Here is a 55,760-nt window from a genome sequence, read left to right as displayed (position 1 = left end):
TAGTCATGGAAGCGGGGATGGTCCGGATCTTTTGCCGCAAGCTGATCGGCAAAATAGGCGATGCCCGGATTGTGGCCGATCATAAGCACCGTGGGCTGACTGGCGGCGCGAAGGCTGTGCAGCATGGTGTCAGCGGGCGCGTGATAGAGCGCATCCAGATAGCTGACTTTCGGGCTGTTCGGCAGCGTGAGGCGATCCAGCGTTTCGCGGGTGCGCTCTGAGCTGGAGCAGAGGACTTCCTGAGGCAGCAGGGCCTGAAGGGCCAACCATTTGCCCAGAGCGTGGGCTGAGGCGCGCCCGCGCTTGTTGAGGGGGCGTGCGTGATCGGGCTGATTGAAGTCATCCCAGCTCGATTTGGCGTGGCGCATCAGGATCAGGGTGCGGCTCATGGGTGGAACGCTTTCATATGAAGGGCCGATTGGGCGTCTGTGCGAGAGGCTCCGGCGGAGAACGGGCAGGCGCGGCGGGCGTGGCAGCCTTGTGACATACAGCTCTGGCCCTCTGGTGTGTCGAGGTAACCGTGGCAGGCAGTGACGTCGTAGGAGGCCTCAGCGGAGAGCGCACCCACAGGGCAGGCGGTGGTGCAGGGAGCGGCGCAAGCCGTGCAGGGGGAGGCAAGATCGGCGCTGGGGATCACAAGCTCTGTGTCAAAGAGCAGCGCGCCTCGAATGGAGATCATCAAGCCAACCGTGTCATGCACCATCATGCCCACAGGGCTGAGGAAAAACCGGTTTGTCTTCAAGGCCCATGAAATGAAGGGCGGGTAGGGCGGCCCGTCTGACGGATAGGCGGTTGCGGCATCAAACTGATCCGCGAGTGTGCCGACGATGCGCTTGGACCATCGGTCGACGGGGTGGGGCATGCCATCCTGACCTTCGCGAGAGGCAGAGAAGATGGGCCAGAACGCCGCGCCGGTGCCCAAGAGCACAACAGTTGCCGGATCACTGGCTGCGCCCGTCAGATTTTGGACATGCGCTGCGCCCATTGTGAGCAGGCCAGCCTTTTGTGCGGCTTTTTCAATCGCGCGGTAGCTCATGTGGCGGCGGGATTGGTGCGAGAGATGTTCAGCTTGTGCATGACAATACCACAGGTTCGCGGCCGTTGCGCGGCTTTGCGCAGGGCGTTCGCTCCCGATCAGAATGCACAGGCTGTCTGGTTGGCTCAAGCGGAGAAATGGGGCGCGGTCATTTGCGCCCCAATCGGGTTTAATCCGCGCGGATAATGGAGCCTGCACCATGTTCGGTGAACAGCTCCAGAAGGCAGGCGTTGGGGGCGCGGCCATCAAGAATGACCGCAGCGCGCACGCCAAGATCAATGGCGGCCAGCGCTGTTTCGGTCTTGGGAATCATGCCGCCCGCGATCACGCCTTCAGCGATAAGGTCTCGAATTTGTTGGGCTTTCAGCTCGGTCAGAACCTCGCCTTCGCCGTTCTTGACGCCTGCCACATCGGTGAGCAGCAGGAGGCGGTCCGCAGCCAGTGCGCCGGCGATGGCGCCAGCGGCGGTGTCGCCGTTCACGTTGAAGGTCTCGCCATCACGGCCACCGCCCAAGGGTGCAATCACCGGGATGGTGTCATTGGCAAAAAGTTCGTGCAAAATCGCGGGGTTCATCTCTGCCGGGGTGCCAACAAAGCCGAGATCCGCGTTGGTCTGATCGCAGATCATCAGGTTGGCGTCCTTACCGGAAAGACCCACGGCCTTGCCGCCCTGACGGTTGATCGCAGAGACGATGCGTTTGTTCACCACACCGGAGAGCACCATCTCCACCACCTCGACGGTGGCGGCATCTGTGACCCGTTTGCCGTTCACAAATTCCGATTTGATTTCAAGCCGTTCCAACATCGCATTGATCATCGGGCCGCCGCCGTGCACGACCACCGGATTGATGCCGACCTGACGCATCAGAACCACGTCGCGGGCAAAGTCATCCATGGCCTCATCAGAGCCCATGGCGTGACCGCCGAGCTTGATCACAACCGTCGCCCCAGCATAGCGCTGGAGGTAAGGCAGAGCCTGGGAGAGTGTGCGGGCGGTGGCGATCCAATCGCGGTTCATATCTCGTGTCTTCATCTTCGCTGACCTCTTTGAAACAGCCTGTTAACGGCTATGAGCAAGGGTGCCAAGGCGCAATGGACGAGTTGGGTTCCGAATTGGCTAGAAAGTGCAAAATTAACCCGATTTGGCGCGTCGGTATTGCGTCTGTATCGCGGCTGTATTGCGGAGGTGCCCGTTTCGGAAGGGGGCAAAGCTTAACGTGCCGACAAATGCGGGGATCAGCCGGCAACCAGCACCGGTGTGCTGTCGCTGTTGGCGACGGGAATCAGCTCTTTGACCAGCAGCTCTGAAACAATGCCGCGCAGCGTGACAAACGCGCGGTCGGCCTCTTCGCTGTTGATATAGGCCTGATAGCATTCCCGGTTGGCCCAGACCTGATGCACGTGAAAATAATTCGGATCGTCTTTGCCCTGAAACACCGCATAGCGCAGCGCGCCGGGCATGCGTTGCACCTGATTGGCCAGCACAGAAATGGTCTCGCGGAAGTGGGAGGTGTCGTCGGTTGTGACAACAAAGGTGAGAAGAATTGTGACAGACATCGTGGCGACGGATCGTTTCGTTGGCATGTGGTTCTGAGCCAGCGGAAGGTGCATCTGAAACATTAACGATCCCCCAAAGGGAAAGGCTTTTTGATGCTGAACTGCGTCAAAGTCGTACGTGTTTTAACGATCTCAGACAGACTGTGTGACAGGTCTCTGTCAGGCGCTTACCTGATGTGTCCTGCGACACTGTGGGCCATGGAGGGCAGGGGGCTTATGTCTGCGGGCGCGGCTTGGCTGGTGCGTGCAGCTTGCGCAGCGCCCATTTGAGATCGGCCTGTAGCGCCAGCATATCACGCGCGGCGGTCTCGTCTTTGCGGCCGATCAGCACGTAATCCCAGCCGGGTTTGCCAAAGGTAGGCAGCACCGCGCGGGCGACTTCGCGCATCCGGCGCTTGGCGCGGTTGCGGGCAACTGCATTGCCGACTTTTTTGGAGCAGGTGTAGCCGACGCGGATCACCGCTGGATCAGCGTCTTCCGACTCGCGGCGCTTGCGGGCCTGAATCATCATCGCCTTGGTGCCCTGTTTGCGGGCGCGGGCGGCGGCGAGAAACTCGCTGCGGTTTTTTAGAACCAGCAGGGCTTCCTGCGCGCAAAGAGAAACCGCCGGAGACGTCGTCCCGTGGTTGGCAGGGCCTTCCGTGGGGGTCTCCGGCGGTGTCATTTTGTTTGAACGATCCGTATAAACGGTGTCGGTGAGCTTATGCGCTCAGCGACTTGCGACCGCGTGCGCGGCGTGCGTTCAGGATTTTGCGGCCAGCTTTGGTGGCCATGCGCGCACGGAAGCCGTGGCGGCGTTTACGAACCAGGTTCGAAGGTTGGTAGGTGCGTTTCATCGCTCCGTCTCCGTTACAAAGTGTGGAGGCGCCGGCAAGTCGATCAAGCGATAGATTCGCGGAGCCTGTCTATTCGAAGCCCGGTCTTTAGACGGGCCTGCGAGATAAGTCAAACGCCTGATCGCGGATTTGCTACAAAAACACAAGCCCCGAAGGCCGATATGCGCACAGAATGTTTCAGAACTGCGGAAAGGGGCGGATTTCATCACGAAACCGTGCGACTGTGATCAACCCGCCGTGAACCCTCTGTTGTTTAGAAGGGGACTGTCTCATTTTGAGGAAAAGAGACAGACTGTGACCAAGGGTAACGACCAAAAGATGGCAGATCTAACGGATGGCGCGGGCCAGACCGAACGCGCTGAGGCAAAATCAAAGTGGGCACGGCTGGTGCCTTTGGCGGTGATCCTCTGTGTCGCAGTGGGCGGCGCTTATGCATTGGGGGACTACCTGAGCTTTGAAACCCTGCGCGACAATCGCGAGACGCTGATTGCCTACCGGGATCAGCACTACTGGGTAGCTGTGGCCGTGTTCATGATCCTTTACGTGATCATCGCGGGCTTCTCCCTGCCTGGCGCAACGATTGCCACGCTCACCGGCGGCTTTCTGTTTGGCACTTTTCCGGGCGTGCTGTTCAACGTGGGCGCGGCGACCATGGGGGCGACGGTTGTGTTTCTGGCGGCCAAGTTTGGCCTTGGGGAGCGCCTGTCGGCCAAGATGGACAGCTCTGAGGGGCGGATCAAAGCCCTGAAAGATGGGATTGATGAGAATCAGTGGACCATGCTGTTTCTGATCCGTCTGGTGCCGGTGGTGCCTTTCTTTGTGGCAAATCTGATCCCTGCGCTGGTGGGGGTGCCGCTGTGGCGTTACGTCGTCTCCACTTTCGTTGGCATCATCCCCGGTGGTCTGGTCTATACCTCGGTGGGGGCGGGCCTTGGCGAGGTCTTTGCCCGCGGTGAGACACCGAACCTTGGCATCATCTTTGAGCCGCATGTGCTCTTGCCGATGCTGGGTCTGGCGGCACTGTCGTTGCTGCCTGCGGTGATCAAGCGTATTCGGGGCCGGGAGACAGTATAATGCAAGACATCAAGACGGATGTGCTGGTCATTGGCGCCGGCTCTGGAGGGCTGTCTGTGGCAGCCGGGGCGGCGCAGATGGGCGCGGATGTGACCCTGCTTGAGGGGCACGAAATGGGCGGGGACTGCCTGAACTTTGGCTGTGTTCCCAGCAAGGCGCTGATTGCCAGCGGTAAGGCGGCTCACGGGCAGGCGCACAGCAGCATCTATGGCGTGGCCGATCAGGTGCCACAGGTGGATTACGCCGCGGCCAAGGCCCATGTGAAGGACGTGATTGCCCAGATTGCGCCGGTGGACAGCCAAGAACGTTTTGAAGGCTTTGGGGTGCGGGTGATCCGTGAATATGGCCGCTTTGTCAGCCCGAAGGTGGTTGAGGCCGGAGATCACCGCATCACCGCGCGCCGCGTCGTGATTGCCACCGGATCCAGCCCGCTGGTGCCGCCGATCCCGGGGCTGGATTCTGTGCCTTACCTGACCAATGAGACGCTGTTTGACCTGACTGAAACGCCGGAGCATCTGCTGATCATTGGTGGGGGTCCCATTGGCATGGAGATGGCGCAGGCGCATCAGCGGCTGGGCATCAAAGTGACCGTGATTGAGGGCGCCAAGGCACTGGGCCGGGATGATCCGGAAATGGCGGCGATTGTCTTGGATAACCTGCGCAGCGAAGGGCTTGAGATTGCCGAAGACGCCATGGCCAAGCAGATCAGCGGGCAGGCGGGGGCCATCACCGTGGAAACCCAGGATGGGCGCAGCTTTACCGGCTCACATCTGTTGGTGGCCGTGGGGCGCAAGGCCAATGTCGACAAGCTGAACCTCGCGGCGGCGGGGATTGAGACCACCAAGACCGGCATCAAGGTGGACGACAGTATGAAAACCACCAACCGCAAGGTCTATGCGATCGGCGATGTGGCGGGTGGTGCGCAGTTCACCCATGTGGCGGGCTATCATGCCGGTGTCATCATTCGCTCCGCCCTGTTTGGGCTGCCTGCCAAGGCGCGCACGGATCACATCCCTTATGCGACCTACACCGACCCGGAACTGGCGCAGATCGGCCCCACCGAAGCGGAGGCGCGCAAGATTTATGGCGACAAGCTGACCGTGGCTCGGTTTGAGATCGACCACAACGACCGGCTGATTGCGGAACGCAAGGCCAAGGGGCTGATCAAAGCGATGGTCGTGAAAGGCCGCCCCGTGGGGGTGTCGATTGCTGGCCCGCAGGCGGGCGAGCTTATCAACCTATGGGCGCTGGTGATTGCCAATAAGCTCAAGATGAGCGCCGTTGCGGGCATGGTTGCGCCCTATCCAACGGTGGGAGAAATCAACAAGCGTGTCGCAGGGGCCTATTTCTCTCCGCAACTGTTTGATAATCCTAAGGTCAAACGGGTGGTCGGCTTCGTTCAACGCTGGCTGCCATAACAAAGGGCGGACGCGCATGCTCAATTCGCTTTCAGGTCGGTTCCTGATCCTCACGGTCATCTTTGTGATGCTGGCCGAGGTCTTGATCTTTGTCCCTTCGGTTGCGCGGTATCGCGAGGATTACCTGCTGCTGCGTCTGGAGCGGGCACAGATTGCCTCGCTCGCGCTTCTGGCGGATGACATGATCGATATGGATCTGGAAGACGAGCTGCTCAAAAACGCGGGCGTCTACAACGTGGTGCTGCGGCGCGATGAGATGCGGCAGCTGATTCTCAGCTCTCCTATCCCTGAGCCGATCAACGACACCTATGACATGCGCGGTGCCTCGGCCGGGGTGCTGATCAAAGACGCGATGATGCAGCTTCTGGACCGCAGCGAGCGGGTGATCCGCGTGATCGGCGCGCCGGTGCAGGATGCAGGGCTGCTGATTGAGGTCACCATGGGCACGCAGGATCTGCGCGCCTCGATGATTGACTACGGGCTGCGGGTTCTGGCGCTTTCGGCGGTGATCTCGATCATGACCGCGTTTCTGCTCTTCCTTGCGGTGCGTGCGATTCTGGTGCGCCCGATCGAAGGCGTGGTCCGCTATATGCAGACCTATGCCGCAGCGCCGGAAGATGCGCGCAGCGTGATCACGCCCAAATCCGGCGTCACCGAGCTGCGCGAAGCCGAAGAAGCGCTGCACACGCTGCAGACCGAGCTGACCTCTGCCCTGCGCCAGAAAGAGCGTCTGGCCCAGCTGGGCGGTGCGGTGGCCAAGGTGAGCCACGATTTGCGCAATATCCTGACCTCCGCCCAGCTCTTCACCGACCGGATTGAAAGCAGCGAAGACCCGCTGGTGGCGCGGATGGCCCCCAAGCTGGTGAACTCCATCACCCGCGCGGTGCACCTGTGTGAAAGCACGCTGGCCTTTGGCAAGGCGGAAGAACCCGCGCCGACGCTGACCCGGTTTTCCCCCAGCGAGCTGGTGGCCGATGTGATTGCCAGCGAGCGGCTTGCGGTGGGCGAGTTTGATCTGAGCTTTGCCGAGGACATTCCCGCGGGGCTGATGATGCGCGCGGATCCCGAACAGCTCTTTCGCGTGATTTCCAACCTCGTGCGCAACGCCCGTCAGGCGATTGTGGCCAGTGGCCAGCCCGGGGAGATCGCGATCTCGGCTTGGGAAACCGATGAGGCCTGGATGATTTCGGTGCGCGACACCGGGCCGGGCCTGCCCGCCAAAGCGCAGGAGCATCTGTTCACGCCGTTTCAGGGCGGGATTCGCAAAGGCGGCACCGGGCTTGGGCTGGCAATTTCAGCTGAGCTGATCCGCGGGCATGGCGGACAGCTGCAATTGGCGGCCACGGGTGACACCGGAACCACCTTTGGCATCACCCTTCCGAAAGGAGATTTGGGGGCGAGCTGACTTTTTTGGCTTTTTGCTCTTGCGCTCCCGCGCGCAAGGTTCTAACTCCCCCACACCGCGCTCTGGTAGCTCAGCTGGATAGAGTACTTGACTACGAATCAAGGGGTCGGGGGTTCGAATCCTCCCCAGAGCGCCATTTTCCAGCTGTTGAGAGACGACACATAGTTCTGCCATTTGCGACAGAACCTTTCCGTTTTCATTGCTCGATGTTGAACCTCACACGACTTTGACCCTTGCGTGATAATCTGACGCAACATCTCCATTTTGCTCCCGCAGGCTGTTTCGATTGATCTGACTTCCCTTTTCGGAAAATCAGGGCTGATTTACAGGTACAGTCGGCGAAGCCGCCTGCTCCTGCTGATCTGCCACGTGGCGAACGCGGTTGGGGGCGAGGCAATGCTATTCGACAAAAGTGGTGCGGCCCGCAGCGCAGAGCGCGAGGACACGGTTTTGTCTAATTGGATTGCCCGAGGGGGAAGGCAGCGTCTTCCCCCTGACGGCCAGGGGCGTTTGGCTCGTCCAAATCCCGCTGGCCCAACAAACAAGAGCGGCGGGGCCATAAGCCCCGGCTCCATAGTGGGCATTCGATTTTAGAGATTGAAGTCACGGGAGGCGGGACCAAGCGGGCACTACTCATCTAGGCAGTAGCGTCGGCTTTGGGCAGGCGCGCCCAGATGACACCTGTCGCAAGCAAGAGCATCACAGCCAGTGTTGTGATGACGGATTTAGCGATTGTCGCTGTGCTGACGGCGTAGACCAATGATTCCGTCACATCTGGCCAACCATGGATCATCGCAACGATCCCCAGGTTCTCCATATAGTCGAACAGCGCACTGCCGACCGCGAAGGCAACGCCAAGATGGACAAGTCTCTTGTTGGGCATGCGGCGCCCAAACCAGCAGAATGTGCTGCTCAGTGTGAGCGCGAGCAAGGCCGGATACATCGTATCCAGAGGAATCTGGCGGCTGAGATAGTATTCACGCCCATCCGCTCCCAATGCATCGAGAAGCGTCGCGGCGTCAGAGGGACTGTAGCCGTGGGGCCGCATGTCGAACGGCACCTGCCCCGAGATTGCTTCGATTTGGGCAAGCGTGACGGTGATCATCAGCACGTAGATGACAGTCGCAATCAACCCGCAGCCCAGGGTGGCAAATCCGATGCACCTTGAAAGAAGTGTGTGGATCATTTTGGGACCTCCTTGATCTCTTGCCAAGTTGCCCTTCGGTGAAGCCTCACGCATTATCATTTGATAAGGTATGACATGATGGATCTACGGAAATTTCTCGCACAGTCACCCGACCTTTCTGACTTGAGCCTTGCAGACGGTTTTGCGTCTCATTGGAGAAGCAAGCGTTTGAAGAAAGGCGCGCGCCTCGCCGACCAAGGACAACCTGAGTCTGATGAGTTCATTCTTTTGGATGGGAGCCTTGCCAGCACCATTTGTGACCAAGAGGGCAAGGAAGCATGCGTTGGACTCTACGTTGGTCCTTGCGTTGTAACACCTAATATCGCGCGAACACGGGATGGAGTATCCTTTGTGTCCATCCAGGCCACCAAAGAGGCCTCGCTTTATTGGCTCGATACGGGTCGGCTTACCAATCTGATGCTTGAATCCGAACCAATCCGAAACTGGGCAAATGGCATTCTGCAAGACGCATTGAGTGAAAAGGCGGAGCGCGAATGGTGTCTCGCCGCTCTTGGCGGAGCCGAGCGTCTGAACTGGTTTCGCCAAGCTTTCCCCGGCTATGAAGACATTTTCACGCATTCGTTGATCGCGTCCTTTTTGGGGGTCACGCCTGTCACAATGAGCCGTCTTCGCGCTAGATAGGGTGCAAAAGAAGAAGCGGACATCTATGCGTACTGCAGCATCCGGCATTTTGGGCTCTCAGCTGACATTCTCTGCGCGCTAGGCCAATGGCGGTTCAGTAAATTCCGGACCTTCGCTGCGGGCCGGTCGGACGGGTAAGACGCGGACTCTGCCGACATTCGATTTTGAGGCTTCGCTGACGCAGCATCCTTTTGCGATTGCGGCAGTTTAACCGCTGCCTTGAAGCGAGTGTCAGCGAAACGGACATCCATCGGCGGCAAAAGGGCGCGAACCGAGATTACGTCTCCGCCGCAACGCACTCGGACCATCGAGTCGCGGGACATTGCGTCTTTTTGCTGGTTTGGCAATTGCTCATGCAGCATTTCCTTGAACTTGCAGCAGCCTTTCCGCTGCGTTGCAGTCCACGTCGCTGAAACGGACTTTAGACTTCATCATGGGATGCAGAGTCCAAGTAGTATTTCTTGACCCACTTGGACAAAATCAAATGCAACTACAATCCCCCATCCGTAGACTTGAAATTGGCCTCAATGAAGTCTTTGTGTCAGTTGCAAAAAGCTTCCCATGGTGGACAGTTGGACACCACCCAAGCCCACCCAGAGATAAAATACAATCCACACAACCAATTTAGAATAATCAGAACATTAATTAGGCCACTCGCCCGCGGGAACGTACCTAGCAGGAAAACCTTAAAAAAGATCTGTAGCGAAAATACTAATGATAATGGAAGCTTTGCTATTCCAAAAACCATCAAGTTTCCATCGGAATAATCAGGAAGAATAGGTATCAACCCCCGCAATATGCCTGATGGATTAAAGAGCGGTTTGGTCAGCACGAAGTCGGCAAAAGTCGCATAGGACAATGTAAAGAAAAGAACAGCGGTTATTGCAAATCTCAAAGAAAAGGCCGCATCCGTCCCAGATCTGAACATCACTTCAGTCGCAAAAAATATCAACTCACGTAGTTCAATCATTCAAAGAAAATGGATCGCACCATTCCTCCAAAGGCCGAGTAAACTTGTAGCGACGCACAAAGGAGGTTGCACAATGAGAACGGCGGCGCATTTTAGTAGTTATTCCTTTGCTGTTCCTGTCTTGAAAATACTGATTAATCTTATCTAGTAACAACACACGACCTTCGTCATCTCCCACGATACTGTTCAATGAAGGAAGTGACCTAGGGCTAATGTTGAGAGAGAGTCTTTTAAACAAGTTCGAAAGATCGCTTTCCGGAAGCCGAAGTCTTTCTCGTACTCTTTCGCGCGGGAGCTTGACTTCAAATGTAAATTGATCATCGAAATGCTCTGCTAAACGCGTTAGATCCAAGTTACGGAGCTCGTTGGCTGTGATGGTAAGATGTGCCTCGGTGCCTTCAAAGATCAGACCTGCTAAGTCAATTTCATCGGCCGAAGGCGCAAAAATCTCTAAGCCAGAGTATCTACCACCACGGACCGCGATATCTGAGAACCGCCCGCCCAGGGAAACATCCAAAAGGCATCGTTCTGAAGGATCCCAAAATAATTCACCAGAAACATCACTTTCTTTCCATTTCGGGAAGTCAGTAAGGATAGTCTCAATGTGACATGTGCCATCTTCAACGCTGCTTTCTTTTAATCGAAAGCTGATTGGAGATCGGAGTGTTTCATCATCTCTTGGTCGATATCTTAATTCGAAACCGAGGTTGCCTTCGATTTCCGCAAAGTTTAATTCCTTAAATTCAACGTCATTCGCCTTTGGCGCCTCAAAATATGCACCAGTGCAGTTCGAAACTCTTAGCTTTTCCAGATCTAGGTGGCTGATATTGAAGAAACTAATCCATGCGCATCCAGTAATTGAAAGCGTATCTAAGTCTTCAGCATCCAGATCAAAAAACTTTTGTCTATGAATGCACGTTTCGATGTTTGTTACGCCGTACAGTTTGCTCGCGATGAACTTCCCACATTGGTCAATTACAATTGAAGAGTCTTTCGGGAAGTAGACGTTGTCGAATATAAAGTTAGATAGTAAACCCCACTCATCAGAGTGGTTAATCCAGAACTGGATCCGGACCGGTTCGTTTTCAGCCGTCTGGACGCAAATATTTTCTAAGACGATTGCGGAACGCAGGTGTTCTGGTGCATTGGTTACTTCCCCCCGATTACCGTAAATGGGTTGCTGCAGTGAGACCAGATCGTAAACAAGTGCCTCGAGTTCAATTCCGGAAATGACTCCGTTTTCGACCTTTAGAATTGTTTGATTTCCAGATTCGAGAACGGCGATAGCTTGTTGATCAGCGATGTCGCGAGGGCAAACCGCCGAAATTGCAAAATTGGGCAACAACATCGATATCAAGAAAATTGCTGCTTGCATCAAAGGCCACATGAACTACATCATGAACAATCAACCTGTTGGATGTCAACTCGCCCCACACGGTCCGATGTGTTTCAGTTTGTCCACATTGCCGGCCTATAATTTCCATGCAGACAAAGAGTGACCTCTCTGTCCGCTGCGCTGCGGCGTCAGTTTGTTTGCCAACGCAACACCAAGCTTGTTGTGTTGCATGGGCGTCGCGGCTGCTTCCAACCACGGGCCAAAGCTGAACTTGTGCCAATTCTTCGGCCGCATCATGATGACTTGTGCCGCCTGCACGAAGAGCACGCGTAGATATCGGCTGCCACGCTTGGTGATGCTGCCCAATAACCGTATTTGCTTCAAAAACGGACGGCAATTTGCAGCATGGCTCGGGCTCGTACCCAAACAGCGATCCAGCGGCGGTAAATCCCGCCTCTTCGGGATCAGCAAACGCGGGGACCGATACTTACGCACTCTGTTGATCCATGGTGCTTGCGCAGTTCTAAGGAAGGCAGGTGACAAAACAGACGCGAGAAGCGTGTGGATCGAACGGGTGCGCGATCGGCGGCACCCCAATTTGGTCGCTGTAGCCCTCGCTAACAAGAACGCCAGGATCGTCTGGGCCGTCTTGTCAGGTCGCATAGAGTATCAACCAGCATTCACCGACTGAGGGCGTTCATAGAAACCGAAGGGACTACCTGAATATTGCAGCAACTTGGCATGGGATGGTGACAACGACACGAACCGTTGCTTCTTGAACCTGATGTGTGGATCGGCGCAGCTAAGCTGATGCTTTGGAGCCAATTAGGGGGAAGCAAGCGGAAATCCATCGGGGCTCGCGGTGACGATAGATCGGGCCGCTCGGAGAAGCCGGATATACGTCAGCAATCGTGATCCTGAACCAGACCAAACAGACCGTTGCAATAAGGCGGGGTCCATATACATCCACACACGCCATTCGCTGTTCGTTTGTCAAGTTCGGCTGTCGAGATATGCTGGGAGCAAACGAGCCGAAAACGGCGCCTTCGGTCGGCAGTTCCAAAACCAAGACTGCTTGAGTTTTGAGCCACATACCTCGTAGGGTGAGCTATCGATAAAGTTTGGAGGTTTGTTTGGCAGATTTGCAAGCAGAGCATAAGTCGGCTTCACGTGCCGTCTTAGGGGTGATTTCGCTTTCGGTCATTTTCTTTCCAACGATATTTTCCTCCATCACCAAGCCGTATGTCTTCGACGGGTTTATGTATACATATTGGATAAGCGCATTCTTATCATTCATATTTTTGACCACTGCATATTATCAGTCTGCATTTTCAGACGGAAACTTACCAGTGAAAGCAGTCGGCATGGGCAATATGCTAGCGGCTTTGGCGATAGGATGCCTGTTCGTTTTCATTTTTGGAAATATCATTTCAGACAGAATCTCACCCCCGCGCATAGTCGACTTAACTCTCAGCAAAACGGTCTTGTCGCGTTCCGACTTCCTTGAGGTCAAGGCGGTTGCTTCAGATGATGATGGTGATGACCTAGTTTGGGAATGGTGCGTCCGCCCAAGCGAAGAAGCAAGGGCCCAGGGCGCAAAGACGGTGCAGCTAGAGGGGCATCTAAGAACTGTTGTTTGGGAGCCGCCAAATGTCTTACCAGCGGGCTCATACTACATCGAAGTGGCAGTCGACGATGGCGCACGAAAATCGAAACCCGTTAGGCAAGCCTTCCGAATTGAGGACTAATCAAGATGACAAGTACAGCGGAAAGCAATGAATTTGCTCTAGCCATAAAGAAAGTTGAGCGATACAAACCTGAAGGGCACACATACATTTTGGAAAACCAAGACCAGCTGGGTAGGGAATTCTTTGACCTCACCGCTTCTGATCTTGAATCCCCTTACAACCGCCGTGCAAGTCAGCTTCGTTCTAGTGGAATTTATCAAAGCTTGAAGCGCATTGGCGTCGCATCAGAAAATGTAGGATATTTCGTGCGACCATGCTGCTCCAAACGACCCTTAATCTGGCCGATTTGTGATGCAGAGTGCTGATATGTGAGGTCTTTTTCGGCATCGCAACTATACATGAAAGCCTTTGAATTTCAGTTGCCACGAACAGTGCCAATCCGGCTTTGATTTTGTCACGATTTTGGTCTGCCTCATAAAAGAAGACCTTGGTGCACGGTGCAGCATTTTGAACTTTGGGCTCTTTTCGGACTTTCTCCGCACTTGAGAGTAATGTCGGCTATCGGTCTATTGTGACGTGATGGAAAACCTTTGAGTCGTAAAAGGCAAAAATAGTGCGGCTTGGCGAAAACTGTAGACACAAATTCAATGGCTTAGCGGCGGTGCGATGGCAAAGATATGTGTCGCCCCACACGATGTTGAACGTCAGACGACTTTGACCCTTTCGTCATGGTTGGACCAGAAATTTAGCTAATGCTTGGCGCTGGGGCGCATCGCACCAAATTTTCCTACTAAAGCCGAACACATAGCCTGCACTACAGATCAAACGTTGGAGCCTCAAAACCAGTCCCAGTTTCTGAGCATTCGGTATAGCCGTGCAGACCAGCACCTTGATCGCGTTGAAAGCCGTGGGCAGCGATCGCCGATTTCTGCCTGGGTACTAAAAGATCGCTCTGGCTGTTTTGGAATTAGCTTTCCGCCCAAATCACCACATCTCAAAGAAATGGCTAACGCTTATTTTGAAGGGGAACGAGCAGTCGATTCACTTTGTTGTTTCGGTAGACTGGCAAATAGTTACTACCACGCTTCCTTCAGACCCAACTCAGCCGCTAGCCGGGAAAGATTTTTCTAAAGTGGCTGTCAAAATAATCCCACGTGTAGACGGCGCTATTGCCGGCATAGCCTTCATAGTAGGATTTGCCGTTTGACGTGGGCAAGCCGGCCCAGATCTTGGCCAGATTGAGCATAAAGTCTCCGCGCGGCATCTCGGCGGCAAGGAAATCGCTGAAGCCTGCCTCTTCCAACAGCTGGTGTGCCAGCTGGTCCTGCAGCTCGGGATCAAAAACTTCGCTGTGCGGCACCTCCTGATGACGGACGAGACGGCGTAAGGTGGCGGGGATAAGCTGATAGCGCCCGATCGCATGAGGCTGTCCCGGGGTGGCGTCAATCCATTGATAAATCTCGGCGATTGTCATTTCGGTTGGCCGTCTCGCGGGCCGGGTCCGGGCACCATGCTGCACCGCGTCATAGCCAGCTTTGCCCGCTTCTGCGCCTGCAATCAGGGTCATAAGCTGCTTGGCTGCGGACGGCAGGACCTGCACTTGAACCGGCGCAAAAAGACCGCCACTGGCACGACCTCGGAAAAGGCTGGCGGCGCCGGGGCGCAAGGCCACCGCACCGCGGCTGACATCGGCGCCGGACGGCTGCGCGAGGGCAGGACGGTTCGGCACTAAGGAAGAGGTGTCATCAAAGGAGGCGCGCTGCGCAAAGAAACCGTTCTGGATCAGAGAGACACTGTTTGCCTGCACATCGGACGCGACGAGGCCAAGGGCCAGAAGACTGAAACGCAAGGATGAGACAATAGGCATTGGTACCGGCTTTCTGCTGGCGGGATTTTTCAAATGGAATATGCGGAAATAGGCTTGATAAACCGTTTACCGGCGCGTCCAGTCTTGTCTGACTGGACACTGCGCGCAGGAAAAGGTCTCGCCACGGACTTTGTTGCCGAACAGCGCCAGAACCAGCGCGAGGGTCACTGCCTCCGCAACCGGCAAGGCGAAGATCGCGCCGGTCGAGCCCGTCGGCGCCCACAACAGCAGCGCGGTTGCCTCTTAAACCTATCGAGAGCCCGCGACCAAGGTGCGCCGCAGGCTCTCTTGTGCTTACGAAAGCACCCGCGCGCCCACGTGGATCAAATCAAACATCGTTTGCGTATGGTAGGTGTAGGGCGACAACCCCGGCATTTCGCTCACTGCGTTCAACGCGGCGACATGCACCTCATCCAGCGTGAATTCCAGTGCCGCGAGGTTGTCTTGAAGTTGGCTGAGCTTGCGTGCGCCGATGACGGCAGAGGTGACACCTCGGTGTTTGATCATCCAATTGAGTGCGATCTGCGACGCGCTGTGCCCTGTCTCGTTAGCAATCCGCAGCAGCTCGCCGACGATGGCGATGTTTTGCTCTGAGGAGAGATTGGCGACACTTGGATCGGTGGTCCAGGTCTCCGTTAAACGGCCAGCCCCCACCAGATTGCCTGCATCGTCGACCGAGTATTTTCCAGTCAGTAGACCGTTGGCTAGCGGGCTCCAGGCGGTGAACCCCAGACCCAGTGCATCACACATCGGAAGATGTTCATAGTCGGCATGGCGCGCGGCCAAACTGTATTGGTTTTGGATCGACGACACCGGATGACGATGGCTGAGCCCCGCCAGTGTCTGCATCTTGGCCACATACCAAGCAGGGAAATTCGAGAGGCCAAACGCATGTAGTTTGCCCTCACGAATGAGCGTGTCGAAGGTGTCGAGCACCTCCTCCATCGGGGTAACCTGATCCCACTGATGCAGATAGTACAGGTCGATGTAGTCCGTCCCCAACCGCTTGAGCGAGGCGTCAAACGCTTTCAAGATATGTTTGCGACCGTTTCCACCGCCGTTCGGATCGCCTGGGAACTGGTTCATCGTGCCCTTGGTTGAGATCACCAAACGATCACGATTTCCCGCCGCCTTAGCAAATTCGCCCAGCCAGGTTTCACTTTCCCCGTTCTGGTAGGCATCAGAGGTGTCAAAAAAGTTGCCTCCCGCCTCTTGATAGCGGTCAAAAATCGCACGGGCCTCGGTCTTGCCGCTGGACCAAGCATCCCCCCAAGCATCGCCAAAACTGCCAGCACCATAGGCGAGCGGAGAAACACGCAAACCGGTTTTCCCGAGCATGCGGTAGGTGGTGAGCGAGGAGATCCGGCCTTCCGGCAGATCTGCGGCCGCAAATGGGAGGTCGTCAGAAAGAGCTTCAGACATTTTATTTCCTTTCAGTAAGATAGCCGCGCTTCACGCGCGCACAAGATGGCCGCCATCCACATCGATCACCGAGCCGGTCAGGAAGGGGTTGGTCATGGCAAAAATGACGGCTTGGGCGATCTCTGCGGCCTCGCCAACGCGGCCTACGGGCAAAGCATCGCCAACTTGGGCATACATCTCAGTACGGGCTGCTTCGGGCATTGCCGCGTAAGTCGCAGTTGCCACCATTCCCGGGCTGATGCAGTTCACCCGCGCCTGTCCGGCAAGCTCTTGCGCAAGACCTTTGGTCAGCGTTTCAACGGCGGCATTCACCGCTGCGAGCCCCGTTGCACCTGCGGAAGGGCGGCGGCTGAGCACACCTGAGAAAAGTGTGATTGATGCAGATGGATTCAGATGGAGCAGAACCTCGCGCGCAGTCACGTAAGGGCCAATGAACTTGGCTTCAAACATAGCGCGCAGCTCCCCGGTAGGCAGATCAGCATAGGCGCCATGTGCCGCACTGGACGCTGAAATCACCAGATGATCCACAGCGCCGAGCCCTGCCGCCCAGGCCTTCACAGCCGCCTCATCGGTGGTATCAACGGGTGCAACAACGACCTCGCCTTCAATGGCAGCGGCCACTTTCGTAAGCTTGTCTGCATCTCTGCTTGCAATGGTCACCCTGGCGCCAAAATACGCGGCCAGCTCTGCGGTGGCTTTGCCCATGCCAGAGCCGCCCCCCACAATGACCACATGTTTATCCTTTAAGTCGCTGCCAATCAGATTGGTCATATCCATTCCATCCTTTGTCCTGTCTTAAACCCCCACACCATCGCCGGGGCTTAGATGAGATTTTGGGTCTGGTGCAGAGATAGGAGGTCACTCAAAATAGTTGAAATGGATATTTCAAATGGCCTAAATTGATGAAATGAATTTAAACTCGCTCGACCTCAATCTTCTGAAAGCCTTTGATGCGCTATACCGCGAGCGCCACGTTGGCCGGGCGGGCTCTGCAATTGGCCTTGCACAGCCTTCCATGAGTAACGCCCTAAACAGGCTGAGGGCGCGCTTTGGCGATCCGCTGTTCCAACGTGGACCAGAGGGCATGGTGCCCACGGCCAAGGCGGAAGTTTTGGCTCCGCAAATTCAGGAAGCGCTACAGGTTATCACACGGATGCTGGCCCCTGCCGAGTTCAGTCCCGCTACACTCGACGCTGAGGTATCCATTGCCGCCGCGGATCTGACCGTGACCACCCTAGCTCCCAAACTGATGGGCCGCTTGCGAGAGACCGCGCCAGGGGTTCGCGTGAGCTTTCTCCCCCTCGACAAGCGCAGCTTCGAACAAGAACTCGATGACGACACTCTGACGCTCGCGCTTGGCACATTTGGCAGGCTGCCTGCCAGATTCGAGAGGCAGACAGTTCTGAAAGATCACTTTATTTGCATTACGCGGAAAGGGTTTCTCGCGGACGGCGCACCGATGTCCCTAGACACCTTTGTCTCCGCCCGACATGCGCTAATGACATTGAGTGGAGGATTCGCAGGCGCGGTCGATCGCGCGCTCGGCAAACGCGGTCATTCCCGGCAAGTTGTGATGACCGTCACGCAGTTTGCGCTATTGCCGGATATCATCGCGCAGTCTGACATGATCTCGACCATTCCTGCCTCTCTGGCAAAGACGGCGGAACGCGCAGGATGTAGCGTATACGATCCCCCTTTGGAGTTACCGAGCTGGGATATTGACCTGATCCACACCCGCAAAACAACGCACGATCCCTTAGGGCGTTTCATCGGCGACGTTGTTCGAGAAACGCTGGAGACACCTCTCCCAGATGCTTAGATGTCTTGCTACTTTCAAACGGCATGGGGTCCCAATCTTCACATATCCAGGGAGATGGAACTACGGTATCGGCAGATCTGAGGCGACGTCTACAGGAAGCTCCGGATGCTGCATTCGCAGTCTGCTAGGTCGCGAATGTCGGCTTGTGTAAATCGGATAGTTTTGGGTTCTGGGGCCGTTTTTGCCTTATGTAAGGCAAGCGGTAGGAGTGCTTCGAGGCTGTTGGTTTCAGGCTTAGAGGATAAATTTTTCAAAATTTGAAGATTTCGAGAGTACGAGATGTACTTGCTTGGCATGAGAGACGCGCTTGGCCTAAAGCTCATTTTTGTCGCTCAGTTGATGATCGCAATATCGTTCACCATCCTTTGGATCACGTATGGATTCTGGATATTTCTATCTGTGTCAGCTCTGCTGATTTATTTTGGACTGTGGGTGGCGCGGTTCCACCGCAAACACGAGCAGGAGATCGAATACAGTGGCTCTTCATCTAGATTGAACGCGTTCCCAAAACCCCGAAAATTTGCGGTTGCCCTGTCAGTTTTCGAAGGCGTTGTCATGGTTGTGTTTGGTCTATTTAGTTTTCTCATGATTTTTGGTCATCAAACCAACCTGTATGATGAAGTGCGCTGGTTTCAAGCGTTTCCGTTTTTTTTGGTTCGGGCGGATGGCTATGTTTGATTTCATTAACTCAATGCACGAAATTTTTGATCATCAAAGGGACCATCGCGAACCTTAGCTGCGGTTCCTATCAATCTAAAAAAGCGCACACAGCCATCCTTTCATAACGTATTTCGGACAGCCGCTCACAGATGAGTTGCTAAACACTCCAAGCATAAATTCCATATGCACCTGTCGCGATGTAAAATGCCTGCATTGTTGTCCAGCCCCACATCCGTTTGCGGACCGCCAGCGTAAACAGCAGCAGAGCAGCCAGCAAAAAGAACACAAATGAAAGAACTTCATAGCCTGAGTTGGACGCGATCAGCAGCGAGTAGGCGATTGATAAAAGGGCACCGCCCCATTCCAGAGTTTTGTTAGCGTTTGTCATTTGTAGTGTCCTTAGTCCCTGATCGAGTGCGGGCATGGCCCCGTCGTTCTTTGGCTGGTTGTTGTGAGCAGAACTCCGACCATCGTGACCGCAAGACCGATGAATATGGTCGAGGTCAGAGGGTCATCGAATAAGAACCACGCCCAGATCATCGTGACCGGTGGCGCGAGGTATATTGCAGCGCTGACTTTGGCGGCGGGATAGAGGCGCAGGGCAATGTAGTAGACAAAATACGACACGAAGGTGCCCAAGATGACTAGCCACGCCATTCCAATGGCAAAGCCCCGCGTCATCGGGGGCGCCAGCCCATCTCCCAGCGCCAAAGAGGACAGTCCAAACAAAGCCGCGCCGGTAAGCGAGTGAATGCACAGGCTCTGATAGACCGGCATCCTATGACGTTTTTGGCCACGATGTAGAACGGAGGCAAATGCAAAAATCAGCATAGAGCCAACAGTCAAAGCATAGGCCCAAAGCGGCGCGTTCCCAACTCCCAGACTGTCGATTGACACGATCAGCACGCCGCCAACCGCAACAAAGGTACCAAGCCATTGCCGGGACGAAAGGCGTTCACCAAGCATCGGTTGGGACAAAGCAGCAATTGCCAGTGGCAGAAGGTCCGAGAACAGCGCCACAAGTCCGGTTGGGACACGCTGTTCAATCGCAACAGAAAAACCGCCCAGATAGAGGAAAACCGCCATGACGCCAAAGCCCATCTGAAACAGCACCGCAGACGCGCGCATCCTTGGTCCACATGCCAAAGCAAAGGGCAGTAGGATCAAACCGGAAAGCAGAGTTCGCCAGAACAGCAGGAGCGCAATGCTAGCCTCCTCATTGGCATAGCGGATGCCTACAAACCCAGAACTCCAACCAAGTATCAAGAGTGCGGCCAACATCGGCCATAGTAACTGCGAGCGATGAAATCCTCGGGCGGGACTGGTCAGAGTGGTCATTGAGATGCTCCTGTGGCGGCTCCATTGGCCTACAGGAAGGAGGTTGAGAAAGGGCATGACAAATATCGATATGATCATGACTTTCATGCCTATTGTGGCATTAGATGTGCGAATGGGTTATCATAAATGTCATCTTGGAGCGGCAAAGATTGGTGAGCACCTATGCCTAATATGAAATCTCAACGTCTCGAAATTGACGCTCTGCGTGTGCTGCAGGCTGTTCAGCACCACGGCGGGATCACCCGGGCGGCAGAAGCATTGAGGGTGACGCAATCAGCGGTCAGCCACAAGCTAAAGAGGCTTGAAACCAGTTTGGATTGCCAGCTTTTGACAAGGCGCTCAGGTGGATCGATGTTCACATCATCAGGGGAAGAATTGCTCAGCTATGCCGACCGTATTTTGGATCTGCACGACGAAGCCGTTTTGAGCCTTGTGCGCACAAACCTCTCTGGCCGCATCCAGCTTGGATTGACCGAAGACACCGCCATGACCGATCTGTCACGCGTTTTGGGGCGTTTCCGCCGGTTGCACCCTGACGTCGTTGTGCGAACGAAAGTGCGTATGAGCCTCACGCTGCGATCCTTTCTGGAACGCAAAGAGTTGGATGCGGCGATCATGCAAGTATTCGACCACGAGGTGCGCCCTACGGATGTTGTGTTGTTCCATGAGACTTTACATTGGGTGAAGTCACCGGAATTGACGCTGCCGGATCAAGGCGCAATCCCATTCCTGTCGTTTGATGAAGCCTGTTTTTTCCGTCACTGGGCCCTAGACATCGGGCAGGACGATGACGCATTGCTTGAAACCGTTTTTGAATGCGCGAGTGCTGCGGGAATAGCAAATGCGGTTCGGGCAAGTCTTGGCGTGGCCCTGCTGAGCGAGCGCCATATCACCCCGGACATGGATGTGATCCAAGATCGGTTCCCCGCGCCTCCTTCGCTTAGCTATGTCGTGCGCCGTAGTCGCCGCGAACGCAACCCTGCGCTTGATGAGTTGGTGGCTCAGATCGAGCATGAGATCGGCCGAAATGGCGGCTTGTCTCTGGCGGGCTGAGGCTCGGTAGCCCATATAGGTCCAAACCTAAGAGCGTTGTGTGCGAACAGGCCCGCTTTCCTACACAGTGCAGGATTTGGGGCGTTGAATTCCATTCCAGATCGGCAGCTCCGATTTGCAAAAATGGAAGTCAGATGGGCTGAGGCCGAGCGCGGTGAGGGGATAAGACATTTCGGTCAGTTTACCGCGCAAACGTCAGATGCCACTCCCCATCCAATACAATGGACAGTTGCTGCCGCAATTGGCTGAGCTTTGTGTCACACAACATTTTTGAAAAATGGCGCTCTGGGGAGGATTCGAACCCCCGACCCCTTGATTCGTAGTCAAGTACTCTATCCAGCTGAGCTACCAGAGCGCGGTGAAGGGGGATTTAGAGCCTTGCGGGCGGGAGCGCAAGAGCAAAAAGACAGAAAAGTCAGATCTCATTTCTTTCTGCGCAGATCTGCCTGCAAAGACGTGCCACAGGCGCGGTCGTGGTGCGGCGCAAAGCGCGGCAGGGCTGCCAGCTGTGGCAGTAACGCGGAGTTTAACGCGGCTTTGGTCTTTCGGGTGTTGTGTCCTTTGCATTCGCTCAAAAGCTGTGCCACTTCAGACGGGCATTATTGAGACTGTGTGACCCGAATGACCAAGCCTTTTTTGTCGAGCAATATCCAGAACCTCGCAGGCACCCGTACGCTGACTTTGCCCAAAGAACCCTGGCGCCGCGTGTATAGCAACTTTTTCACCCGGATCCGCGTGATCGTGCTGTCGGTGAGCAGCCTGCCGGCGCTGCTGTCTCTGCCGTTTTTCGGGGTGAGCGAGATCTTTTTCTACCTTATGATCCCGACGCTGTTTTTGACGCATTTTGCTGTGAGAAAGCTGCGCGGGCGGGCCAAGCAGGAAATCACGCGCTATCATAAGGCGCGCGAAAACGAGCTCTTGGGAGAAGAGGAGCTGCAGGCGCTTAATCTGTGCGCGCGGTTCACCTATCGCGATCAGGGCTGGTACCACACCTATGAGAACTTCCCGTTCTGGGACCGCAAGGCAGGCTATGACGATCCGGCGTTTTCCGAGACGCGGCCCTACATCACGCTGAAGTTTGACTATTCCGAGCATCTTGCACGGTCGCTGAAGCAGAGTTGGGGGATCACCTCCAAGAAGGGCGCTTTGACGATGATCCATGATCTGCGTGACGGCAAACTGCACCGGTGCTCAATTGTGAATATGTTCAATCAGGAAGGCTTTGATATTGTCTATGACATTCTGTCCAGCCTGACCGGGGTGCCGCATGACAGCTTTCATCAGGTGTTTTTCCCGGATGAAGATCAGCCCCATGCGGCGGAGACACAGGGGCAGTCACTGGTGGCGGCACTGGATCAGTTTGGATTGGATGAAGCGGTGTTTCTGGCCGCGATCAGGGACAAATGCGAAGAGTTTGAGGATCCGCAGAGCCTGAAGCTGCATGGGGATGCGCGCGATCAGATGTTCCAGATCGTGCGCCATGTGGGCCGTTTGGCGTTGCGCAATGACCTGCGCAATATGTTCCTGTTTAAGGCGGAAGCGATTGATCAGGTGCTCTATCCGCAGGGTGAGGACGATCTGCTAGCGCTGGGCTGGGGGTTTGATCTGAGCCGGGGCATGTTCTTGCTGCGCAATGCCTATGCCGCCGGTTTCCTGACGCGGGAAGAGCTGCGCAGTGAGTTGCCCGCCTACCGGCAGGTGGCCAGTGCGGTCTTTCCGGATTGGCAGAGCTACTTCTGCAGCGAAGTCATTGGATATCTGTCCTGGAAGATGCGCGACAGCAAACCGGCGGATGCCTATTCCGAGACCTCCGGCGCTGCGGATGAGTGCCACAAAGTGATGGCTCAGGCCTTTCCGATCGGGCGTCAGCTGCCTTGGCCAGAGGTTGATGCGGCGGCAAAAGAGGCTTTGGCGCAGGCCTTGGCGGGCAATGATGTGAACCCGTTCTTCATGCCGCAAACGCTTGGCGCGGCTGTTGCGCCGCCGCCGCTTGCGGAGATCAGCCAGCCTGAGGGCGCGCTTTTACACTAAGCGCGCGTTTTTGGGCCGTCCGGCGAGGCACGAAAGGCAAAGGCGCTCAGGTGTCTTGCCTCATTGGCAGATCGAAGACAGGGGCCAGATGGGCGGTCTTCTCCGGGTTGCGAACGATGTAGATGCCGGTGATTTGGCCGTCTTCGATCCTGAGGGCCGTTGACTGGATCAGGCCATCCTCGGGCGTGCGGCTGAGGATTGCAGGCAGCCCGTTGAGGTGGCGGAAGTGCCACGGCTCCGGTGGCATGCCTTGCTGCTTTTTGGCGATGCCGGCAAAGAAGCGGACCAGCCGCTCTCGCCCAGTGATCACACGCCGGGCGGCAATGGCCTTGCCGCCGCCATCCGCGATCACCTGCGCGTTCTCTGCAAGCAGGCGGGACAAGGCCCCGGTGTCGCCTGTGCGCGCCGCTTGGAAGAAGGCCAGCGTAATCGCTTCGCCCTCTGAGGGGCTGACAGTGCTGCGCGGGCGGGCCTCATGCACATGGCTGCGCGCCCGGGTCACCAATTTGCGGCAGGTGGCGGGGCTGCGCTCTAGGATTGTGGCCACTTCGTCGTAGTCGACGTCAAACACATCCCGCAGCAGAAACGCCGCGCGCTCCAGCGGGGTCAGGCGTTCCAGTGCCAGCAGCAGCGCGACGGAGACATCATGGTCGGTGCGCTCTGTCGGATCGTCGGTCAGGATGGGTTCAGGCAGCCACTCGCCGGGATACTCCGCGCGCAGATGTTTGGCGGCGCGCAACCGGTCGAGACAGAGGTTGGTGGCAATCTTGATGAGAAAGCCGGTGGGGTCGCTCACATGCTCCCGATTGGCCTGTTGCCACCTGATGAAGCAGTCCTGCACGATGTCTTCGGCGTCGCTGACCGAGCCGAGCATACGGTAGGCGACCGCGAAAAGGCGCGGCCGCAAAGAGAGGAAGTCTCTCGTGGAAATCGGGTCCGCCCGGACGGTCATGCGGCATCTGCCTCCTGCGGCAAATCGTGGGGCATGCGAAACCCGATGGCAATACGGTTCCAGCTGTTGATCGCGCAGATCACAAGGGTGAGCGCGGCCTGCTCGCGCGGGGTGAGCTGTGCATTGATTGCGGCGTAATCTGTATCGGGGGCTTGCGTGATTTCGATGCGGGTCAGGGCTTCGGCCCAGGCGAGCGCTGCGGTTTCACGCGGGGTATAGACCGACGCCTCGCGCCAGGCATTGAGCAGATAGAGCCGCTCTTCGCGCTCGCCGTGGCTCTTGGCATCCTGCCAGTGCATGTTGATGCAGAAGGCGCAGCCGTTGATCTGTGAGACGCGCAGTTTCACCAGCTCAATCAGGCTGTGTTCGAGCCCGCTTTGCTTCAGGAGGGCTTCTTGGTCGAGCAGGGGTTTGAGCAGGTCTGGCGCGACCCCGAAATGGTCAAGGCGCTGGGCGTTTTGCGTGGACATCGTTGTCTCCTGTTGTTCGTGACATAAGGAGGACGCGCGGGCGGCGGGATTTGTGACATCCCATCGCAAAATTTCTGCACTTTTTTCGCGGCGTGCTGCTGCGAGGGCGAAACCCCCACCACCAGCTGCCATTGAGGGCCGGTTGAGGCAACGCGCGCTATTTGAAGTGTGTCTCCGCCCAGAGGCTCAGCGCATCAATGAACACGCGGACCTTGCTGGCGAGGAAGCGGCCACTGGGGTAGACGGCATTGATCGGAGTGGCGGGGGGCTCCAGTGGAAAGCCGGGAAGCACCGGTAACAAGGTGCCTGCATCGAGATCATCACGCACGGTCCAGATCGGCAGCATGGCGATGCCCAAACCGGATTTTGCCGCCTCTCTGAGCAGGACAAGGCTGCCGACCTGAAACCGCCCGGAGACCGGGATGTCGAGCACCTCATCGCCGGTTTTGAAGCGCCAGATCGTGCGCTCCGTTTCGGTTTTGAAGGAAAGGCAGGGCAGGGTGCTCAGATCACCGGGGTGGCTGGGGGGGGCGCAATTGGCCAGAAACGCGGGGCTGGCCACAAGCAGGGACCGGCTCATCACCAACCGTTTGGCGATCAGGCTTGAGCTCTCCAAATGGCCCATGCGGATGGCGACGTCGATGCCGCGGTCGATGAGGTCTTCCATCTTGGCGGAGGTGTGCAGTTGCACGCGCAGGTTCGGATATTTGGCGAGGAACTCCGGCAGCATCGGCGATAGGAGCGCGTGAGCGAGGTCGGCCTCTGCCGTGACCCGCAGCACGCCGGAAGGATCTTGGCCCAGCTGGGACACAGCCCGCCGCGCGGCCTCTGTGTCTTCGACGATCTGGCGGGCGTGGCGCAGATAGATCTCTCCGGCCTCGGTCAGAACCTGTTGCCGGGTGGTGCGTTGCAAAAGCCGGGTGCCCAGATCCTCCTCCAGCCGGGATATCTGACGGGATACTGCGGAGGGCGTGGTGTGGGTGGCGCGGGCGACAGCGGAAAAGCTGCCTTTGTCCACCACCTGCACAAACAGGCGCAGCAGAGTCAGATCATCCATTTGTTCCCCGTGAGCACATATGATGTTCCAAGTTAGCGACTTATCTCAACGTTGGCATAAATCATATTGAAACCACAGGCGAGACGCCAGTCCGGCGTTGCCATGGCAAGAGAGATGAAAGTGAGATTGATATGCCTAAAACAATTCTTGTGACCGGTGCCTCCAGCGGGTTTGGGCGGCTGATTTGTGAGACTTTGGCTGGGAGCGGCCATCGGGTTTATGCAACCATGCGCGACACTGACGGGAAGAACAGCGCTCATGCGGAGGTCTTGCGTGACCGGGGGCTGCAGGTGCTGGATCTGGACGTGACGCAAAGCCAGTCGGTCGCGGCCGCTGTGGATGTCATTGCGGGCAAGGAAGGTCAGATTGATGTTCTGGTCAACAATGCGGGCGTGGCCTCTGCCGGGGTGTCTGAGGCGTTTTCCGAGGAACAGCTCGCAAATCTGTTTGATGTAAACGTGATGGGCGTGCATCGCGTCACCCGCGCAGTGTTGCCTTTGATGCGCCAGCACAAGACGGGGCTGGTGGTGAACATCGGTTCGATCCTTGGGCGCGTGACCTTTCCGTTTTTTGGGCTTTATGGGGCGAGCAAATTTGCGGTGGAGGCGATGACGGACAGCTACCGCTATGAGCTGTCCCAGCTGGGGATTGATGTGTGTCTGGTGCAGCCAAGTGCCTATCCGACACAGATGTATGCCAGCGCCGATCAGCCGGTGGATCACAGCCGGGTGGCGGCCTATGGCGAGGTCGGGCAGATCCCAGCGGCGATGTTTGATCAGTTCATGGTGATGCTGTCAGGGGAGCATGCCCCCAACCCGCAAGACATTGCTGATGCTGTGGCGGATCTGGTGGTGCAGCCCGCAGGCCAGCGCCCGGCGCGGGTTGTGGTGGGCAACAGCTTTGGGGCGGAGGCCATCAACACGATGACCGCGCCGATCCAGGCAGACACCATAAAGGCGCTGGGGTTGGAACATCTTGGCGTGTCGATCAACACCTGCGGTTGAGGGGCATCTTCGCCCCAAAAACGAAGCCCCGGGGGAGAGACCCCGGGGCTTTTGTCTGTGCGTTGAGCTTGCGTGTGCGCTCAATAGAAATGCGCCGTGGCCCCGGCGCCAATCGCTGGCCCGTCATAGCGCAGGGTGATTGACTGCAATCCTTGTGCTGGAAGGTCCGCCAGGCTGAACGCCCACCAGTCAGAGCGCAGCGCGGCGGGGACATGTTTCTTGCGGATCATGGATTGGGTTTGTTTGCTGCCATCCTCAAAGCGCAGATCGATTTTGATGCGCTGCACAGTGCTTTCGGGGAGATGCAGGGCCATCATTGCGGGTTTCTGGTTGGCCACATCGATACGTGTCTTGCCGGTTGGTGCCAGCGTGGCGGCAGGTGCAGCCAGTTTGGCAGGGTCGTTTTGCAAGGCACCCAGCAGTTGACGCAAGACGCCCGGATTGCGCAGGCCATCTGTGTAGGGCAGCTCCCAGATGACCAGATCAAACGGGGCGTCCTCTGTCAGCAGGCCAGCATTGATCACGCCTTCGATTGCGCCAATGGCCCCGCCGCCGGAAACAGAGTGGTTGATCACATCCGCCTGCAAGGTCCCGCTGATCGCATCGGCCACGCGGTAAGCGTCTTTCTTGTATCGGTTGCTGAAGCTTGACCCCGCCAAAAGGATACGTGGGCGGCCTGTGGTGTCGGCCAGAAGATCGGTCTCCGCGTTTGGGAAGGCGGGTATGGTCTGTGTCACCGGAGGAAGCTCTACGCCGCAGACCGCCTTCGCCATATCGGCCAGTGAGCCGCGTTCGGAAAAGACCTGCGATGAGGCGAGACTAGGCTGCACAGGGGGGGTGTCGGCAAAGGCGTCAATCCCGGCGGCTCTGACCTCATGGGCGAGGGCCATGGCGCTTTCGGCCGCACCTCGCGGTGTCCAATGGGTGTCGTGCTTGTAATAGAACGCCTCACGTAGGGTCTCATCGCTAATCGCGTGCGCCAGCAGGTTTGGCGCGATCACGCCCGAGCCGCGCAGCAGTTCGATCATCTGGTTGAAAGACGCGCTCACCGCAGCCACATCAAAGTCGATGTCGTCTTTGGCCAGTGTCTCCAAGGTGGATTGTCCGGCGATCAGCGGGCGGGGCGGAGCCATCAGAATGGCAAGCCGCGTGCCGCGTGCCTCAAACTCGGAGGCGATCTGCGAGAGCAGATGGACGGCCTGCGCATCAGGCAGATAGGTGGTGTCCATCTGGTCGGCGGTGATCACCCAGTCGGTTGGCGCCCCCGAGAGGACAGGGGCCAGCTTGCGGTATTTCTTGGGCATGGTGTCAGGCGAGCGAAACTCTGAACACAAAGGGGCTGCATGGGCTGTGGTCGCGCAGATGCTGGCGGCGGTGAAAGCGGCAAGAAGGTGTTTCATGGTGTGGTGCTCCAGGTGTCAATGTAGCGTTCGGGGATTTCCCAAAGGACGATTTGCGGCTGGGTGGTGATGAGTTGCGCCTCTGCCAGAAAGCGCTCCATCGGCGTGAACGGGCCACGCCCCTCCATGGCGAAAGACAACACCTCCGCCTGCAGGTTGGATTTCAGGAAACCCGTGAAGTGGAAGTCCTCACGCGCCGAAAAGCTGGTGCCGACAAGGGCAACCGGCGTTTTGATGTCGTCAAAGAGGCCGAGCTCCTGGCTGGAGGCGGATTGGGTTTCGTAGATGTTGATCTGCTCGGGCGCGGGGCCAACGTAGGGCCGCCAGATGCCGGTATCGGCAAAGGCCAGCAGATCCCCGTCAAAGCTGCGGGTGCCGGTGTGCCGTGTCTCAAACGGCGTCGGGTTGCTGATTTCACCGGCGAGGGTTTTAGACAAGGCCTGCGCCACGTTGCGCGCACCTTCGGGGCTCCAATGGGTGTCTGTGCGCATGAAGGCATTTGGCCCTGAGAGCGCTGGGCGCATATCCAAGGTGCGCAGCCCTTCTGCGGCAATAATCTGCAGCAGGTGGTCATAGCGCTCTGCAAACTGCGCAGAACGGGTGCGGGGCAGGGCATCTGGCATCATACGGATTTTGTCCGGTAGGATCACCGGCACCAGTTCAGCGCCCGCTGCTTCAATCGGCGCCTGCGCCGCGCGCAGTGCGGTCAAAAAGTCTTGGCTGTCTTTCGGCGGCATTAGCTCCTCTGACGTGAAGATGACGCCGTTGGCCCCGGCCACCGCGCCTTCTGCCATTTCCGAAAACAGGCCGAATTTCAGTGCTGCCCAAGCCTGTCGCAGGGAGGGCCGGAGAGGGAAACTGTTGTCAAACCGGCTCTCATATTGGCGCTGGGCGGCGCCGGAGAGGACATTGGCCTCAAGGCCTGCGAGGGGCGCTTTGGCAAACATCCAGATCCCCGGAAGGAGCGTCAGGGCGACAAATCCGGCGACAAAGGCCTGAGCGTGAAGGGAGGGGCGAAACGACATCACAGGGCTCCGTCAAAACTGAAAATAGAGGAAAGGGGCTTCGCCGCGCGCCTGAATGACCACAGCGCAGAGCAGGAACAGGGTCGCGCTGCGCAGGCGGGCTGAGGCGGACCAGAGCGCGCTGCTGCGTGGCATCTGCAAGGCAGCTTGCCAGAAGGGACGCACAGAGAGGGCAGCGCCGAGGATCAGGCAGGCAGGCTCGGTTGGGCGCAGCAACAGCGCGCTCTCAGGTGACAGCGGGTGGCCGTTTACGCCGATCATGCCACCATAGATGCCAAAGGCGTGGCCCACCGTGTCGGCGCGGAACATCACCCAGCCGATCAGCACAAACAACATGGTCAGAGGCCAGGCGAGCGTGCGGGGCCAGACCGTGGCGCGGTGCTTGGCGCCCAAGGCGCGCTCAATCGCCATCAAGCCGCCGTGCCAGAGGCCCCAGAGCAGGAAGGTCCAGTTTGCGCCATGCCACAGGCCGCCCAGAAGCATCGTCAGGATCAGATTGCGATAGGTTTTTACCGCGCCCCCGCGATTGCCGCCCAGCGGCACATAGAGGTAGTCACGCAGCCATGTGGAGAGGCTGATGTGCCAGCGCCGCCAGAATTCCGTGACGGATTGGCTGACATAAGGCGCATTGAAATTCTCCATGAAGCGAAAGCCGAGCATCAAGCCCAGCCCGATCGCCATGGCGGAGTAACCTGCGAAATCAAAAAAGAGCTGGATCGCGTAGGCTGCCGCGCCAAGCCAGGCTTCGGCCATGGTCGGGGTGCTGAGCGCAAACATCCGATCCGCGAGCGGGGCGACGCTGTCAGCAATCAGGATCTTCATCGCCAGACCTGTCACAAAGCGGCGCACACCTGTGACGAAATTTGTGAGAGAATGGGTGCGGTGCTCAAACTGATGGGCGAGATCCTTGTAGCGCAGGATTGGCCCCGCGATCAGCTGTGGAAACAGGGAGGAAAACGCCAGAAAATCCACAAGCCGCGCGGCGGGCGGGGCGTCGCCGCGCGCCACATCCAGAATGTAGCTGATGGATTGAAACACCAGAAACGACAGCCCGATTGGCAGAACGATCTCCGGTAGGCTGACGCCGCCGCCGGGTGTGGCCCCTAGGCGGGCAAGCGCGTCATTGTAGGAACCTGCGATAAAATAGGCGTATTTGAACCAGCCGAGGATCAGCAGATTGATCGCAACACCCAGACGCACTGCCCAAAGCCGCCGTGATGCTGAAATGCTGTGTGTTGCCACAGCCCCGGCCACATAGCTGATGGAGGCAATGGCCAGCACCAAGGCGAGGTAGCTCACTTTCCACCAGCCATAAAACACGCAGCTAGCGATCAGCAGCACCAAGGTGCGGAAGCGCGGGGGCGTGAGGTAATAGATCAGCAGAAAGACGGGCAGGAAGCCGAACAGGAAGATGGGGGTGGAAAACACCATGGCCGCGCCCTCAGTTGGCTGAGAGAACAGGGGCAAAGCTGTTCTCAATCAGGCGCGCGCTGTCAGCATTTGCGATGAAGCTCATGTTCTGTCCGCGCGACAACGACAGATCAAAGGTGCTGAGCAGCGCGCCGTCGCTGACGCGCTGAACTGCAAGTGTCACCGCAATGGGGTTCACGGCCCGACTGGCCGCCGCGCCTGCGGGCACCGCCGCAATCACCTCGGTCTCACGCGCAGGCACAATCAGGCGCACCGGATCTGTTGCGGTGTTCACAAGAATGAGGTGCACCTTGGCGGCGGTCTCCCGATCCGGCTCCTTTATGACAACAGGGGCGGATAGGCCGGCGGCAAGGCTATAGTAGCTACCCGCACGCACCCCGCTTAAATTGGCAGCGCTGATGGCCACATATGTGTCGGCCGGAGCCTCTGTTCTTGGCAGTTGCTGCCCGGCGAAGGTGATCGCGCTGTCAGCGGCGTCAACTTCCGCCAGCACGCGGACAAACACCGCATCTTCCGGCGCGGGGGCCTCATAAAGCGCCGCTTCCTCTGCCCGCAGCGGCAAGATCGCGGCTCCGATGGCCATAAGGGGGGCAAGTATCGTCTGGGGTTTGAAAAAGGGCATCGTCCGGCTCCAAATCGCTGTCCCAAACTGGATAGCGCAGGGAGAGCAGGCGGAGGGACGGGCAGCTGGTTAGCCGCATTGCCAAAAGTATAGGCAAACCCGCCAAAGGAGAGGCGTGGGCTGGTTTGAAAGTAGTGGTGCAGTGTGGCGGGCGAGTACTGTAGAAGAGCGTTTTCTATTTAAAATATAGTATTATGAATATCTCGAGGCGAGGTTGATGAGGAGTACATAAATGATCCATGGTCTCGTCCCCACCTGAGTTTGGCAATAACTTCCACCAGCGCACGCATTTCGGTTTAAGTCGTCGGAAAACAGATATTTCAACGAAAGTCCCTAACGAACCGTCTCACGGCATTGCTTCTTGGCTCATTGGTTTAATTTGACGTGGGAAAAATGGTTGAAATTATTGCATATAGGAATCTCAAAAGCAGTATATGATGATCCCAAAGGTTGTACACGTTGATTTAATACCAAAAAGAATCCAGCACAGATGAAAGCAATTATTAGTTGAGCTTTCAGGATTTTATAAATGCTTAAACTTATTGAAATTGCCGGCGCAGCTTCTCGAAGCTGGGATATGATAATCGTTGGAAGCAGTTTTGCCAGCATGTTCTTTTTAAAAGCGCTGCCATCCAACCTTCGTGTGCTGGTGGTCGAGAAAGGTCCCCTGGTCAGTCACGCCGATACGCTCAACGTCCGAAGCCACGCAAATGCGTTAGAAACAATTGCAATGGATAACCTGTCAGCTCACAAAAAGCTCTGGGTTGCCCACTCTAAATTTGGTGGAAACTCAAATTGTTGGTGGGCGCAAACGCCTCGCTTCCTTCCGGATGACTTCATGCTGTGGTCGAGATTTGGCATCGGAAAGGATTGGCCAATCACGTATGACACTTTGGAGCCTTACTATTCTGAAGCTGAAGCGATAATGGAGATTGCCGGTGATGGGCGGGAATTTCTGCACCCCATGTCCCGACCATATCCGTATCCAAGTCATTCTCCAACGCGCCATGAATTCCGACTTCGCGCCGACAGCTATTGGGTCCCAAATGCGACAGCACGCAGCAACGGTGGTCGCCGCGCAATCTGCTGCGGAAATAATGTCTGTGGACTATGTCCAATAGATGCCAAATTCTCGATTTTGAACAGTTTGGAGTTGTTCAATCGCGATAACACGTTTTTGCTTCTTGATAGTGAAGTCACTCGGGTGCTTGACCTGTCGCGCGCCTCGGTCGGCGGAGTGGAAATACGACAACGGACGAATAGCTATAAGGTCAAAGCTGACAGAGTTGCGTTGGCCGCCAACGCGTTTTTTAATGCATCCATTCTGCTGAGATCAGGAGATGAAAACCCGAGCACGGGACGTTACATCCACGAGCAGGCGTCAAAAAACATAAGCCTGACGGCGCCGGGTCCGGGGTATTATGGCGGCACGTCGATCACTGGGCACAATTATAAGTTCTATAAAGATGCTGACCGAGGGGCTCGCGCGGCAGTATTGATCGAGAACTTCAATATTCCTGCCATACAACTTGTGCCGGGTGCCGTGACCAACACCATGAACATCAAACTGATCGCCGAGGATATACCTCAGGCAAGAAATCAGGTGGTTCTAGATGATGGAGGCGTTCCAAAGGTGATTTGGCATGGCCATCATGACTATGCTTACAACGGTATAGATTACGCGGCGGCAAACCTGTCTGAGATTTTCCCTTGGCCTGTGTCTGTTGTGAACGCGTCACCAATAAATGTAACCGAGGCGCATATCCAAGGTACCTGCCGTATGGGACACAGCGGCGACGAAAGTGTTGTCGATGCAGACTTGCGCAAACACGGCAATGACAACCTTTGGGTCCTTGGGGCGAGCGCCTTTCCATCCAGTTCTCCAGCCAATCCGACATTGACGTTGTCCGCGCTCTCTTTGAGGGCAGGAAGCAAGGTGAAATGATGAAAAGGCGTGTGTTTCTTTTATATATGCCAGCGGTCGTGATAGCGGGAGGCGGGACGCTCGCACTACGGCGCGGTTTGGCGGCGGAACAAGCCACAATAGAGCGTTTTTTTGGAAAGGAGATCGCGCAACACACGACGACGCAGGAGTTTCTGCAGTCCTACGTGGCGCCAGACGTTGGATTGGTTCGGCAGGCGAAAGACTTCATCAAGTCAGTGCTCGGGGAAACCTCAAGACGACGCGAACAGCACTTGCTTTTGCAGCTTGTTCAGTCAACCAACGTTGTTTTGTTTGCCGAGGGTCGCGTTGAAGACTACGAGTTTTCGGGGATTTCCGATCCATATGTCTCCCCCTGCGCCAATCAATTGACGTCAAATTGGTTTGTGGATGTCGGAGGGTGAGTGATCTGCCCGATGCGAGAGGTCTCGTTTGAATGTGAGCGTCTGATTGGCTGGGGGCTTCATTGTGGGGGGAGCACAATACTTGCCTTTTTGAGCCGCGTTGCAGGGCTTAGGGTATCGCAGCGCGCACGTTGTATTTTCTACCTTTTGCCGACAAGATCACGAAGGGAAAAGTGTGATAATCTGGTCTGTCCAGAGAGGCGGTATAGTCTGTTAGACCGAGCCAGTTAGGCGGAAATCTCTTTAGATCGACACTTTCGGTGGCTTCTTCCCACTAAGGGAATAAGTGGAGGCGAGTACCGGAATCGAACCGGTGTACACGGATTTGCAATCCGCTGCGTCACCACTCCGCCAACTCGCCATCCGTGGTGTTTGGGATCTCCCAAAAGTGGCGCATAAATGATCCGAATCTGAGGCGGGTGCAAGCCCCTTTTTCAGAATGCTGCGCAATCCTGTCACAAAAAATTAATCGCAAGCAGGCCTTATGAGGCGGCCTCCTTTGCGCAGACATGCCACAGGTGACGCAAAAGACAGATCGACTCCGTTGCTGTGACTGCGCAGTTGTGGCAAGACTTTTGCAGAGAGTCTCCTTCCATGGGATTGAAATGACTGACTTCGCTGAACTTCGCACCACCATGGTGGACACACAGGTCCGCCCGTCAGACGTGACAAAATACACGGTGATTGAGGCCCTGCTTGAGGTGCCGCGTGAAGCGTTTGTGCCGACAGGGCAGCGCGCGGCGGCTTATGCAGACACCTGCGTCACGCTGGATTGGGGGCGGGTGGTGCTGGATGCGCGCACATTTGCGAAGATGCTGGACGCGCTGGATATTCAGAACGAAGAGCTGGTGCTCGATATTGGCACCGGGCTGGGATATTCCTCCGCAGTCATCGCGCGCATGGCGGAGGCGGTGATTGCCGTTGAGGATGATGAAACCCGCGCTTCTGAGGCGCAGACCACCTTGAGCGAGCAGGGCGCGGACAATGCGATTGTGCATACCGGCGCGCTTGCCGAAGGCGCGGCAGAACACGGCCCCTATGATGTGATCCTTTTGCAGGGGGGCGTTGAAGAGCTGCCTGCAACGATTCTTGAACAGCTCAAAGAGGGCGGCCGGATTGGCGCCCTGTTTGTGGAAGGTGCGCTGGGGGTTGTGCGCATCGGGTATAAAATTGATGGCCAGGTCAACTGGAGCTTTGCGTTTAATGCAAATGCGCCGGTCTTGCCCGGTTTTGAGAAACAGCGCGCTTTTGAATTATAAGCAAAACAGGCACCTTGCGCGGACAGAAAAAGAGGCAGCAACAATGTTCCACACTTTCAAAAAAACGGCCCGGCATGGCATGCTAGCGCTCTCGCTGACCGTTGGGTTGAGCGGGTTTGCTCAGGCGCAGACGCTTTCAGACGCCCTGGCCACCGCTTATGAACACAGCGGTCTGCTTGAGCAAAACCGTGCGTTGCTGCGTGCAGCCGACGAAGACGTTGCGGCCTCCACCGCCTTGCTGCGTCCGATCATCAACTGGTCTGCCAGCATCGATCACGACTACAGCGCCAACCGTTCCAGTGCGACCGGCAACCGCCGCGTCACCGACTGGGCGACCAGCAGCTCTGTGGGCATCTCCGCGAGCATTCTGCTCTATGACAGCGGCGCGACCAAAAACGCTGTGGAAGCCACAAAGGAAACCGTGCTGGCCACCCGCCAGTCGCTGGTTTCTGTAGAGCAGCAGGTGCTGTTTGACGCGGTGCAGTCTTTCATGGACGTGGTGCGCGACAAGGAAATCGTTGAGCTGCGCATCAACAACCTGCGCCTTCTGGAGCGCGAACTTCAGGCCGCACAGGACCGTTTTGAGGTTGGCGAAGTTACCCGTACCGACGTGGCGCTGGCCGAAGCACGGCTTGCCGGTGCGCGCGCCTCCTTGGCGGCAGCCCAGGGCGACCTCGCAGCCAGCGAAGAATTTTACACAGCCGCCATCGGCTCGCGTCCGAACAATCTTGTGACCCCGACCTCTCTGCCAAGCGCGGCCAATTCGATCGAAGAAGCCAAAGCCGTGGCCATCCGCTCGCACCCGGACATGCGCCGCGTTCAGCACGAAATTCTGGCGGCTGAGTTCAACGTGAACCGTGCGCGCGCGGTCATGAACCCGTCCTTGAGCTTTGAATCCTCGGTGGCCACGACTCAGCGTTTTGACAATGACAACTTCAGCGAAGGGGCAAACTTCGGTGTTGTGGTCTCCGGCCCGATTTATCAGGGCGGCCGCCTGTCAGCGCTGCTGCGCCAGAGCATGGCACGCCGCGATGCGGTGCGGGCCTCCTTGCACCTGACACGCCACAATATCCGTCAGCAGGCGGGCACGGCATGGTCGCGCTTTGTGGCTTCTGGTTCGCAAATTCAGGCCAGCGGCCGTCAGGTGGATGCAGCGCGGATTGCATTTGAGGGTGTTCGTGAGGAAGCCAAACTGGGCGCACGTACCACGCTGGATGTTCTGACCGCAGAGCAGGATCTGCTCGACGCGGAAGCAGATCGAATCACCGCACAGGCGACACAGATTGTGGCGGCCTATGGTGTGCTTTCCTCCATGGGACTGCTGACAGTGGATCACCTGAACCTGCGCGTGGAGCGCTACGATCCGGAAGCTTATTACAACCTGGTTAAAGACGCGCCAGCGCTGCGCTCAAAGCAGGGGCAACAGCTGGACCGTGTGCTGCGAGCCATTGGGAAAGAATAACAATTTTTCCTATCTGTTGTGCCGTTCAATCCCAATCGTTACACTCGCGGTGAGGTAAGAGCGGTAATCAATGATGTCTGACGCGGTAACAAATACTGAAATCGAAGATGTGTTGTCTTCCATTCGCCGACTGGTTTCTGACAACCGGTCGGTTGATGCACGAGAGGTCGATGTGTCTGAAGACGCGGCCGCTCCGTTGTCTGCCTTTCGTGGCGAGGCTGAGGCTTCGACTGAGGCCCAGACAGAGGCTGACGAAACAGCATCGGCTACGGATACGCCGCTGGCGCTGGTGTTGACACCGGCGCAGCGTGTGCCGGAAGCGGATGACCTGCCAGAGGCTGATGTAGAGAGCACTTCGGCTGCAGGCGAGGAGACGCTGGCGTCGGCTCGTCAGGCGGATGAGTTTTCCTTTGATGCGGATATCGTTCGGGCCTCCAAAGAGGATCCTTACGAGCCGAAAGACCCTTTTGCATTGTCCCCGCTGGAAGCAGAAGACGATCTCGACATCGAGGCTTTTGCAAATGAAGCCCTCTCAGACAGCGATGAATATGCTGTCGAAGAGGAGGCGCTTTCCGCTGTCGAAGATGTGGTAGAGACGGTGGACGCTGAGGCCGAAGGTGATGCGGCCGAGGTGACGGACGAGGCAGCAGATCTGCCTCAGGAGCCGATCGAGGAAGATCGGCCATTTGACTTCAAGCAAGTTCTGGAAACACGCATTCATCAGTTCCGTGATGCCGAAACCGTAGAAGATGTTGCCGCCATTGATATGGCAGCAGCAGAGCGGGCGCATCATGAGGAGGATGTCGTTGCGGCGGAGGCCATGATGGCGGATCTGGAAGGCAAGATACATGAAGAGGTCTTGCAATCCGCAGAATTGCCCGGCATCGAAGATCTGGCGGAGACGCTGGAAGAGACCTCTGAAATCGACGAGGCAATGCTGCGCGAGATGGTGGCAGACATTGTGCGTCAGGAGCTTCAGGGCGCGCTGGGTGAGCGCATCACGCGCAATGTGCGCAAGCTGGTGCGGCGGGAGATCCATCGCGCGCTGGCCGCGCATGATCTGGGCTGACCCGCAACCGGGCACCACTGCTTCTGCACCTTGAGATAGCAGATGTTTTGCCTGCTTCATCCAGCGATGAAATCAGCGATATCCCAGTGATACCACAGCCGGTTTCGGCATTTGTGCATGGCATTAGAAAACAAAAAACGCGCCCCTTTTAGGCGCGTTTTTTGTTTGGCAGCGCGTGGCTTGCCTTAGGCAGCTTCTGCCTGAGCAGCAGCATTGCGGCGTTCGCTTTCTTCACGCGACAACGCAACAGAGGTGCGAACACCCTTGCCGACAAATTCCATCAGTCCTTCGACCACGCGTTCGTTCGGGTCGATACCGGCGCAGGACAGCACTTCGCGACCGTCGCGGGACCGCGCCCAACGCGCGATTTGCTCCGGACCATTGCCGTATTTTTTGTCGTCCGCAATGGCATCATCCAACGCAGCCAAAACAACTGCCGCAAAGAGTTTGCGGGCGCGGTTGCCTTGTTCATTGTTGTAAGCCGCTGCATCAACGAAATCGGTCATCTCGTCGTCCTTGTGTTATTGCTCTTGTGTTTTTCGGCGTGCCGCTCCTTATGAAGCATTCCGCGCGATTCGGGTAGCCTGTATTTGCATAGCTTCTATGCGTGAAGTGCATATCGCTCAAAAATCGGGCTCCGCATCGGGCCTCCTTGCCAGCTGCCGACTGGCCAGATATAGGAGGCGAAACAACTCAATCAACCTTTTTTCTATCGGTTTCTGAACATGCCAAAGATCAACGGAAATGAAATTCGCCCCGGCAACGTGCTGGAGCACAACGGGGGTCTTTGGGCCGCCGTCAAGGTCGACCACGTGAAACCCGGTAAAGGTGGCGCATTTGCACAGGTCGAAATGAAGAACCTGCGCAACGGCTCCAAACTGAACGAGCGTTTCCGGTCTGCCGACAAGGTAGAGCGTGTGCGTCTGGAGCAGAAAGACCAGCAGTTCCTCTATGAGGATGACGGTATGCTGATCTTCATGGACACCGAAACTTATGAGCAAAATCAAATCTCTGCGGAGTTGCTCGGTGAGCGTCGCCCGTTCCTGCAGGATGGTATGACCATCGTTGTGGAGTTCTATGAAGCAGAGGCGCTGAACGCGACACTGCCACAGAAAGTGACCTGCAAAATTGTCGAGACTGAGCCGGTTGTGAAGGGCCAGACAGCGGCAAATTCCTTCAAGCCAGCGGTGCTGGACAATGGTGTGCGCGTGATGGTGCCACCGTTTGTGGGGCAGGACGAAGACATCGTCGTGAACACCGAAACCATGGAATATTCCGAGCGCGCATAAGCCGCGCACGGACCCTTTTCCCCGCGCAATCTGCCGGGGGCAAAACCCAAAAACCTCCGGCCAACAACCGGAGGTTTTTTATGATCCGCATTTTGGCAATAGATGAGATCGGCATGATCCTGCCGCTTTCGGCGCAGGTGCAGGCGATTCACGCGGCCAAACACCCAGAGCAATACTGCGCGGAGGTGCCGGAGGCCGCGGCACGAGCGTTTTTTGAGGAAAAGATTCGCGACGGCGCGCAGCTTTTTGTGACCGAAGATGACGCTGGCGCTGTCTGTGGGTTCTTACTTGCGGTGCCAAACCGCCGGGAAGGTAATCCGTTTGTGCATGCCAGCGCGCTCGTGGAGCTGGACCAGATCTGCGTGGATGAGCGTTGTCGCGGGCAGGGCATCGGCGCGGCGCTGATCAGCGCAATGGAGCGCTGGATGCAGGAAGAGGGCTATGGGGAATGGAGATCGGTCGTGCATGACTTCAACGCCCATTCCCAGAACCTGATGCGCGGGCAGGGGGCACATGTGCTGGCGCTCCGGTTTCAGAAAACCCTCACGCCTTAGGCGGCCTAGCCTTTGTAGGTGACGGTGGCCTCTCCGGCGGTCATGCCGTCTCCTGCGCGGTCAAAGCGCAGATAGGCCAGCGCCTTGCCGCCGGACTGGCTGTAGAGTTTGCCGACTTCACGCCCGTCGCGCAGGATTGGCGTGCCCACAGGGGCTTCGCCTTCGATCTCGACCAGAGCGAGGCCTTTGCGCAGTTCGGTTTTGTGCTTCATGCGGGCGGTGACTTCCTGGCCGACATAACAGCCCTTGCGGAAGTCCACGCCGTTGAGGCGCTCAAACCCCATCTCCAGAATGTAGCTGTCACCATCAAGCTCGATGCCGGTGCTTGGCACCTGATTGGCGACGGTCAGGGCCGTCCAGTCTACGGTGTCATCGGTTTGCGCAGCCTCACGATAGGCGCGCCAGCCAAGTTCCGTGTCACGCGGGTCGGGCGCGCCATCCTCCGGCGTGTCGCCAAGACCGCGGTGCAGGTGCAGGTCGGTTTCCGAAATCGCCACATCCGCGCGCAGTTTGTACATGCTGAGGCGTTGGATCAGCGCGGGGGCCTGAGCCGCATCTGCATCCAGCAGAATGTCTGCGCCGTCGCGTTTCAGGAAAAAATCCGCGATGTATTTGCCCTGAGGCGTGAGCAGCGCGGCATAGAGCAGACCGTCGCTTAGATGGTCCAGATCGTTGGTCACAAGCCCTTGCAGGAAGCTTTCAGTGTCGGCCCCGTTGAGGCGGAGGATCTTGCGGGCGGGCGTGGTCATGCGGTTCGTCCTGTTCTTGCGTACTCTTCTCATATAGAAGCGCTTCTGCCGTGCAACAGGGCAGGACAAAGAAATGCGCGCTCCACTCAGTGTGATTATCCCAACGCTTAACGCTGAACAGGCGCTTCCTGCCTGTCTGGGCGCGCTCTATGCCGGTGTGTCCGCGGGGGTTCTGCGCGAGTTGATTGTGGTGGATGGCGGCTCTAAGGATCAGACGCTGGCCATTGCTGATGAGGTTGGGGCGAAGATCATCCGCACCACACCCTCGCGCGGTAGGCAGTTGCGTCAGGGCGGGGAGTTGGCCACGGGGGAGTGGTTGCTGTTTGTCCATGCCGACACGGTTCTGTCTGAAAACTGGGTGGAAGCGGTAGAGGCCAGACTGGGCCAGCCTGACAAAGCCGGATGGTTTACGCTGGCCTTTGATGCGCCCGGTCCTGCAGGGCGGTGTGTGGCCGGATGGGCCAATCTGCGCAGCCGGGTGTTTGGCCTGCCTTATGGCGATCAGGCGCTGTTGATTTCGCGGCGGCTCTACGGACAGCTTGGCGGCTATGACGATATTCCATTGATGGAAGACGTGGCCTTGGCGCGGCGCTTGGGGCGTAAGCGGCTGGTGCGTCTTGATGCGATCGCCACAACCAGCGCCGAGAAATACCGCAAGCAGGGATGGCTGCGCCGTGGGCGGCGCAACCTCTTGACGCTGCTGAGGTATTTTCTGGGCGCCAAACCGGAGACGCTGGCGGCGTCTTACCGGAAAGGCAGCTGATCAGCGCCGGAACGCGAGACGGTCAAACAGCCGTCCGACAAAGGTTTTCTGTTCTGCCGCATGATCCTGACCGATCGATTTCACAGGCTTGAGCGCGCGCGCTTCAGCCGTCTCGCCGCTGGTTTTGAACTGCAACTCATGCAGCTCCGCATAGACCCCGCCACGGGCCAGTAGCTCGTCGTGGGTGCCTTCATCGACCACAATCCCTTTGTCCATCACCACGATCTTATCCGCCTCGCGCACGGTCGAAAGGCGGTGGGCGATCACGAGGGTGGTGCGGCCGGTGGAAAGCTTGTCCAGCGCGGCCTGCACGATGGTTTCAGAGCGCGTGTCGAGCGCGGAGGTGGCCTCATCCAGCAGGAGGATCGGCGTGTTGCGCAGAAGCGCGCGGGCGATCACCACCCGCTGGCGCTGGCCGCCAGAGAGGTTGGAGCCGCGCGGACCAACCTGTGTGTTGAGCCCGTCAGCGAGCTTGGGCAGGAAGTCCGCCACATGAGCCGCTTTCAGCACCTCTTCCAGCCGGGCATCATCAACGTTTTGCTGATCCAGCACGATGTTCTCGCGCAGCGTGTCGTCAAACAGAACCGCTTCCTGAGAGACCACCGAGAACAGGCTGCGCAGATCCGCCAGCGTCATGGCGCGGTTGTCGACCGTGCCGATCAGGCTGTGGCCGTTCTGAGGATCCACAAGACGTGTCAGCACGTTAAAGAGCGTGGATTTGCCTGCGCCTGAGGCGCCGACAATGGCGGTGGTCTTGCCGGCCTCGGCCACAAAGCTGGTGCCGTTGAGCACTTTCACATCGCCATAGGAGAGATGCACGTCTTTGAGTTCGATGGCGGGAACGCCTGTCGGGGCCGCAACCGGTGTGGTGGGTGACTGGATGGTGGGCTCCGTTTCGACCAGTTCCTTGAGCCGTTCAATGGCGGCAGCCGCCACTTGCCAACGTCCGGACAGACCTGCGAGGCGTCGCAGCGGTTCAAACATCATGCCAAGGGCGGTGAAGAAAGCCATGAACTGCCCCACGGTCTTTTCGCCAGCCACAATCTCCCCGCCGCCGTAAAGCAGCACGCAGAAGAAACCGATGCCTGCGGTGATGTCGATCATCCCGGCAATGGAAGAAGTACCAAATGTGGACCGGACCTCGGCGCGCACGAGCTGTTTGGTCCAGTCTTTGAATTTGCCGCTCTGATAACGCTCCAGCAGGTTCAGCTTGACCGGCACGATGCCGTGGAAAATCTCATCCAGCAAAGTTGCGATCTTTGCCCCATGATCGCGGGCTTCACGGGCACGGCGGCGCACAAATCGCTGGGCGGCCAGAGAGGGCATCACCAGAAGTGGCGTGCCAACGCAGGCCACCAATGTCCAGCGCCAGTCCACGTTTACGGCCACTGCCACAAGCGCGATCATCGACATAAAATCTCGGCCAGCCCCCATGATGAAGCTCGACCAGACACCGTTTATGGCGCTCACGTCTGCCTGAACCCGTTGGATCAGGTAACCCGGCGGGTGGGTCTGATGAAAGGCGTTGTCCTGAATCATCATCCGCCCCAGCAGATCGCCACGCAGATCCGCGGCTGAGCGTTGTGTGGCCGCAGTCATCATCGTTTTATGCGCCACGCTTGTGACGCCGCGCAGGAAGAAGATGAAGGCAAAAATAAGCCCGACGCTCCAGAGTGCATCGGCGTTTTCACCGGCAAAGGCGTTGTCAAACATCGGCTCCATCATCCAGGCCATCACACCCAGAGAGGTGCCTTCGATGGCCATCAGGAAAGCGGAGGCAAACAAGAGCCACTTGTGCTTCTTCAGGTATTTGCGCCAGAGCCAGGAAAGCAAATAGCCGTTGTCTTTTGGCGGTTGGCCGTCGGTGTTGGTCACGTGTGTCGCCCTTATCGGCAGTGATCTGTCTGTCTTGACCTTTACAGGGCGGCGCGACCTGAAACCAGTGGGAATGCGGATGGCGTTTCTTTGGGCGCATCACCAAATGCGAAGGGCTGTCGCACAAACTGTGATGGCGCGGGAATTGACGCGGCAGGACTTCAAGATACTGTTTGCGCTGAATCTATTCGGAGACCCCCATGCAACTCTCACAAGGACAGACCTACCTCGCGATTCCCGGACCATCGGTGATGCCGGAGGCTGTTTTGCGGGCCATGCACCGAACGGCCCCCAATATCTATGAGGGGGAGCTGATCGACCTGACCGCGGGTGTATTGCGCGATCTGAAGAAAGTGGCGCGCACAGAGCATCACGCAGCAATCTACATCGGCAACGGCCATGCAGTCTGGGAGGCGTCGCTGGCCAATGTTGTGGAACCAGGTGACAAGGTTCTCGTGCCTGCAGCAGGGACTTTCGGCCATGGCTGGGGAGAAATGGCGGTTGGTCTTGGGGCGGAGGCCGAGGTGATCGACTTTGGCCGCCAGTCCCCGATTGATCCGGCCCGAGTGGCCGAGGCGCTGGCCGCTGACGTCTCTCACGAAATCAAGGCGGTGCTGGTCACCCATGTGGACACATCCACATCCCTGAAATGCGACGTGCCTGCGCTGCGCAAAGCCATGGACGCGACCGGGCATCCGGCGCTTTTGATGGTGGATTGCATTGCTTCTCTGGGCTGTGACCGTTTTGAGATGGACGCCTGGGGCGTGGATGTGATGGTGGCGGGGTCCCAAAAGGGGCTGATGGTGCCACCGGGCATGGGGTTTGTGTTCTTCAACGAAAAGGCCGCGGCGCGCCGTGCGGAACTGAAACGCGTGAGCCGCTATTGGGATTGGGCCCCTCGGGTCAATCCCGACGTTTACTACCAGCATTTCTGCGGTACTGCGCCGACCCATCATCTTTATGGTCTGCGGGTGGCGCTCGATATGCTGATGGACGAAGGCATGGAGCATGTCTGGCAGCGCCATGAAACTTTGGCACGTGCAATCTGGGCGGCGAGTGAGGCCTGGGGGGCAGGTGGCCCGCTGGCGCTGAACGTCGCGCAGGCGCAGGATCGCAGCACCGCCGTGACCTCTTTGCAGATTGGTGCGGAGCACGGCACGCGCCTGCGCCGTTGGTGTCAGGACAATGCTGGTCTGACGCTTGGCATCGGGCTTGGCATGGCCACCGATGACGATCCGCAAAGCGACGGCTTTTTCCGATTTGGCCATATGGGGCATGTGAATGCCCAAATGATCATGGGGATGTTGGCCACAGTGCAGGCGGGCATGATGGCGCTGGACATTCCCCACGGGCCGGGCGGGGTGGAGGCGGCGGCCAAGGTGATTGCTGAGGCCTGAAGCTTACGATCTGGGCGCGTGCCGGTCTTTGCGGCGCGCGAGCCGATCAATGCCGGCGTTCAAAATCACGGCCAGCACCATAACTGCGGGCATTCCCCAGAGAATAAAGATCAGAACAAAGACCCACATGAGGTTCACAAACCCCATGACCAGCGCGGCGTTGGTGTAGTTCGGTGCAGACTGTACCGGACCTGACATTGTGCATTCTCCTACAGACAGACTACCCCGAGATTGCCCGCGCCATAGGAAAATATTCGTGAACAGGGCGGGCTAGCCGGAAAGTGCCGACAGGGTCTCGCCAAGGGCGGCGTCAAACAGGGCCAGATCCTCGGCAGGGGCGCAGCTGACGCGGATACAGCGGTTTTGCGGCGCCACAAACGGCATGCGCACAAAGATGCCCCGCGCCACGAGGCCTTCAAGCACCGCTTTGGCAAAGGCGCCATCCTGGCCGCAGTCTATGGTGACAAAATTGGTCGCTGAGGGCAGAGCCTTCAGGCCATGCGCGGCAGCGATGCGGGTGATTTCAGCCCGCGCGGCCGCAACCTTGTCACAGGTGGATTGCAGCCAGCCGTTGTCCTCAAGTGCGGCCAGCGCCCCGGCTTGTGCGGCGCGGTTCATGCCGAAATGATTGCGGATCTTCTCAAAGGCGCGGATCAGATCCTTGGCCCCCATGGCATAGCCCACACGGGCACCGGCCATGCCGTAACCTTTGGAGAAAGTGCGCATACGGATCACGCGCGGGTCCTCGATCTCCACAGGGGCGGCGGTGCCGTCCGGCGCCAGCTCCACATAGGCTTCATCGAGCAGAAGCAGGCAGCCTTCTGGGATATTGTCAAAATGTGCGGCGATGTCAGTGCCTTTGAACCAGCTGCCCATCGGGTTGTCGGGATTGGCGAAGTAGACAAGCTTTGCGTCCACTTCCGCCGCCTTGGCCAGCAGCGCAGGCAGGTCTTCCGCGTCGTCTTTGTAAGGCACCGCGTGCAGCACGCCGCCAAAGCCTGCCACGTGGTAGTTGAAGGTGGGATAAGCCCCGAGCGATGTGACCACCGCATCACCCGGCTCAATCAGCAGGCGGACCAGATAGCCAAGCAACCCGTCGATGCCTTCGCCAACCACAATGTTGTCGGCGCCGACCTTGTGATGGGCCGCCAGCGCGTGGCGCAGCTCAAAACTTTCCGGATCGCCATACATCCAGATGCCATCTGTTGCCTGTGCCATGGCGGCAATGGCTTTGGGAGAAGGGCCAAAGATATTTTCATTGGCGCCCATGCGGGCGGCAAAGGCATGGCCCATGGCGCGCTCCTGCGCTTCGGGGCCGACAAAAGGAACGGTGGCGGGCAGGCCTTGGGCCAATTTGGTATAGCGAGGTCCGGTCATGGCGCGGAAGGTGCCGCATATGCTTATGCGGGACAAGGGGAATTGCCCTCACGTCAGGGTGGATTTTTGCCGGAGCGCATCGGAGTGTATGGCAAGTATTGCCTTTGGGAGGAGAGCAGCATGGCCCGCGTTTCTGTAGAGATTGAGAACCACATAGCCCGCGTGACCTTGACGCGCGGAGATAAAATGAATGCGCTGGATCCGGAGATGCTGGAGGCCATTGCGGCTGCGGGCGAGAGCCTGATGGACAACGAGGACGTCCGTGTGGTGGTGCTCTCAGGCGAAGGCAAGGCCTTCTGCGCGGGGCTTGATGTGATGTCCTTTGGGGCGATGGCGGGCAAGGATCCGGAAGAGCTGTTGATGCCGCGCCGCTTTGGAAACAGCAATCTGTTTCAGCAGGTGGCCATGGTCTGGCGCAAGCTGCCGGTGCCGGTGATCTGCGCGCTGCAGGGCGTGGCCTATGGTGGCGGGCTGCAGATCGCGCTGGGCGCGGATGTGCGCTTTGCCGCGCCGGGCACGAAGATGTCTGTGATGGAAATGAAATGGGGCATTGTGCCGGATATGGGTGGCATGGTGCTTTTGCCGCAGCTCACCCGCTCCGATGTGATCCGCAAGCTGACCTACACCGCGACCCCGTTTGAAGCGGCGCAGGCCGCTGACTGGGGGCTGGTGACCGAGGTGGTCGACGATCCGCTGGCCGCAGCGCTGGCGCTTGCTGAGGAGATCGCAGGCAAAAGCCCCTCGGCCATTCGCGCAGCCAAAGCGCTGATCGGGTTTGCCGAAACCCACGCGGCGGATGAGGATGCTATGCTGCTGGAGGAAAGCCGCGTGCAGACCACGCTGATGGGCAAGCCGCATCAGATGGAGGTGATTGCCGCCAACCTGCAGAAACGGGCACCGGTGTTTAAATAAGCGCGGGACGTGCGGCTGGTTTTGTACGCAAGCTTTGCAGCATAGCCAGCCGGTGTAGTGATCAGGGGCAATGATCACATGGGGGCCAGCCCCCATACCCCCGGGATATTTGACGAATGAGAAAGCCTAAGGGCTACTTCAGGAACTTGCGGTAGGCATCGCGTTCGATGTTATAGGCCAGTTCCAGCTCGGAGATTTTTGCCATCAGGCGCTTTTTCTCCGCAGGATCCGCGGCTTGCTGCCAGTCCTGTTTGGCCGCCTCAAGCGCCTCTTTGAGTTTGAATTCCCGGGGCAGGACGCCTGCGCGCGCCATGATGGAATGGCCAACAGAGGTGGCGGCATCCTCACCGTCATGACGTTTGGGGAGCGGTTTGCCTTCGCCCTCAAGACCGCTCAGCTGGCCCTGTGCCTGAGCCTTTTTGATCTGACGTTCGATGAGGTCTGAAAAGCTGCGGATCATGCCCAGACAATAGGCATGATCCGTCTGATTTTAAAGGGCTCCGAGCACTTTGCGTTAGACTTGAATCGCTTGTTCCCTGCCTCTCCCATTCGGTCGAACGGGAAAAGCGATCCTCTTGTCTCACGTAAAACGCAAAGTGCTTCAGTCCAACTCTGCGAGCTTGGCCAGAGCGCCTTTGATCTTGGCTTCCTCGGCCTCGCGCGCGGCGAGGTTTTCACGGGCTTCTTCCACCACCTCATCCGGCGCGGAGGCGACGAATTTGGGGTTGTTCAGACGCCCGCGCAGACCGCCAAGTTCCTTGGCCAGCTTGCCAAGACCCTTCTCAAGGCGTGCTTTTTCCGCATCAATGTCGATGATGTCGGCCAGCGGCAGACCGAAGGTTGCGCCATCGACCGCCACGGTTGCGGTGCCTTTCGGGAACGCCGCCACTTCCTCAAGCGACACCACACGCGCGATCTTGAAGATCAGCGCCTGGTTGGCGGCAAACGCGGCGCGGTTTTCCTCGGTGATCTCGCTCACAACCACATCGATTTTTGCGCCTGCGTTCACGCCCATCTGGGCACGCACGGAGCGGATGTTGTCGATCACGGAGATCACCCAGTTCATCTCGCGGTCTGCTTTGGCGTCGACAAACTCTGCAGCCGTGTAGGTCGGCCAATCGGCGTGAACCAGCATCTTGGCGCGGTCGCCAAGGTTGCCCCAGAGCTCTTCGGTGATGAAAGGCATGATCGGGTGCAGCAGGATCAGGCACTGGTCGATGACCCAGCGCATGGTGGCTTTGGTTTCAGCCACCGCTGCGGCGTCCTCTGAGGAGAAGAGCGGCTTGGAGAATTCCAGATACCAGTCACAGACCTTGCCCCAGACAAAGGCGTAAAGCGCGCTGGCGGCATCGTTGAAGCGGAAGCTTTCCAGAGCCGCATCGACCTCTTCACGCACCTTTGCGGTTTCGCCGACAATCCAGAGGTTTGCGGTCTGGCTGAGGGTTTCGCGGCTCCAGGCGGTCACACCGTCTTCAAACACGCCGTTCATCTCGGCAAAGCGCGCGGCGTTCCAGAGCTTGGTGCCGAAGTTGCGGTAGCCTGCGATGCGCTGCATGTCGAGTTTCAGCACGCCGCCCAGAGCCGCCATGGCGGCCGAGGAGAAGCGCAGCGCGTCGGCGCCGTACTCATCAATGATCTCCAGCGGGTCCATCACGTTGCCGGTGGATTTGGACATCTTCTTGCCCTTGGCGTCGCGCACAAGGCCATGCAGGTAGACGGTGTCAAACGGGATCTGATCGACCACAGCAAGCTGCATCATCATCATGCGCGCAACCCAGAAGAACAGGATGTCTTGCCCGGTGACAAGCGTGGAGGTCGGGAAGTATTTTGCCAGCTCGTCGGTCTGCTCAGGCCAGCCCAGCGTGCCGATGGGCCAGAGGCCAGAAGAGAACCAAGTGTCGAGCACGTCAGGGTCGCGCCAGACCGGGAAAACCAGCTTGAGCGGGTCCTGATCCACCACATATTGCGCGAGGCTTTCGGCCAGCATGTGGATGGCTTCGTGTTTGTCCGCCACTTCAACCACTTTGGCGTTGTTCAGCGGAGCCGGAATGTTGGCGTTGTCGTCCAGGAACTGCGCGGCGACATCGTCAAAGCTTGCGGCGCAGTGCATGACATTGCCCCGGTGCAGCATGCCGCCTTCGCCGAGCAAACGGCCCATTTCAACAAGATCGAGCGCGCCATTGGTCTCGTTGTCTTTGAAGTCCTCTGCGGACAGATCAAGGCCATACCAAACCGGAATCTGATGACCCCACCACAGCTGGCGCGAGATGCACCAGGGCTCGATGTTCTCCAGCCAGTGGTAGTAGGTTTTCTCGCCGCTCTCTGGCAGGATCTTCACATCGCCGTTTCGCACCGCATCCAGCGCCGGGCCGACAACCTTTTCGGCGTCCACAAACCACTGGTCGGTCAGCATCGGCTCGATCACCACTTTGGAGCGGTCGCCAAAGGGCTGCATGATCGGCTTGTTTTCGACCATCGGCACCTCGCGGGTGGCCTCATGGCCTTCCTCATCGACGTAGGTCTCTGTGAAGGTCACGGCGAGGCCTTCTGATGTGATCTGCTCGACCACCAGTTTGCGCGCCTCAAAGCGATCCAGCCCACGCAGCTCGTCTGGCACGAGGTTGACCGCGTCGGCCTGATTTTCGGTGAGGGTTTGTTCGCCTTTGGCCACAGCCATCGCAAGGGTGGCGGCAGAGGCATAGTCTTCGCCATCCGCGCGCATGGCGCCTTTGGTGTCCATCAGGCGGTACATCGGGATGCCGCCGCGCTTGGCGACCTGATAGTCGTTGAAATCATGCGCGCCGGTGATTTTCACCGCACCGGAGCCGAAGTCTTTGTCCGGGTATTCATCGGTGATGATCGGGATCAGGCGGCGGTGCTCTTTCGGTCCAACCGGGATCTCGCAGAGCTGGCCAATGATCGGCGCATAGCGCTCATCAGACGGGTGCACGGCCACAGCGCCGTCGCCCAGCATGGTTTCAGGCCGTGTGGTGGCGATGGAGATGTAGTCGCGCTCTTCTTCCAGCACGACATTGCCGTCCTCGTCCTTCTCGACGTAGGTGTAGGTGGCGCCACCCGCGAGCGGGTATTTGAAGTGCCACATGTGGCCTGCGACTTCGATGTTCTCCACTTCGAGATCGGAAATCGCGGTTTCAAAATGCGGGTCCCAGTTCACGAGGCGTTTGCCGCGATAAATCAGACCCTTGTTGTACATCTCAACAAAGACTTTCAGCACCGCGTCGTGGAAGTTGCCGCCCGCCACATCCGCAGGCGCACCGGGTGCGCCGGACATGGTGAAGGCTTCGCGGTCCCAGTCACAAGACGCGCCAAGGCGCTTGAGCTGGTTCACGATGGTGCCGCCGCTTTCGCCTTTCCAGTCCCAGACCTTCTCAAGGAATTTCTCACGGCCCAGCTCGCGGCGGGAGGGTTGCTGGGTTTCGGCCAGCTTGCGCTCCACAACCATCTGGGTGGCGATGCCCGCGTGGTCGGTGCCCGGCTGCCAGAGCGTGTCAAAGCCCTGCATGCGCTTCCAGCGGATCAGGATGTCCTGCAGCGTGTTGTTGAACGCGTGGCCCATGTGCAGAACGCCGGTCACGTTGGGCGGCGGGATCATGATGCAGTAGGTGGAGGCCCCGGGCTTTGCATTTGCGCCTGCGGTGAAGCAGCCTGCTTTTTCCCATGCGTCATAGAGCCGGCCTTCGGCTTCGGCTGCGTTGAAGGTCTTTTCCATCGCCATTGGTCTGATCCCTTTTGTCGGTCGGGCCGTTTATCAATCGGACCTGTCTCTAGCGAAAGCGCAGGCAAAGGGGAAGCGCGAAGCGGGGAGAATTGCGAGAAGGCTGTTGATATGGGGCTTTAAGAGCCGCAATCGCATGATTTGGGTCCTCTGCGCCGCAATGGGTATTTAGGACCTGTAAGAAGCAGGTAGGGCTTTATTAACCATAAGCGGCGAGCATTTTGGGGCGGTACAGGCTGGGGAGCCGATGGCCGCACCTGTGAGAAGTCGCCCGCCTCATGTGCTGATTTCAGCTATTGGGGCGGGCGCGCTCTTCTTACAGGTCAAAAATACCCAATGCGCTGCCCTAAGCATCCGCGCGCTCGGCAGCGATGGCGGCATCGGTCAGCGGCACGCGCTCGCCGGGGCGGATCACCGCGGGGTCATAGGCGGGGCGGTCAAAGACCTCGCGCACCATCGGGGCAAAGAACGACAGCGGCAGCGTGTCATACTCCGGATCAAAGCTGGCCTGATCCCAGCGTTCGCAGAACACTTCGTTGTCCTCAAAATAGGGATGGCCGCGGTGGCGCTCGCGTTTGTTCTGGTCGTAGCCGTCCAGATGCTGGCCGTAGTAGACCATCTGGAAATCGCCATGGGTCTCCACCACCCATTTGCACTGCTCCCTGACAAAGGGTTTGAGGATCGTGGCGGCGTATTCGTCGTGATTGTAAGGCGCGTAGATGTCGCCAATGTCATGCAGCAGAGCGGCGACAACCCAATCCGTATCCGCGCCGTCGCGCCAGGCGCGGGTGGCGGATTGCAGGGAATGGCCAAGGCGTGTGATCTGATAGCCTGACAGACTTTCATCAAGCTCCACCAACGCCTTCATCAGCCGGTCGGCCGTGTGTTTGGTGTGGTCAATTTCCAGCGCGTTGAGGAATTCATATTCCTCTTTGGTGCCGTCTTTCATCTGGGTGAAGGCCACTTTGTCCATTTTGGGTGCCTGTTTGGGGGGCTGTGTCATCCGTAGAGCCTTTTGGTGTCTTTGCTGCCTTTCATGAGGGCGGCGGCTTGGGCGGTTCTGATTTCTTCGTAAAGGTTTACGGCCTCTGGTGCAAAAAGTGTCGGTGGTGGCGCAACATGGATAAAGTTGCCAATGCGATCGACGCCGCGCACCAACATGGCGTAGTCTTTGTCGGCCACCTGTTGGGCGATTTCCGGGCGGATGTAGCGGATCACAAAGCCGATGCGGCGGTCATCGGCGCTGTTGGGGCCGGAGCCGTGGATTGTGAGGCCGTGGTGCAAAGACATCTGGCCGGGTTGGAGTTCGATGGCAGTGCGGTCTGCGTCAGGGATGTCCACGGCGATTTCCTGTCCGCGCGACAGCAGATTGTCCGCGCCGTGGGTGTCCGTATGCGGCAGGATCGGGTTCTTGTGGCTGCCTCTGACAAACTCCATACAGCCTGAGGCCTTTGTGGCAGGCGAGAGCGCGATCCACGCGGTCACCAGCCCGTCAATCTCACCCAAGCCCCAATAGGTCAGGTCTTGGTGCATGGAGACAAAAGCCTCGGTTTTGGATTCCTTGATGAAGAACTCCGCGCTCCAGACCAGAATGTTGGGGCCAAGCACGCTCTCGACGATATCAAGCACGCGCGGATCAGAAGCGAGGCGCGCGGCCATGGGCAAAACCACATGGCTGTTCACCCGTTTGTAGCTGTTGAGCGGCAGCGGCAGGTTGGCGGTGAGCCAGTCGCGCTCGATGGTTTCGAGCTCTGCGCGCCACTCCTCGGCCTCGGCGGCGGGCATGACATCCAGCGGGAAGAGGTATCCGTCGTCCCAATATTGGCTCTGTTGATGCTGGCTGAGGGTGTCTTTGGGCATGGGGCCTCCCGTGGCTGCTTTCCAAAACGATACGCAGAGGGGGCAAAATCGCAGCATGATGGTTGTGGACGGGGAGGCTAAGTTTTTCTTATGCTCGATCCATGCAGAAACGGGTGCCATCACTGAACTGGCTGCGGGTGTTTGAGGCAGCAGCCCGGGCGGAGAGCTTTGCGCGGGCGGCGGAGCAGCTCAATATGTCGGCGGCGGCGGTGAGCCAGCAGGTGCGCAGCCTTGAGGAAAAACTCGGCGCGCCGCTGTTTGAGCGCCATGCCCATTCAGTGCAGCTCACAGAGGCGGGTCGAGCCTATCTGCCGCCGGTGCAGCAGGCGCTGATGACGCTGGAGGAGGCCACAGAAGGCATTTTTGGCCAGAGCCGGGAACAGGGGCTTTACCTGCAGTGTGTTCTGATCTTTGCCCATGGCATTCTGGCACGGGGGTTGAAGGACTTTGAGGCGCAGCATCCCGGTGTCTCGGTCATGCTGAGCACCGGCAATTCCGCGCGAGATCTGCAGAGCGGGTTCAGCGATCTGAAAATCATCTTCGGCAATCCGCACGCTTACGGGGCCGAAAGTGACCGGATCATGGGGGAATGGCTGTTCCCGGTGGCCCTGCCGGAGATCGCCGCGCAGATTTCACAGCCCGGCGATTTGCTGCAATGGCCGTTGATTGAGGTGGGCACCCATCGCTCCGGTTGGCGGCAGGTGCTGGAGGAGGCGCGGGTACGGCCGGGCGCTGGGCGCATGGTGTTTGCCGACAGCACGATTATGGCCATGTCGATGGCGCGTGAAGGGCGCGGGATCGCCTTGGCGCGCGCCCCGGCGAGCGATGGCGAGATGCGCGGCGCGGGCTTGCAGCCCTGTCTGGAGGGCTTTTGTGTGCGTGGCTCACAAGCCTATCACCTGATCTATGAGGATCTGCGTGGATTGCGCAAACCGGCGCGTCAGTTTCGCGACTGGCTGCTGGATTGGGTGGCCACGCAGGGCTGGGACTGAGCCGTCTTGCCCGACGCGCAGATTGCCTCACAATATGGTGACGGTCGCAACGTCGTCGTGCGTAACATGGGCTGGACACGGGCGGGCGGGGCGATACAGTCACCTCTGGAGCCACGCGCAGGGAGCAGCCAGCCATGGAAAAGTTCGGGAAGAGTCAGCCGGTCAAACGGGTCGAGGACACACGGTTTTTGACAGGCCAGGGTCAGTATGTTGAGGACATCGCGCCGGAGGGGGCCTTGCACGCTTATTTCCTGCGCTCCCCTGTGGCGCATGGGGATATCACGGAACTGGATGTGGCGGATGCGCGAGAGGTGGAAGGCGTGGCCTGTGTGCTCACCCAAGCCGATCTGGTGGCCGCTGGGCTCGACGCCACTCTGCCCGGCACACAGGTCAAAAACCGCGACGGCAGCATGGGCGCAAAACCGGAGCGCCCTTTGCTCGCAAATGGGCGTGTGCGCTATGTTGGCGAGCCGGTGGCGGTGATTGTGGCGGAAACGCTGGATCAGGCGCGTGACGCGGCCGAGATGATCCTGTTTGATTATGAAGACCGCCCGGCACATATCGCGCTGGCGCGTGGCGGAGAACAACTGCATGAGGAAGCCTCAGACAACCTCGCCTTTGACTGGGGGCTTGGCGATGAGGCCGCAACCGAGGCAGCCTTTGCGAAGGCGGCGCATGTGGTCAGCCTGGAGGTGGGCGACAACCGCATCATCGTGAACTCCATGGAGCCGCGCGGCGCCTATGCGGAATGGGATGGCGATAAGGTGCATTTGGCCAACAATGGTCAGGGCGTCTGGGGGCCAAAAAACGAAGTGGCGCGCGCGCTGAAAATCGATACGGCCAATGTGCGGGTCACCAACCCCGACACCGGCGGCGGTTTTGGCATGAAAGGCATGATCTATCAGGAGCCTCTGGTGATTGCGCATGCGGCGCGCGTGGTTGGCAAGCCTGTGCGCTGGATGGCGGAGCGCACCGAGGCGATGTTGTCTGACAATGCCGGGCGCGATCTGACCTCGCTGGTGGAGATGGCGTTTGACGAAAACCTCAAAGCCACCGCCTATCGCGTGAAAACCACCGCCAATATGGGGGCGTATAACTCGCAGTTTGCCCAAGCGATCCAGACCACATTGTTCAGCCGTGTTCTCATGGGCGTCTATGATGTGCAGACCACTTGGCTGCAAGTTGATGGGATCTACACCAACACCACGCCTGTGGATGCCTATCGCGGCGCTGGGCGGCCGGAAGCGATTTATGCGCTGGAGCGGCTGATGGACCGCGCGGCACGGGAATTGGGCGTGAGCGGCTGGGAGCTGCGGCGGCGCAACTTCATCCCGAATGCGGCTTTCCCTTATAAAAGCGCCACGGATGAAACCTATGACGTTGGCGATTTTGACCGTGTGCTGAGCCGGATGGAAGCCTTTGGCGACGTGGCAGGCTTTGCCGCGCGCAAGGCGGCCAGCGCGGCTGCGGGCAAGTTGCGCGGTGCGGGGCTGTGTTACTATATTGAAAGTATCCTTGGTGACCCCAGCGAAAGCGCGCGGGTGGAGTTCAATGAGGATGGCACGGTCTCGATCTATGTGGGCACACAATCCAACGGGCAGGGCCATGAGACGGTTTACGCCCAGTTCCTGAGTGATCAGACCGGCATCCCGACCGAGCTCATTGAGGTGGTGCAGGGCGACAGCGATCGGATCAAACAGGGCGGCGGCACCGGCGGCTCGCGCTCTGTGACGGTGCAAAATACTGCGACACTGGCGACCGTGGAAACCATGATTAAAGCATTTACCCCGTATCTTGCAGAGAAGATGGGTGTGGATGCCGAGGACGTGACATTTGATGATGAGCAATTCCGCGCAGAAGGCTCTAATCTACATCCGACCTTCCTTGAGGCGGCAGAGATGGCGCGCGCGGATGGGCGCACTGATCTGATGGTGCATGAAGAACGCACAACGCTGCCCGCGCGCAGCTTCCCCAACGGGGCGCATCTGGCGGAGGTCGAGGTCGACCCCGAAACGGGTCAGGTGACTTTGGAGCGCTACACTGTGGTGGATGACTTTGGCAATCTGATCAATCCGATGCTTGCAGAAGGGCAGGTCCACGGTGGCGTGGCCCAGGGCATTGGTCAGGCGCTGATGGAGCATGTGGTCTATGATGAGGAAGGTCAGCTGTTGACCGCCACCTTCATGGATTACGCGATGCCGCGCGCCAGCGATGTGCCGATGATTGGCTTTACCACGGAGGCCGTGCCTTCGACCGCCAATATCATGGGTATGAAAGGCTGTGGTGAGGCTGGCACGGTTGGGGCCATGGCCGCAGCGGCCAATGCGGTGCAGGATGCGCTCTGGGAGCGCGGCGTGCGTCAGGCGGATATGCCGTTTACGCCGCACCGCGTCTGGCAAATGTTGAATGAGGCACAAGATACGGCTGCATGAACGCATAACCTCTTGGCTGGCCGGTAAATTTGCGGCCCGCCACTCGCCCACGGCCCCGCGTCGCGGCCCTGTCACCCATGTGATTATTCTGGATGGCACCATGTCCTCTCTGATGGACGGAGAGGAGACCAACGCCGGACGCACCTACCGCCTGTTGCAGGAGCTGGGCGCCGGCGTGTCGCTTTACTATGAGGCGGGGGTGCAGTGGCACAGCTGGCGTCAGACGCTGGATGTGATGATGGGGCGCGGGATCAACCGCCAAATCCGCCGCGCCTATGGCTATCTCGCCAGCCGCTATCGCCCCGGCGACCGGATCTTTCTGATGGGCTATTCGCGCGGCGCATTTGCGGTGCGCTCGCTTGCGGGCGTGATTGACCGGGTGGGGCTGC

General features: G+C 58.1%; 54 protein-coding genes, 3 tRNA genes and 1 pseudogene (2 of these 58 only partly in view). 26 read left to right on the top strand and 32 right to left on the bottom strand.

Features of this window, described 5'->3' with window-relative positions:
• From J7399_RS05435 to rpmH, 6 genes are all read right to left on the bottom strand, one after another.
• Window positions 1-389 carry the 5' portion of a histidine phosphatase family protein gene (locus J7399_RS05435; protein ID WP_209084539.1) on the bottom strand. It extends 127 nt beyond the left edge of the window, so only the first 389 of its 516 coding nucleotides appear in the window; its start codon is at window positions 387-389; its stop codon lies off the left edge, out of view.
• The gene (locus tag J7399_RS05430) at window positions 386-1,165 is read right to left on the bottom strand and encodes a ferredoxin (RefSeq protein ID WP_247742730.1); all 780 of its coding nucleotides are present in this window, start codon (window positions 1,163-1,165) and stop codon (window positions 386-388) included. Before J7399_RS05430 ends, J7399_RS05435 begins: the two co-directional genes overlap by 4 nt.
• Window positions 1,166-1,205: 40 nt before the next feature.
• Window positions 1,206-2,069, bottom strand: a complete 864-nt coding sequence (argB, locus tag J7399_RS05425) for an acetylglutamate kinase (RefSeq protein ID WP_209084537.1) — start codon at window positions 2,067-2,069, stop codon at window positions 1,206-1,208.
• A gap of 203 nt (window positions 2,070-2,272) precedes the next feature.
• Window positions 2,273-2,656, bottom strand: a complete 384-nt coding sequence (locus tag J7399_RS05420; RefSeq protein ID WP_209084535.1) for an antibiotic biosynthesis monooxygenase — start codon at window positions 2,654-2,656, stop codon at window positions 2,273-2,275.
• Between the two features lie 151 nt (window positions 2,657-2,807).
• Entirely contained in the window at window positions 2,808-3,257 is a 450-nt protein-coding gene (gene rnpA, locus J7399_RS05415) for a ribonuclease P protein component (RefSeq protein WP_209084533.1), read from the bottom strand.
• 37 nt (window positions 3,258-3,294) lie between these two features.
• Window positions 3,295-3,429, bottom strand: a complete 135-nt coding sequence (gene rpmH, locus J7399_RS05410) for a 50S ribosomal protein L34 (RefSeq protein WP_005980833.1) — start codon at window positions 3,427-3,429, stop codon at window positions 3,295-3,297.
• A 318-nt stretch (window positions 3,430-3,747) separates the two neighbouring features.
• Here rpmH and J7399_RS05405 point away from each other — a divergent pair, with 318 nt between their 5' ends.
• The 4 genes from J7399_RS05405 (at window position 3,748) to J7399_RS05390 (ending at window position 7,462) form a co-directional block, all read left to right on the top strand.
• Entirely contained in the window at window positions 3,748-4,503 is a 756-nt protein-coding gene (locus tag J7399_RS05405; RefSeq protein WP_209084812.1) for a TVP38/TMEM64 family protein, read from the top strand.
• A complete protein-coding gene (locus J7399_RS05400) occupies window positions 4,503-5,921 on the top strand; it encodes an FAD-dependent oxidoreductase (RefSeq protein WP_209084531.1) in 1,419 nt (472 codons plus the stop codon). The genes J7399_RS05405 and J7399_RS05400 overlap by 1 nt, the downstream gene beginning before the upstream one ends.
• A gap of 16 nt (window positions 5,922-5,937) precedes the next feature.
• Entirely contained in the window at window positions 5,938-7,326 is a 1,389-nt protein-coding gene (locus tag J7399_RS05395; RefSeq protein ID WP_209064914.1) for a HAMP domain-containing sensor histidine kinase, read from the top strand.
• 59 nt (window positions 7,327-7,385) lie between these two features.
• Window positions 7,386-7,462 (top strand) — tRNA-Arg (locus tag J7399_RS05390).
• A gap of 501 nt (window positions 7,463-7,963) precedes the next feature.
• On the opposite strand, the gene J7399_RS05385 is transcribed toward J7399_RS05390, so the two are convergent.
• The gene (locus J7399_RS05385) at window positions 7,964-8,512 is read right to left on the bottom strand and encodes a hypothetical protein (RefSeq protein ID WP_209084530.1); all 549 of its coding nucleotides are present in this window, start codon (window positions 8,510-8,512) and stop codon (window positions 7,964-7,966) included.
• Between the two features lie 75 nt (window positions 8,513-8,587).
• On the opposite strand from J7399_RS05385, the gene J7399_RS05380 reads away from it, so the two are divergent.
• Entirely contained in the window at window positions 8,588-9,154 is a 567-nt protein-coding gene (locus J7399_RS05380; protein WP_209084529.1) for a Crp/Fnr family transcriptional regulator, read from the top strand.
• Between the two features lie 962 nt (window positions 9,155-10,116).
• Here J7399_RS05380 and J7399_RS05375 read toward each other — a convergent pair.
• Window positions 10,117-11,499 (bottom strand): hypothetical protein, encoded by a 1,383-nt coding sequence (locus tag J7399_RS05375; protein ID WP_209084528.1) that lies wholly within the window; start codon window positions 11,497-11,499, stop codon window positions 10,117-10,119.
• Between the two features lie 96 nt (window positions 11,500-11,595).
• Window positions 11,596-11,931, bottom strand: a complete 336-nt coding sequence (locus J7399_RS20925; RefSeq protein WP_247742798.1) for a transposase — start codon at window positions 11,929-11,931, stop codon at window positions 11,596-11,598.
• On the opposite strand from J7399_RS20925, the pseudogene J7399_RS05370 reads away from it, so the two are divergent.
• The 3 genes and pseudogenes from J7399_RS05370 to J7399_RS05360 form a co-directional block, all read left to right on the top strand.
• Window positions 11,840-12,151: pseudogene (locus J7399_RS05370) on the top strand (transposase); the annotation flags it as partial. The gene J7399_RS20925 and the pseudogene J7399_RS05370 sit on opposite strands and share 92 nt — an antisense overlap.
• A 442-nt stretch (window positions 12,152-12,593) precedes the next feature.
• A complete protein-coding gene (locus tag J7399_RS05365; RefSeq protein WP_209084526.1) occupies window positions 12,594-13,208 on the top strand; it encodes a hypothetical protein in 615 nt (204 codons plus the stop codon).
• Window positions 13,209-13,213: 5 nt separating this feature from the next.
• Entirely contained in the window at window positions 13,214-13,513 is a 300-nt protein-coding gene (locus J7399_RS05360; RefSeq protein ID WP_209084525.1) for a hypothetical protein, read from the top strand.
• Window positions 13,514-14,256: 743 nt separating this feature from the next.
• Here the strand turns inward: J7399_RS05360 and J7399_RS05355 are convergent.
• From J7399_RS05355 to J7399_RS05345, 3 genes are all read right to left on the bottom strand, one after another.
• Window positions 14,257-15,015, bottom strand: a complete 759-nt coding sequence (locus J7399_RS05355) for a hypothetical protein (protein ID WP_209084524.1) — start codon at window positions 15,013-15,015, stop codon at window positions 14,257-14,259.
• 294 nt (window positions 15,016-15,309) lie between these two features.
• Window positions 15,310-16,437 (bottom strand): aldo/keto reductase, encoded by a 1,128-nt coding sequence (locus tag J7399_RS05350; protein WP_209084522.1) that lies wholly within the window; start codon window positions 16,435-16,437, stop codon window positions 15,310-15,312.
• A 30-nt stretch (window positions 16,438-16,467) separates the two neighbouring features.
• The gene (locus tag J7399_RS05345) at window positions 16,468-17,208 is read right to left on the bottom strand and encodes an SDR family oxidoreductase (RefSeq protein ID WP_209084520.1); all 741 of its coding nucleotides are present in this window, start codon (window positions 17,206-17,208) and stop codon (window positions 16,468-16,470) included.
• A gap of 136 nt (window positions 17,209-17,344) precedes the next feature.
• Here J7399_RS05345 and J7399_RS05340 point away from each other — a divergent pair, with 136 nt between their 5' ends.
• Window positions 17,345-18,256 carry a LysR family transcriptional regulator gene (locus tag J7399_RS05340; protein WP_209084519.1) on the top strand — a complete coding sequence of 304 codons (912 nt, stop codon included), beginning with the start codon at window positions 17,345-17,347 and terminating at the stop codon, window positions 18,254-18,256.
• A 279-nt stretch (window positions 18,257-18,535) separates the two neighbouring features.
• The gene (locus J7399_RS05335; protein ID WP_209084518.1) at window positions 18,536-18,934 is read left to right on the top strand and encodes a hypothetical protein; all 399 of its coding nucleotides are present in this window, start codon (window positions 18,536-18,538) and stop codon (window positions 18,932-18,934) included.
• Window positions 18,935-19,073: 139 nt separating this feature from the next.
• Here the strand turns inward: J7399_RS05335 and J7399_RS05330 are convergent, their stop codons facing one another.
• Window positions 19,074-19,304: a hypothetical protein gene (locus J7399_RS05330; RefSeq protein ID WP_209078535.1), complete on the bottom strand. Its 231-nt coding sequence runs from the start codon at window positions 19,302-19,304 to the stop codon at window positions 19,074-19,076.
• Between the two features lie 11 nt (window positions 19,305-19,315).
• The gene (locus tag J7399_RS05325; protein ID WP_247742728.1) at window positions 19,316-20,341 is read right to left on the bottom strand and encodes a DMT family transporter; all 1,026 of its coding nucleotides are present in this window, start codon (window positions 20,339-20,341) and stop codon (window positions 19,316-19,318) included.
• Window positions 20,342-20,416: 75 nt separating this feature from the next.
• Here J7399_RS05325 and J7399_RS05320 point away from each other — a divergent pair, with 75 nt between their 5' ends.
• Window positions 20,417-21,307: a LysR family transcriptional regulator gene (locus J7399_RS05320; RefSeq protein WP_209084516.1), complete on the top strand. Its 891-nt coding sequence runs from the start codon at window positions 20,417-20,419 to the stop codon at window positions 21,305-21,307.
• Window positions 21,308-21,585: 278 nt separating this feature from the next.
• Here J7399_RS05320 and J7399_RS05315 read toward each other — a convergent pair.
• Window positions 21,586-21,662: transfer RNA gene (locus J7399_RS05315), tRNA-Arg, on the bottom strand.
• A gap of 266 nt (window positions 21,663-21,928) precedes the next feature.
• On the opposite strand from J7399_RS05315, the gene J7399_RS05310 reads away from it, so the two are divergent.
• Window positions 21,929-23,338 (top strand): DUF1266 domain-containing protein, encoded by a 1,410-nt coding sequence (locus J7399_RS05310; RefSeq protein ID WP_209084515.1) that lies wholly within the window; start codon window positions 21,929-21,931, stop codon window positions 23,336-23,338.
• Between the two features lie 46 nt (window positions 23,339-23,384).
• Here the strand turns inward: J7399_RS05310 and J7399_RS05305 are convergent, their stop codons facing one another.
• The 3 genes from J7399_RS05305 to J7399_RS05295 all read right to left on the bottom strand — a co-directional run bounded on the left by J7399_RS05305 (window position 23,385) and on the right by J7399_RS05295 (window position 25,817).
• Complete coding sequence (locus J7399_RS05305) at window positions 23,385-24,290, bottom strand: sigma-70 family RNA polymerase sigma factor (RefSeq protein ID WP_209084513.1); 906 nt, start codon at window positions 24,288-24,290, stop codon at window positions 23,385-23,387.
• Window positions 24,287-24,760, bottom strand: a complete 474-nt coding sequence (locus J7399_RS05300; RefSeq protein ID WP_209084511.1) for a carboxymuconolactone decarboxylase family protein — start codon at window positions 24,758-24,760, stop codon at window positions 24,287-24,289. Before J7399_RS05300 ends, J7399_RS05305 begins: the two co-directional genes overlap by 4 nt.
• Before the next feature lie 157 nt (window positions 24,761-24,917).
• Window positions 24,918-25,817 (bottom strand): LysR family transcriptional regulator, encoded by a 900-nt coding sequence (locus J7399_RS05295; protein ID WP_209084509.1) that lies wholly within the window; start codon window positions 25,815-25,817, stop codon window positions 24,918-24,920.
• Window positions 25,818-25,948: 131 nt separating this feature from the next.
• Here J7399_RS05295 and J7399_RS05290 point away from each other — a divergent pair, with 131 nt between their 5' ends.
• Window positions 25,949-26,821 (top strand): SDR family oxidoreductase, encoded by an 873-nt coding sequence (locus J7399_RS05290; protein WP_209084507.1) that lies wholly within the window; start codon window positions 25,949-25,951, stop codon window positions 26,819-26,821.
• A gap of 80 nt (window positions 26,822-26,901) precedes the next feature.
• Here the strand turns inward: J7399_RS05290 and J7399_RS05285 are convergent, their stop codons facing one another.
• Genes J7399_RS05285 through J7399_RS05270 form a run of 4 tightly spaced genes read right to left on the bottom strand, consistent with a single transcriptional unit; the run spans window position 26,902 to window position 31,299 of the window.
• Window positions 26,902-28,221, bottom strand: coding sequence for a hypothetical protein (locus tag J7399_RS05285; RefSeq protein WP_209084505.1), 1,320 nt, complete (start codon window positions 28,219-28,221; stop codon window positions 26,902-26,904).
• The gene (locus tag J7399_RS05280) at window positions 28,218-29,246 is read right to left on the bottom strand and encodes a hypothetical protein (RefSeq protein ID WP_209084504.1); all 1,029 of its coding nucleotides are present in this window, start codon (window positions 29,244-29,246) and stop codon (window positions 28,218-28,220) included. Before J7399_RS05280 ends, J7399_RS05285 begins: the two co-directional genes overlap by 4 nt.
• Before the next feature lie 12 nt (window positions 29,247-29,258).
• Window positions 29,259-30,677 (bottom strand): MBOAT family protein, encoded by a 1,419-nt coding sequence (locus tag J7399_RS05275; RefSeq protein ID WP_209084499.1) that lies wholly within the window; start codon window positions 30,675-30,677, stop codon window positions 29,259-29,261.
• Between the two features lie 10 nt (window positions 30,678-30,687).
• Window positions 30,688-31,299 carry an alginate O-acetyltransferase AlgF gene (locus tag J7399_RS05270; RefSeq protein ID WP_209084497.1) on the bottom strand — a complete coding sequence of 204 codons (612 nt, stop codon included), beginning with the start codon at window positions 31,297-31,299 and terminating at the stop codon, window positions 30,688-30,690.
• Between the two features lie 529 nt (window positions 31,300-31,828).
• Between J7399_RS05270 and J7399_RS05265 the strand changes: the two genes are divergently transcribed.
• Complete coding sequence (locus J7399_RS05265; RefSeq protein WP_209084496.1) at window positions 31,829-33,244, top strand: GMC family oxidoreductase; 1,416 nt, start codon at window positions 31,829-31,831, stop codon at window positions 33,242-33,244.
• Window positions 33,241-33,645, top strand: coding sequence for a hypothetical protein (locus J7399_RS05260; RefSeq protein WP_209084494.1), 405 nt, complete (start codon window positions 33,241-33,243; stop codon window positions 33,643-33,645). Before J7399_RS05265 ends, J7399_RS05260 begins: the two co-directional genes overlap by 4 nt.
• A 287-nt stretch (window positions 33,646-33,932) precedes the next feature.
• Here J7399_RS05260 and J7399_RS05255 read toward each other — a convergent pair.
• Window positions 33,933-34,006 (bottom strand) — tRNA-Cys (locus J7399_RS05255).
• Between the two features lie 244 nt (window positions 34,007-34,250).
• On the opposite strand from J7399_RS05255, the gene J7399_RS05250 reads away from it, so the two are divergent.
• From J7399_RS05250 to J7399_RS05240, 3 genes are all read left to right on the top strand, one after another.
• Complete coding sequence (locus tag J7399_RS05250) at window positions 34,251-34,904, top strand: protein-L-isoaspartate O-methyltransferase (protein ID WP_209084492.1); 654 nt, start codon at window positions 34,251-34,253, stop codon at window positions 34,902-34,904.
• Window positions 34,905-34,947: 43 nt separating this feature from the next.
• Entirely contained in the window at window positions 34,948-36,366 is a 1,419-nt protein-coding gene (locus J7399_RS05245; protein WP_209084490.1) for a TolC family outer membrane protein, read from the top strand.
• Window positions 36,367-36,436: 70 nt separating this feature from the next.
• Window positions 36,437-37,435, top strand: a complete 999-nt coding sequence (locus J7399_RS05240; RefSeq protein ID WP_209084839.1) for a hypothetical protein — start codon at window positions 36,437-36,439, stop codon at window positions 37,433-37,435.
• Window positions 37,436-37,620: 185 nt separating this feature from the next.
• Here the strand turns inward: J7399_RS05240 and J7399_RS05235 are convergent, their stop codons facing one another.
• Window positions 37,621-37,941, bottom strand: coding sequence for a DUF6280 family protein (locus J7399_RS05235; RefSeq protein WP_209065235.1), 321 nt, complete (start codon window positions 37,939-37,941; stop codon window positions 37,621-37,623).
• A 219-nt stretch (window positions 37,942-38,160) separates the two neighbouring features.
• Between J7399_RS05235 and efp the strand changes: the two genes are divergently transcribed.
• Both efp and J7399_RS05225 read left to right on the top strand, forming a co-directional pair.
• On the top strand, window positions 38,161-38,724 hold the full coding sequence (efp, locus tag J7399_RS05230) for an elongation factor P (RefSeq protein WP_209065234.1): 564 nt from the start codon (window positions 38,161-38,163) through the stop codon (window positions 38,722-38,724).
• Between the two features lie 80 nt (window positions 38,725-38,804).
• On the top strand, window positions 38,805-39,278 hold the full coding sequence (locus tag J7399_RS05225; RefSeq protein ID WP_209084489.1) for a GNAT family N-acetyltransferase: 474 nt from the start codon (window positions 38,805-38,807) through the stop codon (window positions 39,276-39,278).
• Between the two features lie 5 nt (window positions 39,279-39,283).
• Here the strand turns inward: J7399_RS05225 and J7399_RS05220 are convergent, their stop codons facing one another.
• A complete protein-coding gene (locus J7399_RS05220; protein ID WP_209084488.1) occupies window positions 39,284-40,027 on the bottom strand; it encodes a folate-binding protein YgfZ in 744 nt (247 codons plus the stop codon).
• A gap of 73 nt (window positions 40,028-40,100) precedes the next feature.
• On the opposite strand from J7399_RS05220, the gene J7399_RS05215 reads away from it, so the two are divergent.
• On the top strand, window positions 40,101-40,790 hold the full coding sequence (locus tag J7399_RS05215) for a TIGR04283 family arsenosugar biosynthesis glycosyltransferase (RefSeq protein WP_209084487.1): 690 nt from the start codon (window positions 40,101-40,103) through the stop codon (window positions 40,788-40,790).
• On the opposite strand, the gene J7399_RS05210 is transcribed toward J7399_RS05215, so the two are convergent.
• Window positions 40,791-42,665, bottom strand: a complete 1,875-nt coding sequence (locus tag J7399_RS05210; protein WP_348539432.1) for an ABC transporter ATP-binding protein — start codon at window positions 42,663-42,665, stop codon at window positions 40,791-40,793. It abuts the gene before it with no gap.
• Window positions 42,666-42,865: 200 nt separating this feature from the next.
• Between J7399_RS05210 and J7399_RS05205 the strand changes: the two genes are divergently transcribed.
• Window positions 42,866-44,062: an aminotransferase class V-fold PLP-dependent enzyme gene (locus J7399_RS05205; protein ID WP_209084486.1), complete on the top strand. Its 1,197-nt coding sequence runs from the start codon at window positions 42,866-42,868 to the stop codon at window positions 44,060-44,062.
• Between the two features lie 3 nt (window positions 44,063-44,065).
• On the opposite strand, the gene J7399_RS05200 is transcribed toward J7399_RS05205, so the two are convergent.
• Both J7399_RS05200 and J7399_RS05195 read right to left on the bottom strand, forming a co-directional pair.
• Window positions 44,066-44,260 carry a hypothetical protein gene (locus tag J7399_RS05200; protein ID WP_209078563.1) on the bottom strand — a complete coding sequence of 65 codons (195 nt, stop codon included), beginning with the start codon at window positions 44,258-44,260 and terminating at the stop codon, window positions 44,066-44,068.
• Between the two features lie 72 nt (window positions 44,261-44,332).
• On the bottom strand, window positions 44,333-45,439 hold the full coding sequence (locus J7399_RS05195; protein ID WP_209084807.1) for a pyridoxal phosphate-dependent aminotransferase: 1,107 nt from the start codon (window positions 45,437-45,439) through the stop codon (window positions 44,333-44,335).
• Window positions 45,440-45,559: 120 nt separating this feature from the next.
• On the opposite strand from J7399_RS05195, the gene J7399_RS05190 reads away from it, so the two are divergent.
• Window positions 45,560-46,351, top strand: a complete 792-nt coding sequence (locus tag J7399_RS05190; protein ID WP_209084485.1) for a crotonase/enoyl-CoA hydratase family protein — start codon at window positions 45,560-45,562, stop codon at window positions 46,349-46,351.
• A 133-nt stretch (window positions 46,352-46,484) separates the two neighbouring features.
• Here J7399_RS05190 and J7399_RS05185 read toward each other — a convergent pair whose 3' ends face one another.
• From J7399_RS05185 to J7399_RS05170, 4 genes are all read right to left on the bottom strand, one after another.
• Window positions 46,485-46,811: a DUF1992 domain-containing protein gene (locus tag J7399_RS05185; protein WP_209084484.1), complete on the bottom strand. Its 327-nt coding sequence runs from the start codon at window positions 46,809-46,811 to the stop codon at window positions 46,485-46,487.
• Window positions 46,812-46,952: 141 nt separating this feature from the next.
• Entirely contained in the window at window positions 46,953-50,087 is a 3,135-nt protein-coding gene (locus J7399_RS05180; protein ID WP_209084483.1) for a valine--tRNA ligase, read from the bottom strand.
• Window positions 50,088-50,433: 346 nt separating this feature from the next.
• Window positions 50,434-51,060, bottom strand: a complete 627-nt coding sequence (locus J7399_RS05175; RefSeq protein WP_209084805.1) for an HD domain-containing protein — start codon at window positions 51,058-51,060, stop codon at window positions 50,434-50,436.
• Between the two features lie 26 nt (window positions 51,061-51,086).
• Window positions 51,087-51,947, bottom strand: coding sequence for a phytanoyl-CoA dioxygenase family protein (locus J7399_RS05170; RefSeq protein ID WP_247742727.1), 861 nt, complete (start codon window positions 51,945-51,947; stop codon window positions 51,087-51,089).
• Between the two features lie 101 nt (window positions 51,948-52,048).
• On the opposite strand from J7399_RS05170, the gene J7399_RS05165 reads away from it, so the two are divergent.
• From J7399_RS05165 to J7399_RS05155, 3 genes are all read left to right on the top strand, one after another.
• Window positions 52,049-52,939, top strand: a complete 891-nt coding sequence (locus J7399_RS05165) for a LysR family transcriptional regulator (protein ID WP_209084481.1) — start codon at window positions 52,049-52,051, stop codon at window positions 52,937-52,939.
• A 134-nt stretch (window positions 52,940-53,073) separates the two neighbouring features.
• Complete coding sequence (locus tag J7399_RS05160; RefSeq protein WP_209084479.1) at window positions 53,074-55,371, top strand: xanthine dehydrogenase family protein molybdopterin-binding subunit; 2,298 nt, start codon at window positions 53,074-53,076, stop codon at window positions 55,369-55,371.
• On the top strand, window positions 55,346-55,760 hold the beginning of the coding sequence (locus J7399_RS05155) for a DUF2235 domain-containing protein (RefSeq protein ID WP_209065222.1). 677 nt of this gene lie beyond the right edge of the window; the window shows 415 of its 1,092 coding nt (coding positions 1-415); its start codon is at window positions 55,346-55,348; the stop codon falls past the right edge of the window. Before J7399_RS05160 ends, J7399_RS05155 begins: the two co-directional genes overlap by 26 nt.

This window comes from Shimia sp. R9_1, assembly GCF_017743775.1.
Classification (GTDB): Bacteria; Pseudomonadota; Alphaproteobacteria; order Rhodobacterales; family Rhodobacteraceae; genus Shimia.
Note: the sequence above shows the minus strand (reverse complement) of the source record. Positions and strands in the feature narration are given on the sequence as shown.

Excerpts from the sequence above, each read along its gene's own strand:
- argB (WP_209084537.1), bottom strand. The coding sequence starts at position 2,069 with ATGAAGACACGAGATATGAACCGCGATTGGATCGCCACCGCCCGCACA.
- J7399_RS05420 (WP_209084535.1), bottom strand. The coding sequence starts at position 2,656 with ATGTTTCAGATGCACCTTCCGCTGGCTCAGAACCACATGCCAACGAAA.
- rnpA (WP_209084533.1), bottom strand. The coding sequence starts at position 3,257 with ATGACACCGCCGGAGACCCCCACGGAAGGCCCTGCCAACCACGGGACG.
- rpmH (WP_005980833.1), bottom strand. The coding sequence starts at position 3,429 with ATGAAACGCACCTACCAACCTTCGAACCTGGTTCGTAAACGCCGCCAC.
- J7399_RS05405 (WP_209084812.1), top strand. The coding sequence starts at position 3,748 with ATGGCAGATCTAACGGATGGCGCGGGCCAGACCGAACGCGCTGAGGCA.
- J7399_RS05400 (WP_209084531.1), top strand. The coding sequence starts at position 4,503 with ATGCAAGACATCAAGACGGATGTGCTGGTCATTGGCGCCGGCTCTGGA.
- J7399_RS05395 (WP_209064914.1), top strand. The coding sequence starts at position 5,938 with ATGCTCAATTCGCTTTCAGGTCGGTTCCTGATCCTCACGGTCATCTTT.
- J7399_RS05385 (WP_209084530.1), bottom strand. The coding sequence starts at position 8,512 with ATGATCCACACACTTCTTTCAAGGTGCATCGGATTTGCCACCCTGGGC.
- J7399_RS05380 (WP_209084529.1), top strand. The coding sequence starts at position 8,588 with ATGATGGATCTACGGAAATTTCTCGCACAGTCACCCGACCTTTCTGAC.
- J7399_RS05375 (WP_209084528.1), bottom strand. The coding sequence starts at position 11,499 with ATGCAAGCAGCAATTTTCTTGATATCGATGTTGTTGCCCAATTTTGCA.
- J7399_RS05360 (WP_209084525.1), top strand. The coding sequence starts at position 13,214 with ATGACAAGTACAGCGGAAAGCAATGAATTTGCTCTAGCCATAAAGAAA.
- J7399_RS05355 (WP_209084524.1), bottom strand. The coding sequence starts at position 15,015 with ATGCCTATTGTCTCATCCTTGCGTTTCAGTCTTCTGGCCCTTGGCCTC.
- J7399_RS05350 (WP_209084522.1), bottom strand. The coding sequence starts at position 16,437 with ATGTCTGAAGCTCTTTCTGACGACCTCCCATTTGCGGCCGCAGATCTG.
- J7399_RS05345 (WP_209084520.1), bottom strand. The coding sequence starts at position 17,208 with ATGACCAATCTGATTGGCAGCGACTTAAAGGATAAACATGTGGTCATT.
- J7399_RS05340 (WP_209084519.1), top strand. The coding sequence starts at position 17,345 with ATGAATTTAAACTCGCTCGACCTCAATCTTCTGAAAGCCTTTGATGCG.
- J7399_RS05335 (WP_209084518.1), top strand. The coding sequence starts at position 18,536 with ATGTACTTGCTTGGCATGAGAGACGCGCTTGGCCTAAAGCTCATTTTT.
- J7399_RS05330 (WP_209078535.1), bottom strand. The coding sequence starts at position 19,304 with ATGACAAACGCTAACAAAACTCTGGAATGGGGCGGTGCCCTTTTATCA.
- J7399_RS05325 (WP_247742728.1), bottom strand. The coding sequence starts at position 20,341 with ATGAAAGTCATGATCATATCGATATTTGTCATGCCCTTTCTCAACCTC.
- J7399_RS05320 (WP_209084516.1), top strand. The coding sequence starts at position 20,417 with ATGCCTAATATGAAATCTCAACGTCTCGAAATTGACGCTCTGCGTGTG.
- J7399_RS05310 (WP_209084515.1), top strand. The coding sequence starts at position 21,929 with ATGACCAAGCCTTTTTTGTCGAGCAATATCCAGAACCTCGCAGGCACC.
- J7399_RS05305 (WP_209084513.1), bottom strand. The coding sequence starts at position 24,290 with ATGACCGTCCGGGCGGACCCGATTTCCACGAGAGACTTCCTCTCTTTG.
- J7399_RS05300 (WP_209084511.1), bottom strand. The coding sequence starts at position 24,760 with ATGTCCACGCAAAACGCCCAGCGCCTTGACCATTTCGGGGTCGCGCCA.
- J7399_RS05295 (WP_209084509.1), bottom strand. The coding sequence starts at position 25,817 with ATGGATGATCTGACTCTGCTGCGCCTGTTTGTGCAGGTGGTGGACAAA.
- J7399_RS05290 (WP_209084507.1), top strand. The coding sequence starts at position 25,949 with ATGCCTAAAACAATTCTTGTGACCGGTGCCTCCAGCGGGTTTGGGCGG.
- J7399_RS05285 (WP_209084505.1), bottom strand. The coding sequence starts at position 28,221 with ATGAAACACCTTCTTGCCGCTTTCACCGCCGCCAGCATCTGCGCGACC.
- J7399_RS05280 (WP_209084504.1), bottom strand. The coding sequence starts at position 29,246 with ATGTCGTTTCGCCCCTCCCTTCACGCTCAGGCCTTTGTCGCCGGATTT.
- J7399_RS05275 (WP_209084499.1), bottom strand. The coding sequence starts at position 30,677 with ATGGTGTTTTCCACCCCCATCTTCCTGTTCGGCTTCCTGCCCGTCTTT.
- J7399_RS05270 (WP_209084497.1), bottom strand. The coding sequence starts at position 31,299 with ATGCCCTTTTTCAAACCCCAGACGATACTTGCCCCCCTTATGGCCATC.
- J7399_RS05265 (WP_209084496.1), top strand. The coding sequence starts at position 31,829 with ATGCTTAAACTTATTGAAATTGCCGGCGCAGCTTCTCGAAGCTGGGAT.
- J7399_RS05260 (WP_209084494.1), top strand. The coding sequence starts at position 33,241 with ATGATGAAAAGGCGTGTGTTTCTTTTATATATGCCAGCGGTCGTGATA.
- J7399_RS05250 (WP_209084492.1), top strand. The coding sequence starts at position 34,251 with ATGACTGACTTCGCTGAACTTCGCACCACCATGGTGGACACACAGGTC.
- J7399_RS05245 (WP_209084490.1), top strand. The coding sequence starts at position 34,948 with ATGTTCCACACTTTCAAAAAAACGGCCCGGCATGGCATGCTAGCGCTC.
- J7399_RS05240 (WP_209084839.1), top strand. The coding sequence starts at position 36,437 with ATGATGTCTGACGCGGTAACAAATACTGAAATCGAAGATGTGTTGTCT.
- J7399_RS05235 (WP_209065235.1), bottom strand. The coding sequence starts at position 37,941 with ATGACCGATTTCGTTGATGCAGCGGCTTACAACAATGAACAAGGCAAC.
- efp (WP_209065234.1), top strand. The coding sequence starts at position 38,161 with ATGCCAAAGATCAACGGAAATGAAATTCGCCCCGGCAACGTGCTGGAG.
- J7399_RS05225 (WP_209084489.1), top strand. The coding sequence starts at position 38,805 with ATGATCCGCATTTTGGCAATAGATGAGATCGGCATGATCCTGCCGCTT.
- J7399_RS05220 (WP_209084488.1), bottom strand. The coding sequence starts at position 40,027 with ATGACCACGCCCGCCCGCAAGATCCTCCGCCTCAACGGGGCCGACACT.
- J7399_RS05215 (WP_209084487.1), top strand. The coding sequence starts at position 40,101 with ATGCGCGCTCCACTCAGTGTGATTATCCCAACGCTTAACGCTGAACAG.
- J7399_RS05205 (WP_209084486.1), top strand. The coding sequence starts at position 42,866 with ATGCAACTCTCACAAGGACAGACCTACCTCGCGATTCCCGGACCATCG.
- J7399_RS05200 (WP_209078563.1), bottom strand. The coding sequence starts at position 44,260 with ATGTCAGGTCCGGTACAGTCTGCACCGAACTACACCAACGCCGCGCTG.
- J7399_RS05195 (WP_209084807.1), bottom strand. The coding sequence starts at position 45,439 with ATGACCGGACCTCGCTATACCAAATTGGCCCAAGGCCTGCCCGCCACC.
- J7399_RS05190 (WP_209084485.1), top strand. The coding sequence starts at position 45,560 with ATGGCCCGCGTTTCTGTAGAGATTGAGAACCACATAGCCCGCGTGACC.
- J7399_RS05185 (WP_209084484.1), bottom strand. The coding sequence starts at position 46,811 with ATGATCCGCAGCTTTTCAGACCTCATCGAACGTCAGATCAAAAAGGCT.
- J7399_RS05180 (WP_209084483.1), bottom strand. The coding sequence starts at position 50,087 with ATGGCGATGGAAAAGACCTTCAACGCAGCCGAAGCCGAAGGCCGGCTC.
- J7399_RS05175 (WP_209084805.1), bottom strand. The coding sequence starts at position 51,060 with ATGGACAAAGTGGCCTTCACCCAGATGAAAGACGGCACCAAAGAGGAA.
- J7399_RS05170 (WP_247742727.1), bottom strand. The coding sequence starts at position 51,947 with ATGCCCAAAGACACCCTCAGCCAGCATCAACAGAGCCAATATTGGGAC.
- J7399_RS05165 (WP_209084481.1), top strand. The coding sequence starts at position 52,049 with ATGCAGAAACGGGTGCCATCACTGAACTGGCTGCGGGTGTTTGAGGCA.
- J7399_RS05160 (WP_209084479.1), top strand. The coding sequence starts at position 53,074 with ATGGAAAAGTTCGGGAAGAGTCAGCCGGTCAAACGGGTCGAGGACACA.